Annotated in this window: 48 protein-coding genes, 4 tRNA genes and 1 pseudogene (2 of these 53 cut by a window edge); 47 read left to right on the top strand and 6 right to left on the bottom strand. The window is 47.4% G+C overall.

Going from position 1 to position 57,671, the window contains the following annotated elements:
• The 15 genes from priA to recG form a co-directional block, all read left to right on the top strand.
• Positions 1-307, top strand: partial view of a primosomal protein N' gene (gene priA, locus HFE64_06230; protein MCI8633058.1) — the final stretch only. It extends 1,913 nt beyond the left edge of the window; 307 of the gene's 2,220 nt are visible here — the last part of the coding sequence; its start codon lies beyond the left edge, outside the window; its stop codon occupies positions 305-307.
• 18 nt (positions 308-325) lie between these two features.
• Positions 326-787 carry a peptide deformylase gene (def, locus tag HFE64_06225; protein MCI8633057.1) on the top strand — a complete coding sequence of 154 codons (462 nt, stop codon included), beginning with the start codon at positions 326-328 and terminating at the stop codon, positions 785-787.
• A 21-nt stretch (positions 788-808) separates the two neighbouring features.
• Positions 809-1,753: a methionyl-tRNA formyltransferase gene (locus HFE64_06220; protein ID MCI8633056.1), complete on the top strand. Its 945-nt coding sequence runs from the start codon at positions 809-811 to the stop codon at positions 1,751-1,753.
• Between the two features lie 40 nt (positions 1,754-1,793).
• The gene (locus tag HFE64_06215) at positions 1,794-2,516 is read left to right on the top strand and encodes a zinc metallopeptidase (protein ID MCI8633055.1); all 723 of its coding nucleotides are present in this window, start codon (positions 1,794-1,796) and stop codon (positions 2,514-2,516) included.
• Positions 2,509-3,855 carry a 16S rRNA (cytosine(967)-C(5))-methyltransferase RsmB gene (gene rsmB, locus HFE64_06210; GenBank protein MCI8633054.1) on the top strand — a complete coding sequence of 449 codons (1,347 nt, stop codon included), beginning with the start codon at positions 2,509-2,511 and terminating at the stop codon, positions 3,853-3,855. Before HFE64_06215 ends, rsmB begins: the two co-directional genes overlap by 8 nt.
• Positions 3,856-3,864: 9 nt before the next feature.
• Positions 3,865-4,929 (top strand): 23S rRNA (adenine(2503)-C(2))-methyltransferase RlmN, encoded by a 1,065-nt coding sequence (gene rlmN / locus HFE64_06205; protein MCI8633053.1) that lies wholly within the window; start codon positions 3,865-3,867, stop codon positions 4,927-4,929.
• A complete protein-coding gene (locus HFE64_06200) occupies positions 4,913-5,707 on the top strand; it encodes a Stp1/IreP family PP2C-type Ser/Thr phosphatase (protein MCI8633052.1) in 795 nt (264 codons plus the stop codon). The genes rlmN and HFE64_06200 overlap by 17 nt, the downstream gene beginning before the upstream one ends.
• Entirely contained in the window at positions 5,700-7,520 is a 1,821-nt protein-coding gene (pknB, locus tag HFE64_06195) for a Stk1 family PASTA domain-containing Ser/Thr kinase (GenBank protein ID MCI8633051.1), read from the top strand. The genes HFE64_06200 and pknB overlap by 8 nt, the downstream gene beginning before the upstream one ends.
• Entirely contained in the window at positions 7,521-8,426 is a 906-nt protein-coding gene (gene rsgA, locus HFE64_06190) for a ribosome small subunit-dependent GTPase A (GenBank protein MCI8633050.1), read from the top strand. It begins immediately after the preceding gene.
• Between the two features lie 38 nt (positions 8,427-8,464).
• A complete protein-coding gene (rpe, locus tag HFE64_06185; protein MCI8633049.1) occupies positions 8,465-9,157 on the top strand; it encodes a ribulose-phosphate 3-epimerase in 693 nt (230 codons plus the stop codon).
• The gene (locus HFE64_06180; protein MCI8633048.1) at positions 9,154-9,843 is read left to right on the top strand and encodes a thiamine diphosphokinase; all 690 of its coding nucleotides are present in this window, start codon (positions 9,154-9,156) and stop codon (positions 9,841-9,843) included. Before rpe ends, HFE64_06180 begins: the two co-directional genes overlap by 4 nt.
• A 117-nt stretch (positions 9,844-9,960) precedes the next feature.
• On the top strand, positions 9,961-10,146 hold the full coding sequence (locus HFE64_06175) for a 50S ribosomal protein L28 (protein ID MCI8633047.1): 186 nt from the start codon (positions 9,961-9,963) through the stop codon (positions 10,144-10,146).
• Positions 10,147-10,324: 178 nt separating this feature from the next.
• Complete coding sequence (locus HFE64_06170) at positions 10,325-10,693, top strand: Asp23/Gls24 family envelope stress response protein (protein MCI8633046.1); 369 nt, start codon at positions 10,325-10,327, stop codon at positions 10,691-10,693.
• 52 nt (positions 10,694-10,745) lie between these two features.
• Positions 10,746-12,383: a DAK2 domain-containing protein gene (locus HFE64_06165; protein MCI8633045.1), complete on the top strand. Its 1,638-nt coding sequence runs from the start codon at positions 10,746-10,748 to the stop codon at positions 12,381-12,383.
• Between the two features lie 11 nt (positions 12,384-12,394).
• On the top strand, positions 12,395-14,446 hold the full coding sequence (gene recG, locus HFE64_06160; GenBank protein MCI8633044.1) for an ATP-dependent DNA helicase RecG: 2,052 nt from the start codon (positions 12,395-12,397) through the stop codon (positions 14,444-14,446).
• A 45-nt stretch (positions 14,447-14,491) separates the two neighbouring features.
• Here the strand turns inward: recG and HFE64_06155 are convergent, their stop codons facing one another.
• Positions 14,492-14,737: an alpha/beta-type small acid-soluble spore protein gene (locus tag HFE64_06155; GenBank protein ID MCI8633043.1), complete on the bottom strand. Its 246-nt coding sequence runs from the start codon at positions 14,735-14,737 to the stop codon at positions 14,492-14,494.
• A gap of 264 nt (positions 14,738-15,001) precedes the next feature.
• Between HFE64_06155 and rsmD the strand changes: the two genes are divergently transcribed.
• The 5 genes and pseudogenes from rsmD (at position 15,002) to HFE64_06130 (ending at position 19,194) form a co-directional block, all read left to right on the top strand.
• Positions 15,002-15,553: a 16S rRNA (guanine(966)-N(2))-methyltransferase RsmD gene (gene rsmD / locus HFE64_06150; GenBank protein ID MCI8633042.1), complete on the top strand. Its 552-nt coding sequence runs from the start codon at positions 15,002-15,004 to the stop codon at positions 15,551-15,553.
• A 14-nt stretch (positions 15,554-15,567) separates the two neighbouring features.
• Positions 15,568-16,044 (top strand): pantetheine-phosphate adenylyltransferase, encoded by a 477-nt coding sequence (gene coaD, locus HFE64_06145; GenBank protein ID MCI8633041.1) that lies wholly within the window; start codon positions 15,568-15,570, stop codon positions 16,042-16,044.
• Positions 16,045-16,060: 16 nt separating this feature from the next.
• Positions 16,061-16,441: pseudogene (locus HFE64_06140) on the top strand (ATPase).
• Positions 16,442-16,673: 232 nt separating this feature from the next.
• Positions 16,674-17,567 carry a hypothetical protein gene (locus HFE64_06135; protein ID MCI8633040.1) on the top strand — a complete coding sequence of 298 codons (894 nt, stop codon included), beginning with the start codon at positions 16,674-16,676 and terminating at the stop codon, positions 17,565-17,567.
• A gap of 154 nt (positions 17,568-17,721) precedes the next feature.
• Positions 17,722-19,194: a hypothetical protein gene (locus tag HFE64_06130; protein MCI8633039.1), complete on the top strand. Its 1,473-nt coding sequence runs from the start codon at positions 17,722-17,724 to the stop codon at positions 19,192-19,194.
• A 4,161-nt stretch (positions 19,195-23,355) separates the two neighbouring features.
• On the opposite strand, the gene HFE64_06125 is transcribed toward HFE64_06130, so the two are convergent.
• On the bottom strand, positions 23,356-23,568 hold the full coding sequence (locus HFE64_06125) for a hypothetical protein (GenBank protein MCI8633038.1): 213 nt from the start codon (positions 23,566-23,568) through the stop codon (positions 23,356-23,358).
• 546 nt (positions 23,569-24,114) lie between these two features.
• Entirely contained in the window at positions 24,115-25,308 is a 1,194-nt protein-coding gene (locus HFE64_06120) for a nucleotidyltransferase family protein (protein MCI8633037.1), read from the bottom strand.
• 263 nt (positions 25,309-25,571) lie between these two features.
• Between HFE64_06120 and HFE64_06115 the strand changes: the two genes are divergently transcribed.
• The 12 genes from HFE64_06115 to HFE64_06060 all read left to right on the top strand — a co-directional run bounded on the left by HFE64_06115 (position 25,572) and on the right by HFE64_06060 (position 36,526).
• Positions 25,572-25,859: a co-chaperone GroES gene (locus HFE64_06115; GenBank protein MCI8633036.1), complete on the top strand. Its 288-nt coding sequence runs from the start codon at positions 25,572-25,574 to the stop codon at positions 25,857-25,859.
• A gap of 21 nt (positions 25,860-25,880) precedes the next feature.
• A complete protein-coding gene (gene groL / locus HFE64_06110; protein MCI8633035.1) occupies positions 25,881-27,506 on the top strand; it encodes a chaperonin GroEL in 1,626 nt (541 codons plus the stop codon).
• Between the two features lie 176 nt (positions 27,507-27,682).
• Entirely contained in the window at positions 27,683-28,510 is an 828-nt protein-coding gene (locus HFE64_06105) for an AraC family transcriptional regulator (GenBank protein MCI8633034.1), read from the top strand.
• A 21-nt stretch (positions 28,511-28,531) separates the two neighbouring features.
• Positions 28,532-29,008 (top strand): 2-C-methyl-D-erythritol 2,4-cyclodiphosphate synthase, encoded by a 477-nt coding sequence (locus HFE64_06100; GenBank protein MCI8633033.1) that lies wholly within the window; start codon positions 28,532-28,534, stop codon positions 29,006-29,008.
• Between the two features lie 565 nt (positions 29,009-29,573).
• Positions 29,574-31,013, top strand: a complete 1,440-nt coding sequence (locus HFE64_06095; GenBank protein ID MCI8633032.1) for a hypothetical protein — start codon at positions 29,574-29,576, stop codon at positions 31,011-31,013.
• A 7-nt stretch (positions 31,014-31,020) separates the two neighbouring features.
• Positions 31,021-32,646 (top strand): extracellular solute-binding protein, encoded by a 1,626-nt coding sequence (locus tag HFE64_06090; GenBank protein MCI8633031.1) that lies wholly within the window; start codon positions 31,021-31,023, stop codon positions 32,644-32,646.
• Between the two features lie 19 nt (positions 32,647-32,665).
• Positions 32,666-34,147 carry a hypothetical protein gene (locus HFE64_06085; protein MCI8633030.1) on the top strand — a complete coding sequence of 494 codons (1,482 nt, stop codon included), beginning with the start codon at positions 32,666-32,668 and terminating at the stop codon, positions 34,145-34,147.
• 125 nt (positions 34,148-34,272) lie between these two features.
• A tRNA-Leu gene (locus tag HFE64_06080) sits at positions 34,273-34,359 on the top strand.
• 6 nt (positions 34,360-34,365) lie between these two features.
• Positions 34,366-34,438, top strand: a tRNA-Phe gene (locus HFE64_06075).
• Between the two features lie 28 nt (positions 34,439-34,466).
• A tRNA-Gly gene (locus tag HFE64_06070) sits at positions 34,467-34,537 on the top strand.
• A gap of 3 nt (positions 34,538-34,540) precedes the next feature.
• Positions 34,541-34,614 (top strand) — tRNA-Arg (locus HFE64_06065).
• Between the two features lie 409 nt (positions 34,615-35,023).
• Positions 35,024-36,526 carry a flotillin family protein gene (locus HFE64_06060; protein MCI8633029.1) on the top strand — a complete coding sequence of 501 codons (1,503 nt, stop codon included), beginning with the start codon at positions 35,024-35,026 and terminating at the stop codon, positions 36,524-36,526.
• A gap of 19 nt (positions 36,527-36,545) precedes the next feature.
• Here the strand turns inward: HFE64_06060 and HFE64_06055 are convergent, their stop codons facing one another.
• On the bottom strand, positions 36,546-38,072 hold the full coding sequence (locus HFE64_06055; GenBank protein ID MCI8633028.1) for a YifB family Mg chelatase-like AAA ATPase: 1,527 nt from the start codon (positions 38,070-38,072) through the stop codon (positions 36,546-36,548).
• A gap of 176 nt (positions 38,073-38,248) precedes the next feature.
• On the opposite strand from HFE64_06055, the gene dprA reads away from it, so the two are divergent.
• The 9 genes from dprA (at position 38,249) to HFE64_06010 (ending at position 48,116) form a co-directional block, all read left to right on the top strand.
• Positions 38,249-39,457 carry a DNA-protecting protein DprA gene (dprA, locus tag HFE64_06050; GenBank protein MCI8633027.1) on the top strand — a complete coding sequence of 403 codons (1,209 nt, stop codon included), beginning with the start codon at positions 38,249-38,251 and terminating at the stop codon, positions 39,455-39,457.
• A 21-nt stretch (positions 39,458-39,478) separates the two neighbouring features.
• On the top strand, positions 39,479-41,566 hold the full coding sequence (topA, locus tag HFE64_06045) for a type I DNA topoisomerase (GenBank protein ID MCI8633026.1): 2,088 nt from the start codon (positions 39,479-39,481) through the stop codon (positions 41,564-41,566).
• A gap of 26 nt (positions 41,567-41,592) precedes the next feature.
• Positions 41,593-42,363, top strand: a complete 771-nt coding sequence (locus HFE64_06040) for a GTP-sensing pleiotropic transcriptional regulator CodY (protein ID MCI8633025.1) — start codon at positions 41,593-41,595, stop codon at positions 42,361-42,363.
• A 49-nt stretch (positions 42,364-42,412) separates the two neighbouring features.
• Positions 42,413-43,096 (top strand): sigma-70 family RNA polymerase sigma factor, encoded by a 684-nt coding sequence (locus tag HFE64_06035; GenBank protein ID MCI8633024.1) that lies wholly within the window; start codon positions 42,413-42,415, stop codon positions 43,094-43,096.
• A 145-nt stretch (positions 43,097-43,241) separates the two neighbouring features.
• On the top strand, positions 43,242-44,039 hold the full coding sequence (gene rpsB, locus HFE64_06030) for a 30S ribosomal protein S2 (protein MCI8633023.1): 798 nt from the start codon (positions 43,242-43,244) through the stop codon (positions 44,037-44,039).
• The gene (locus HFE64_06025; GenBank protein ID MCI8633022.1) at positions 44,039-44,959 is read left to right on the top strand and encodes an elongation factor Ts; all 921 of its coding nucleotides are present in this window, start codon (positions 44,039-44,041) and stop codon (positions 44,957-44,959) included. Before rpsB ends, HFE64_06025 begins: the two co-directional genes overlap by 1 nt.
• Before the next feature lie 128 nt (positions 44,960-45,087).
• Positions 45,088-46,335, top strand: coding sequence for an L-rhamnose isomerase (locus tag HFE64_06020; protein MCI8633021.1), 1,248 nt, complete (start codon positions 45,088-45,090; stop codon positions 46,333-46,335).
• 6 nt (positions 46,336-46,341) lie between these two features.
• The gene (gene rhaD, locus HFE64_06015) at positions 46,342-47,154 is read left to right on the top strand and encodes a rhamnulose-1-phosphate aldolase (protein ID MCI8633020.1); all 813 of its coding nucleotides are present in this window, start codon (positions 46,342-46,344) and stop codon (positions 47,152-47,154) included.
• A 5-nt stretch (positions 47,155-47,159) separates the two neighbouring features.
• Positions 47,160-48,116, top strand: coding sequence for a tRNA-dihydrouridine synthase family protein (locus tag HFE64_06010; protein MCI8633019.1), 957 nt, complete (start codon positions 47,160-47,162; stop codon positions 48,114-48,116).
• Positions 48,117-48,214: 98 nt separating this feature from the next.
• Here the strand turns inward: HFE64_06010 and HFE64_06005 are convergent, their stop codons facing one another.
• Together HFE64_06005 and HFE64_06000 are read right to left on the bottom strand one after the other, a co-directional pair.
• Positions 48,215-49,474 (bottom strand): MFS transporter, encoded by a 1,260-nt coding sequence (locus HFE64_06005; protein MCI8633018.1) that lies wholly within the window; start codon positions 49,472-49,474, stop codon positions 48,215-48,217.
• A 17-nt stretch (positions 49,475-49,491) separates the two neighbouring features.
• Positions 49,492-50,271 (bottom strand): DeoR/GlpR transcriptional regulator, encoded by a 780-nt coding sequence (locus tag HFE64_06000; GenBank protein MCI8633017.1) that lies wholly within the window; start codon positions 50,269-50,271, stop codon positions 49,492-49,494.
• 175 nt (positions 50,272-50,446) lie between these two features.
• On the opposite strand from HFE64_06000, the gene HFE64_05995 reads away from it, so the two are divergent.
• The 6 genes from HFE64_05995 to HFE64_05970 form a co-directional block, all read left to right on the top strand.
• Complete coding sequence (locus HFE64_05995) at positions 50,447-53,584, top strand: alpha-mannosidase (protein MCI8633016.1); 3,138 nt, start codon at positions 50,447-50,449, stop codon at positions 53,582-53,584.
• Positions 53,585-53,654: 70 nt separating this feature from the next.
• Entirely contained in the window at positions 53,655-54,350 is a 696-nt protein-coding gene (gene pyrH, locus HFE64_05990) for a UMP kinase (protein MCI8633015.1), read from the top strand.
• Between the two features lie 61 nt (positions 54,351-54,411).
• Positions 54,412-54,963, top strand: a complete 552-nt coding sequence (gene frr / locus HFE64_05985; GenBank protein ID MCI8633014.1) for a ribosome recycling factor — start codon at positions 54,412-54,414, stop codon at positions 54,961-54,963.
• Between the two features lie 85 nt (positions 54,964-55,048).
• Positions 55,049-55,789 carry a di-trans,poly-cis-decaprenylcistransferase gene (gene uppS, locus HFE64_05980; protein ID MCI8633013.1) on the top strand — a complete coding sequence of 247 codons (741 nt, stop codon included), beginning with the start codon at positions 55,049-55,051 and terminating at the stop codon, positions 55,787-55,789.
• Positions 55,786-56,616 (top strand): phosphatidate cytidylyltransferase, encoded by an 831-nt coding sequence (locus HFE64_05975; protein ID MCI8633012.1) that lies wholly within the window; start codon positions 55,786-55,788, stop codon positions 56,614-56,616. Before uppS ends, HFE64_05975 begins: the two co-directional genes overlap by 4 nt.
• Before the next feature lie 8 nt (positions 56,617-56,624).
• On the top strand, positions 56,625-57,671 hold the 5' portion of the coding sequence (locus tag HFE64_05970) for a 1-deoxy-D-xylulose-5-phosphate reductoisomerase (protein ID MCI8633011.1). The gene runs 114 nt beyond the window's last position; the window shows 1,047 of its 1,161 coding nt (coding positions 1-1,047); the start codon lies at positions 56,625-56,627; its stop codon lies off the right edge, out of view.

Genomic DNA, 57,671 nt, shown 5'->3' with positions numbered 1-57,671 from the left:
ATGTCCGCCCTTTACGCATTTGGCGGAAGTGCTGCTGACCGGCACAAAGGAAGAGGTCGTCATCCAGGGAGCCAGAAGACTGGGAATGTGGATGGAGCATTATGCAAAGGGTCGGGAGATTGAGATTCTGGGACCTTCTCCAGCTTCGCTGGGAAGAATCAATAATGTTTTTCGCTGGAAGCTGCTTGTTAAATGCAGAGAAGAGCAGCGGCTCAGGGCTTTTATACGATACTGCTGCGATCGGTTTATGCAGGAAGAAAAAAGAGTAACGGTATTTACGGATATTGATCCGGTTACAATACTATAATAAAGAGAGGAAAAGAAGATGGCACTTCGTAATATTAGAATCAATGAGGATCCGATCCTCCGCAAAACTTCAAGAAGGGTGGAGGAGCTGGATCAAAGGACGCAGACCTTGATCGACGACATGTTTGAAACGATGTATGATGCGGGCGGCGTGGGTCTGGCGGCCGTACAGGTGGGTGTTTTAAAGCAGATTATTGTGATCGATACGGACGAGCCGGGGGAAAAGCTGGTGCTGATCAATCCGGAGATTATCGATGAGCAAGGTGAGCAGCAGACGCCGGAGGGATGCCTGAGCATTCCGGGGCGTTCTGGCATTGTCAAACGGCCGGAGACGGTTACGGTGAGGGCGATGGACAGGGAAGGAAATATATTTGAGAAGACGGGAAAGGGCCTTTTGGCAAAGGCGTTCTGTCATGAAATTGATCATTTAAGCGGTGTGCTGTATATTGATAAGATTGATCGGTGGCTGAGTGAGGAATAAGCCAGGAAACGGAGTAGGAAAATGAGAATTGTCTATATGGGCACGCCGGAGATTGCGGCTTCGGTACTGCAGGCGGTGCATGAGCTGCCGGTAGAGATTGTAGGCGTGTGGACGCAGCCGGATAAGCCGGTCGGGCGAAAACAGATTCTGACGCCGCCCCCTGTTAAGGTGCTGGCGGAGCAGTACGGGCTCCCGGTCTATCAGCCGCAGCGCATTAAGCGAAAGGCAGAGGTGCAGCGGCTGCGGGAGCTGCAGCCGGACCTAATCCTGGTTACGGCTTATGGGCAGATTTTGAGTGAAGAGATTTTGGCGATTCCGCCGCTGGGGTGTATCAATATGCATGCTTCTCTGCTGCCGCGCTATCGAGGGGCAGCGCCGATTCAGTGGGCAATCGTCAACGGAGAAAAGGAAACGGGCGTTACGGCTATGATGATGGACTGCGGCGTGGATACCGGTGATATGCTGCTACGCAGAGCGGTGCCCATTGAGCCGGAGGAGACAGCGCAGAGCCTGTATCAGAAGCTGGCATCAGAGGGCGCCGCCTTGATGCAGGAGGTTGTACGGCGCCTCCTAGCAGGGGAGACGCTGCCTAGGGAGAAGCAGCCGGAAGAGCAGGCGACCTATGCGCCGATGATCCAGAAGGAGGATGGACTGATTGACTGGAGTCAGAGCGCGCAGCAAATCGAGCAGAAAATGCGAGGATTTGCACCGTGGCCCGGCGTGTACACTCATTTAGACGGAAAAAAGCTGAGTATTTTGGAAGCGCAGGCGGCCTTGGAAGCGGCAGAGCCGCAAAAGCCAGGGACGGTTTTAGAGGAAGGACTGCAGGGAAAGCATCCTAGATTCTTGGTACAGACTGGGCGGGGAGTGCTGGAAGTCAAGCAGCTGCAGCTGCAGGGAAAAAAGGCGATGGCCGCTGAGGCTTTTTTGCGCGGCAGCGCACTTAATGGAAAAATTTTAGCCTAAGAGATTGAAAAAAGAAGATCTGTGAGAATGGAGGGAGCGTATGTTCTGGATAGACCGATATTATATTATTCTGGTGCTGCCAACTGTGATTTTGGCGCTGTATGCGCAGGCGAAGGTCAGCTCAACGTTTCGGCGCTACAGTCAGGAGAGAAGCTATAAGGGCATGACCGGACAAGCAGTTGCGCTGAGCATTATGCGCGGCGCAGGCATTTTAGACGTACCGGTGGAGATGACATCGGGTCACCTGACGGATCATTATGATCCGAGAAACCGAGTGCTGCGCCTTTCTGAAAGCGTATATAACAGCACATCTATCGCCGCCGTCGGCGTGGCAGCGCATGAGGCAGGGCATGCGATTCAGCATCAAATGGGCTATGCGCCGCTGCAGATCAGAAATGCGATTATTCCGCTTACCAGGATTGGCTCTAGCCTAGCGATGCCCTTGGTGTTTTTAGGAATTCTTATGGGCGGACTCAGCAGCGTAAGCAATCAGTTTGGATGGTATATCATTGTAGCAGGCATTGCCCTGTTTGGGATAGCAGTGCTATTTCAGGTCATTACGCTTCCGGTAGAGCTGAACGCATCTTCAAGAGCGCTGCGCTTGCTCAGCGAAAATCAGATTTTAATGGAAGACGAAATGGGAAAAGCACGAAAGGTCCTGCAGGCTGCCGCCCTGACCTATGTTGCGGCCATGGCACAGGCACTTGCCAATTTGCTGCGCCTGCTTTTGATTGTAGGAGGGCGCAGAAACCGCAATGAATGATATGCGCAAGGAAGCCGCGCTGGCATTAGAAGAAATTCTATACCGGGGCGGCTATAGTTCCCTTATAGTGAATCAGCATTTAAAAGCATTTCCGTCATCTGTTTCCGAGCTCGACCGACGGTTTTTTACAGGTCTAGTCTATACTACGCTCACTCATCTGATTTCAATTGACGCGATCATTGAAACCTACTCCAAAGTGCCGATGAAAAAAATCAAGCCCTATTTGCTCATCTGCCTGCGTCTAGGGGTCTGCCAGCTGCGTTATATGGATGGAACGCCGGATCGCGCCGCCATTTACCAGACGGTAGAGCTGGTTAAAAAGTCACGCTTTCAGGCACTGGCCGGATATGTAAACGGAGTTTTGCGCGCGGCGCAAAGAGAGGCATGTGCCTTTCCGATGCCGGATTTGGAGCGAGAACCAGTGAGGGCGCTGGCCCTTCAGTATGATATGCCAGAATGGATTGTACAAAAATGGATGCAGGATTACGGCCGAGGGCAGAGCGAGGAGCTTCTGCAAAAGATGACAGAGCCAGGAGCGGTCTGCGTGCGTATCAATACGTTAAAGGCTTCATTAGAAGAAGCAAAAGCAGCGCTGGCCGGTCAGGCGGAGATTTGGCCGGGTGTTTTGCCGGAGGCAGTTTATGTGCGTCATACGGGCGACATTTCTAAGTGGAAGCTGTATGAAGAGGGGTGGATCACCGTTCAGGATGAAAGCAGCATGCTGGCAGCGCTAGCGGTAGGGGCTCAGCCGGGAGAGCGCGTGCTGGACCTATGCGGAGCGCCGGGTGGTAAATCTACTTTTATGGCACAGCTTATGAGGGATCAGGGCTGCATCAGCTGCCGGGATCTGTATCCGCACCGCGTAAAGCTGATTGAGGATAATCAGAAGCGGTTGGGGATTTCATGCATCCATGCGGAAGCAGCAGATGGGTGCGTGCAGCGCACAGAGGATCAGGAGGCCTATGACAGGGTACTGCTGGATGCCCCCTGCTCAGGGCTGGGAATCCTGCGCTCTAAGCCGGATATCAAGCTGCATCATAGACCAGAAGGAGAAGAAGAGCTGGTTCAGCTGCAAAGAAAGCTTCTGCAGGCGGCGGCAGCAGCGCTAAAGCCGGGCGGTACTTTGGTGTATAGCACCTGCACGCTGAGTAAATGTGAAAATGAGGATCAGATCGAATGGTTTTTACAACAAAATTCCAAATTTTCAGTAGAGTCGTTAGAAAAGCGTTTGCCAAGCCTGCCGGAATGTGATAGACTATGGGCGAAGTATTTGACCTTATGGCCGCAGAAGAATGGCCACGACGGTTTTTTTGTAGCAGCACTAAAAAAGAAGGGATGAAAAGCATTCATGCAGTATGACTGGTATAGTAAATCCATACCGGAGCTTCAGGAATATTTAAGTGACTTAGGGGAGCAGCGGTTTCGTGCGCTGCAGATCTTTAAATGGCTGCATCAGAAGCATGCGCAGAGCTTTGAGGAGATGTCTGATTTAAGCAGGGGACTGCGCGAAAAATTAAGCGAAGCAGCGCCGCTTAGACCTGCTTACATAGAACAGCGTCAGATGGCAGAGGACGGAACAGGAAAATTTTTAATTAGGCTGCCAGCAGAAGGAGCGGCCGCAGAGGGAGCGGCCATAGAGAGCGTGCTGATGAAATACCATTTTGGATACTCGCTCTGCATATCCTCTCAGGCCGGCTGTCGTATGGGCTGTCGTTTCTGCGCCTCCACATTAAATGGGTTAGAGAGAAATCTGACGGCAGGAGAAATGCTGCAGCAGGTATACGTAGTGGAACGGGAAATGCAGATAACGATTTCTCATATTGTGGTTATGGGCTGTGGAGAACCGCTGGATAATTATGAAGCATTGCTTAGGTTTTTGGAGCTGATCCATCAGCCGGAAGGAAAAAATCTAAGTCTGCGCAGTATTACAGTGTCCACCTGCGGACTTACCAGTCGTTTGCGGGATTTGGCCGATCTGAATCTGCCGATTACGATGGCCATTTCACTTCATGCCCCTAATGATGCGATCAGGCAGCGGATTATGCGCATTGCAGAGGCAGTGCCCTTAAAAGAGCTGATGGACGCCTGCCGCTATTATATAGAAAAAACGAATCGGCGGCTTACCTTTGAATATCTGTTAATTAAGGGGATTAACGATACCGGACACTGTGCACATCAGCTGGCAGACCGGCTGAAGGGCATGCTTTGTCATGTCAATCTAATACCGGTGAACCCAGTAAAGGAATGCGGGTTTGAACGGCCGTCGCCGGAGACCATTGAGCATTTTGTACAGGTATTAAATGAACGGCACGTGCCGGTGACGGTGCGCCGGGAGATGGGAAAAAATATCGATGCGGCCTGTGGACAGCTGAGAGCTAAGGCGGAAAGGAAAACGGATGGAAGAGGCAATTAAGAGCAAAAAAGCAGTGGCGGCAGCACGCTGCGACGTAGGAAAGGTAAGAAAGATGAATCAGGATACGATATTCTGCTCTGAAGAGCCAGTGGGCGTTTTGCCCAATCTGTTTATCGTAGCCGATGGGATGGGCGGACATAAAGCAGGAGATCTGGCCTCGGCAGAAGCCGTACGTAGATTTGTAGAATATATCAAGGAGCATTCTCTGGAGGCGGATGATATTTTTGAGCTTATGCACCGGGCACTGGGAGAAGCGAATCGGCAGGTGTATGAGCTGTCCAAGGAATCTGAAGATTATCAGGGGATGGGAACTACCTTTGTGGCGGCTACCTTTTGTGACAGCGCACTATATTGCATCAATGTGGGAGATAGCCGGTTATATCAGCTGAATCGTGCAGGACAGAGGCCTATGTCACTTGAAAAGGTAACAGAGGATCATTCCATCGTGGAGATGCTGTTAAAGCAGGGCATGATTACAGAAGAAGAGGCCCGTGTGCATCCGCAGAAAAACATGATCACAAGGGCAGTCGGCATTGATCAGACAGTAGAGATAGATGATTTTAAGCTTGAGGCGAGCGATTTGATCCGCGTGCTTTTGTGCTCGGACGGATTGAGCAATATGGTGACGGATTTGGAGATTTTAAACATGCTTTCTGAGAAGAAGACCGTAGCCGAGGTGGCGGAGCATCTTGTACAGAAGGCCAACGATAACGGAGGCAAAGATAATATATCGGTTATCGTAATTGACTTTACGGGGGAGGAAGGGGACAATGCTTGAGCCAGGCAGAGTATTGGTAAACCGCTATGAAATTGTAGAAGAAATTGGTAGCGGCGGTATGGCCATTGTATATAAAGCAAAAGATTATAAGCTGCGCCGGATGGTGGCGCTGAAGGTGCTCAAGCATGAGTATGCAGAGGACGAAGCGGTACTTTCCAAATTCCGCAAAGAGGCGCTTGCCGCCGGCAGCTTAACGCATCCCAATATCGTGGCCGTATATGATCTGGGGCAGGAATTTTATATTGATTTTATTGTTATGGAGTATATCGATGGCATTACGCTGAAGGAATATATTAAACGCCGCGATATGCTAAGCTCAGAAGAAGTACTGAAAATTTCGATTAAGATTGCAGAAGCGCTTAAGGTAGCACATACAAACGGAATCATTCATCGGGATATTAAACCACAGAACATTATGGTAACGCCGCAGGGCGATGTCAAGGTAACAGATTTTGGAATTGCGAAAGCAGCAACCTCAGCCACGATTACCAATCAGGGAGAGGCGCTGGGCTCGGTTCACTACTTTTCGCCAGAGCAGGCAAGGGGCAGCTTTGTGGATGCGCGCAGTGATTTGTATTCGTTAGGAATCAGCATGTATGAAATGGTGACGAAACAGCTGCCGTTTACAGCAGAAACACCCGTTGCCGTGGCTATGTGCCACCTGCATGATGCGCTTCCAGATCCGCAAAGATTGGCGCCACAAATTTGGCCGGGTGTAAGGGATATTATCATTAAGCTTACACAGAAGCGTCCCGATCTTCGGTACCAAACGGCTGATGAGCTCATTCAGGATATGAAGCGGGTTTATAAAAATCCCGGCTATCGGATCCGGGAGGTTGCGACGTCCCGTAGCGGGGATTATATCAACCGTAACCGGCCGCCGATGAAATCCCCGGAAGAACAGGAAAGGGAGAGACAGATGCTGATTGCCCAGAGAGAGCAAAGACGGCGTCAGCAGAGAAGGAGAAAAAATCTGGTCATCACCGGCGCAGTGCTCAGTATCTTACTGTTGGTGCTTTTGATTGTTCTCCTTAAGCAAGCGCTTACCAAAAGTCCAGCGGGGGAATCTTCTGCAGGACTGGAAAGCAGCCTTATACAGGAGTCCAGCCAGCTGGAAAGCAGTGCCTCTGAAAGTGGGGGAGAAGTAGTCAAAATGCCAAAGGTAGAGGGCATGGCCTACGAGGCAGCGAGAGAAGAACTCAATCGCAGAGGAATTCATTTCCAGACAGAAGGAAGAAACGATGAGACTGTTGAAGTGGGAAATATTATTTCTCAGGAACCGGCAGAGGATACGGAAATTAAGGATAATATATCGGTGATTCTCTATGTAAGTGTAGGAAAAGAGCAGAGCTTTGTCCCCGTGCCTGATGTTACAAATCTGCCGCAGGAGGAGGCGATCGCGAAGCTGAAGGAGCAGGGCCTTGATGTAGGTCAGGTGAGTTCAGAGTTTAACGATACCTATCCAGAAGGCTATGTTATCAATCAAGGCACAGAGAAAAATACAGAGGTGCTTAAAAACACACCCATTGATATCACGGTTAGCAAGGGGCCGCAGGAGAGCAGTGCCTCGACCAATGGAGGAACCATTTCTATCACACAGCTGTTTGCTAAAGAAGGAGATGGAGGACGATTGGTGGTGCAGGCATATGATGCAGACAATCAGGCGACCAAAATTTATGATAATCAGATTTCCTATTCTACATTTGAACTTTTCCCTGGAAAGGCGCTCAAGGTTAATTATCCGGCAGGAACCGAGAGAGTGGAAGTGTATTTGAATGACGGTCTGATCATGAGTGAAAAAGTGAAAAAATAGATGACAAAAGAAGGAATCATTGTTGCCGGTGTTGGCGGAAATTATGAGGTGTATCTGGAAGGAGAGGGCTATATTCGCTGCAAAGCCAGAGGCATTTTTCGGAAGCAGAAGCAGGTTCCGCTGATTGGAGATTGGGTGAGCGTATCGGAGGAGCATTACCTGGAAGCAATTGCTGAGAGAAAAAATGCGCTGATTAGACCGGCGGCCGCTAATATCGATCAGGTTTTGGTTGTATTTGCCGTGTGCAATCCGCAGCCCCATTTCATGCTGCTGGATCGGTTCCTGCTGGAAGCAGGAAAACAGAAAATTCCGGTTGTGATTATTCTAAATAAAGCTGATCTTTGGGATATGGCGCACACAGAGATGCTCGAGGAAGCGAAAACTGCTTATCAGCAGGCAGGATATCCGGTCTATCAGGTAAGCACTTATGAACAAAGAGAAGCAGATATGCAGGAGCTGCGTAATAGGCTGCAAAATAAAATTACCGTTTTGGCAGGGCCTTCAGGGGTGGGTAAATCCTCTCTGATTAACGCACTGACGGGCGCTGATCAAGAAACGGGGCAGCTCAGTGAAAAAATTGCCAGAGGCAAGAATACGACTCGGCATGCAAGGCTGCTTCCCTTAAAAGAGGGAGCCGGCTGGATTGCGGATACGCCTGGCTTTAGTTCATTTTATATGCAAGAGTGGAGCCATGAACGGCTGGCGGAATATTATCCTGAGTTCTTACCCTATTTGGGGACCTGCCGGTTCCCGGATTGTCAGCATCGTACAGAGCCGGACTGCAGGGTGAGGCAGGCGGTAGAAAAGGGAGTCATTTCAAGGCTCCGCTATGAAAATTACCAGAAAATCTACGAGGAAATTCAGCTATATCAAAAGGAACATCCGGAATATGGCATAAAGAAGTGATGTTTATAGGATGTACTGGATGAAACGGAGGAATGAAAATGAATCAAGCGCAAATTGCCCCGTCCATTTTAGCTGCAGATTTTGGAAACATGCGAGGAGAGGTTCAGAGCGTGGCAGCAGGAGGCTGTGAGCTTTTGCATCTGGATATCATGGACGGCCATTTTGTCCCTAATATCACAATGGGGCCAGCGATGATTAGAATGCTTCGCAGTGCAGTGGACATCGACTTTGATATCCATTTAATGATAGAGAATCCGGAGCTTTATTTAAGCGAATTTTATGAGGCAGCAAAGGGAAAGGGAACGACTAATATCCTGACAGTACACTGGGAGACCTGTCCCCATATTCATCGGACGATTGAGAAGATCCATTCATTAGGGGATGATGTACTGGCAGGCTGCGCCATCAATCCGGGCACACCTGTAAATGTACTGGAAGCAGTGCTGGAGGAGCTAGATATGGTGCTTTTGATGAGCGTAGATCCCGGGTTTGGCGGACAGGCGATGATTCCTTCGGTAAGCCGTAAAATTGCAGAGCTTCGGCGAATGGCTGCACGGCTGGGCAAGCAAATCCTCATTGAAGTGGATGGAGGCGTAAAGCTGGCCAATATGATGCAGGTAGCGGAGGCTGATATTTTAGTCATGGGATCGGCAATTTTTAATGCTGCAGGAGCAAAGGACAATATGCAGCAGGCGAAACGGCAGTTTAAGCAGCTGAAGGGGCTCCTATGAAACAACTGGTATTGCTTGGCGGAACGGTGCATCGATTGGAGAGCTTGCGGGTGCAGCTGAAAAAGCAGTGCTTCGAGCGGGTGATTGCCGCTGATAGCGGCCTGAACTGGGCATATGAGCTGGGGATAGAGCCTGATTATATGCTGGGAGACTTCGATTCGGTAGCAGAAGAAATTTTGCAGTATTATCAGCAAAAAGGGATTGCGATGAAAACCTTTTCGACCAGAAAGGATTATACGGATTCAGAGCTGGCAGTCTGGGCGGCTTTGGATGAAGCAGCTCCTGAAGATGAGCTTTGGATGGTAGGGGGCATTGGCAGCCGTATGGATCACACGATGGCCAATATCTCGCTGCTGTATGCAGCGCTGAAGCGAGGCGTTCAGGCAAGGCTGCTGGATGGACTAAATGAAATTATGCTCATTCAGGGAGAATCCGATATGATATGGGAGAAACGCTGCGAACAGAAATATATTTCGCTGATTCCGTTTATGGGAGATGCCGAGGGAATTGATCTGCAAGGCTTTGCATACCCGCTGCAGAATGCAGTGCTGCATCTGGGAGAGTGCAGAGGGATTAGCAATGAAATTTGTGCGGAAGCAGGAAGGCTGCATTTAAAAAAAGGCTACCTGATGGTCATGAGAAGCACAGAGGATACAGAAAGCTGTGAATTTTCCAGAGAAAAATGAAAAAATATCTTGCAATTGAGGAAAAGTTCTGCTAGAATATACCCGTTATGTTTTGGAAGAAAGACTTGTAAAGTCAAATCATACCGAATGACGATGATGAATGAAGGAGGTGCAGTCATGGCAAAATGTGACATCTGTCAGAAAGGCGTACACTTTGGTAAGAAGGTGAGCCATTCTCATAGAAGATCTAATAAAATCTGGAAGCCCAATATTCGTACTGTAAAGGCGATTGTTGATGGAACTCCTAAGACACTTCATGTATGTACAACTTGCTTGAAGTCCAACAAGGTTACCCGCGCATAAACAGATCTTCATATCATCTAAAATAAATAAAAGAATCGAGCGAGAAAAGCGGCGTATTCGCTGAAGTCGCTCGATTTTTTTATTTTGTAAAAAGCTTGTAACAACTGAACTTATCATGTATAATAAGAGCATAGCGCAAAGCAGCTGAAAAGCTGAAAAGTGAAAGGGAGGTTAGGAGATGGCAGCTAGATTCACAACAGAGTTTGGGAATGTGGTCATTGATGACGAAGTAATCGCCAAGGCAGCAGGCTTAGCCGCACTAGAATGCTATGGCGTGGTAGGAATGGCTTCCACGAATGTAAAAGATGGTCTTGTCCAGCTGCTTCTGGGAGAAAGCCTGACAAAGGGAATCAAGGTCAGGACGGCAGAAGATCAAACTACTATCGAATTTCATATTATTGTTGAATACGGAACTAATATTTCAACGATTGCAGATAATTTAATCAGTAATGTCAAATATAAGGTTAAGGATATGCTTGGCCTTGAAGTGACGGATGTCAGTGTTTATGTTGAGGGGATCCGCACCGATCATCAAGAAAGATCATAAGCCTGGGAGGAATAAGTAGGTGAATACAATGAACGGTCAGAAATTTCGTCAAATGCTGGTAGCCGGCGCTAATTTGCTGGAAGCAAACAAAAAATTGGTTGACGAAATGAACGTATTTCCGGTGCCGGATGGGGATACTGGCACCAATATGTCATTGACGGTGACGTCAGCGGTGAAGGAGGTTCTGAAAACGGAACAGACTTCCGCTGCAGAGATATCAAAAGCGCTTTCTTCAGGAGCGCTTCGCGGAGCAAGAGGAAACTCCGGCGTAATTGTGTCGCAGCTGTTCCGGGGGTTCTCCCGCGGTCTTACAGGATGTGAGGATATCAATGCTGTCACATTTGCAACGGCAATGGAAAACGGTGTGGAAACAGCCTATAAGGCGGTCATGAAGCCTAAAGAGGGAACGATCTTAACGGTGGCGAAGGCGGCGGCAACGAGAGCACTGGAAGTGGCGCTGCAGTCGGATGACATCGAAGAAGTCCTGACACAGGCGATTGAATACGGAGAAGAAATTTTGTTAAAAACACCGGATATGCTGCCCGTTCTAAAGGAAGCCGGAGTGGTGGATGCCGGCGGCAAAGGTCTTTTATTTATCTATCACGGCATGCTGGAGGCCTTGAAAAGAGAGGATGATATGATCGATCCACTGCTTGCGCTGACCGGCGCGGCTCAAGCAGCAGCAGGGCATAAGAGCGAGAGTGCACAGGCAGTATTCTCTACAGAGGCGATAGAGTTTGGATACTGTACAGAGTTTATTGTTGATGGCGTAAAGGATGCGGAAAGCAGAGAAGCAGAGGTCAGAGAATATCTGAGCAGTATTGGCGATTCCTTAGTTGTAGTAGCCGATGGAGAGCTGATCAAGGTTCATGTACATACGAATGATCCTGGTCTGGCCATTCAAAAGGGCGTCAGCATGGGCAGTCTTTCCAGCATTAAAGTAGATAATATGCGCTTACAGCATCAGAATATTTTGGATATGTCACAGGAAAGCACATCACAGGAGATTCCCCAAAAGGAAGAGCCGCGCAAAGAGATCGGGTTTATTACGATTTCTGTTGGCGAGGGTTTGAAAAATATCTTCAAAGAGCTGGGCGTTGATCAGGTGATCAGCGGCGGACAGACCATGAATCCCAGCACGGAGGATATTTTAGAAGCGGCGCAGAAGGTAAATGCAGATCATGTTTTTGTACTACCTAATAATAAAAATATCATCTTGGCAGCGCAGCAGGCAGCCGAGCTATTGGAGGATAAGCAGCTGCATGTAATTCCGACCAAAAGCGTTCCTCAGGGAATTTCAGCCATGATTAGCTATATGCCGGGAGAAAATGCACAGGCTAATGAAGAGCAAATGAAAGAGAGTCTGGAGCTTGTTGTTTCTGGATCCGTCACTTATGCTGTGCGCGATACACACATGGGAGAATTTTCCATTAAGGCGCAGGATATTTTGGCGCTGATGAATGAAGATATCTGTAAGGTGGGACAGGAGCTTATGCAGACAACAGAGCAGCTGATAGATGAAATGATCAGCGATACCACCAGTATCCTTACGGTATATTATGGAGAAGAGGCCACGCAGCAGCAGGCTGAAGAGCTGCAGCAATATATTGAGGAGAAATATCCGGAGGTAGAGGTAGAGATTCAAGAAGGCGGCCAGCCATTGTATTATTTCTTGCTTTCTGCCGAATAAACAGAGACCGAATGAACGAATTAAATGAAATCAAGCTGACAGAGTTAAAAGGCATCGGCAACCAGAGAGCGGAATTGTTTTTTAAAAATGGCATGGAAAGTGTGATGGATGTGCTGACATACTTTCCCCGCACATATCTGGATGAGCGAAGCAGGACTCCGATTAGCAATATTCAATTGGGCGAGGATGTAGTCATCCGCGCCCGTCTTATTTCTGGCCCGCGCAATTTCCATAAAGGAAAATGGACGATTACAAATGCAAGGATTGCCGACGAAACAGGCGAGCTGGCTGTCGTCTGGTTTAACCAGCCGTATTTGGTTAAGAACCTGCAGGAGGATCAAATTTATCTGTTTAAAGGAAAAATTAAAAGAAATTATAACCGGATTCAGCTCACTTCACCGCAGGTACAAAAGGCAGAGCAGGAGATGCCGGGGATTATACCAATTTACCCGTTGGGCGGCGGACTGACACAGAAAATGGTGCAAAGCGCTGTGGCCAATGCGCTTTCTTATTTGCAGAGCCAAAAGGATCCGCTGCCGCCTGCCTATCGTCAGAATCTGATGGAGCAAAGTCAGGCGCTGCGTGCGATGCACTATCCGGAAAGCTTTGAGGAGCAGGAGGAGGCCAGGCATCGGTTAGTGTTTGACGAGCTGTTTGTACAGCAGCTTGCGCTGCATAAAATGAAGCGTAAGATGGGAGGAAATGAAAGCGGGGTTCAGATCAGCAGTCAAGAGCAAAAGGAAAAGGCATGGCTTGATCAGCTGCCCTATCGGCTGACGGAGGCGCAGCAAAGGGTGTGGCAGGAAGTGAAGCAGGATTTGGCTGCGCAGCAGGCCATGAACCGTCTTATACAGGGAGATGTAGGATGCGGGAAAACGCTTTTAGCTTTTCTCGCTATGTATACAGCCGCTTATAATGGATATCAGGCAGCGCTCATGGCGCCGACCGAGGTGCTGGCAAGGCAGCATGCGGCAGAAGCGCAAAAATGGTTTGCCAAAATGCATATTCGCACGGCGCTGCTCACCGGGACGATAAAGGGCAAAGAAAGGCGAGAGGCACTGCAGGGGCTTGCAGACGGCAGCATTCAAGTGGTGATTGGCACACATGCCCTGATTTCAGAAACGGTTGTATATCAAAATCTGGGCTTAGTTATCACAGATGAACAGCATCGGTTTGGCGTGAGACAGCGCATTGCATTAGCGGGCAAAGGGAAAACGCCGAATGTAATGGTCATGACGGCAACACCGATTCCGCGGACACTGGCTATGATTTTATACGGGGATATGGATATTTCCATTGTGGATCAGCTGCCGCCGGGCAGGACGCCAATTCAGACCTTTTGTGTGGATCGCTCCTATGAACAGCGGCTATATGGATTTATCAGAAAGCAGATTGCATTAGGCCATCAGGTATATATCATCTGTCCCATGGTCGAAGAGGATGAGAGCGAGGAAAAGGAAGCAGAGCTGCGCTCAGCAGTAGAGTATGCCTCTTTTCTGCAAAGCATGATTTTTCCGGATCTGGCTGTTGGTGTGCTGCACGGTCAGATGAAGGCCGCAGAAAAAGACGCGGCCATGGAGGCCTTTTCAAAGGGACAGACACAAATTTTAGTTGCCACGACCGTCATAGAAGTGGGAGTCAATGTGCCCAATGCGTCGCTTATCATTATTGAGAATGCCGAGCGGTTTGGCCTGGCACAGCTGCATCAGCTGCGGGGCCGCGTCGGCAGAGGAAAGGCAGAGTCCTATTGCGTGCTTGTTACAGATAGCAAACAGACCCAGACGCGCAAACGCATGAAAATCATGGTGGACAGTACGGATGGCTTTTTTATTGCGGAGGAAGATTTGCGGCTCAGAGGAGCCGGCGATGTATTTGGACTTAGACAGCATGGACTGCCGGATTTTAAGCTGGCAGATCTGTACCGGGATGTTGCGATTTTAAAAGAAGCGCAGGCGCTTGCACAGACCGTGATGCTCTCCGATCCGAATTTAAAGCAGCTGTCTCATGAGGGGATTGCTAAAGAATTAAAGGCATTCTGGGAAAAAGCAGTAATTGAATCCTAAAACGGGGAGCTGCGAATATGCGCAGGCTCCCCGCTATTGGCTTACTTAGAACTTGGAACCGCTTTTGCCGGCCATGTCTGCTTCAGCCTTCTCGATCATCTTCTTAACCATATATCCGCCAACATAACCGTTCTGAGCGGAAGTCAGGTCTCCGTTGTAACCCTGTTTCAACGGAACGCCAATCTCGTTGGCTACTTCATACTTGAACTGCTCCATAGCCTGGCTGGCTTCAGGAACTGCTTTTTTAGATTTGCTAGACATAATCATTTCCTCCAAAATAATAAATAGTATTTTCGGTTCCGGGCTGAGAGAATCAGCAGGAAACCGGTTTGAATCTCAAAGCCCGGAAATCAATTTCGGTTTTGAGTTCGCTAATAGAATGCGCGTTTTTATTACTTTTATAAGTGACAATTTCTGGATATAGAAAGAAATCGTAAAATATTTGTAATTTTTTGTTCGCGATTCTTGACATTTAGAAAATAATCTATAAAATAAAAGAAAGAGGTCAAGGGCACCTTTTCTTTTCGTAGGGCAGAAAGGATCTTATGATTTATGATGCGAGTCATTGCGGGGAGTGCCAAAGGACGTAAGCTTTTGGCGCCGGAAGGCATGAATACAAGACCGACGACGGATCGTTTAAAAGAAGCGTTGTTTGGCATGATTCAGTTTGACGTACCGCAGGCAGAATTTCTAGATTTGTTTGCTGGCAGCGGCGCAATTGGAATAGAAGCACTGTCGAGAGGAGCGAAGAGCTTGGATCTGGCGGAGCAGGATTCAAAAGCACTTTCCTGTATTGTTTCCAATCTTAAGAATTTAAAGATGGAACAAAAAGCAAAGATTTGGCCTATTTCAGTGGAAAAAGCTTTGCAGAAGCTAAGTCAGGCAAGCCGTACATTTGATATGATTTTTATGGATCCTCCTTATCAAAAAGGATGGGAAGACAAAATCTGTGCCATGATCTCAGAATATAAACTATTAAAGCCAGAAGGCATTTTGATTGTAGAATCTTCTTCTGAAACAGAAATAACAGCTGCAGGGCTGACACTGATTAAGGAAAAGTGCTATAAGACTACGAAGTTTTCATTTTTTCGGCTGGCTTTAGAGTAGAAAGAGAGCAGTGCATGCGGGTTGGAGTATATCCAGGCAGTTTTGATCCAGTTACGCTGGGGCATTTAGACATTATCGAGCGGGGAGCTAAGATTGTCGATAAACTGATCGTAGGCGTGCTGTTAAACGGTACGAAAAGTCCCATGTTTTCAGTGCAGCAGCGCATTGAATTATTGCAAGAGGCCACAGCGCATTTAACGAATGTAGAGATACGTCCCTTTGAAGGACTTTTGGTCGATTTCCTTCGGCAGGAAGGGGCTACCATGGTGATTCGCGGACTGCGGGCAGTAACAGATTTTGAATATGAGCTGCAAATGGCGCAGGCGAATCGCAATTTATATTCAGAGATGGAAACGGTTTTTTTAACCACAAACGTGCAGTATTCATTCATTAGTTCAACGATCGTAAAAGACATTTTGCGGCATAACGGGGATGTGGAACATTTTGTTCCCAGAAAGGCACTAGAGAAGATATATCAATTCAGGAGGTAGCATGATGGATCGTCAGATGGAAATTGAAGAGATTTTAGCGAGTATTGAAGAAATTTTAGAACAGGCCAAATCGGTGCCTTTTAGTGACAAGGTATTGGTGGACCGGGAAGAGCTTTTTGATTTGATTACGGATATCCGTTTGAAAATGCCTACTGAAATTGAGCAGTCAAAATGGGTATTAGAGGAGAAAAACCGTATTATTGTAGAGGCTCAGCGGGAAGCAGAGAGCAAGATCAAGGAAGCAGAAGAAGAGCGGGCTAAGATGATCAATGAGCATGAGGTAACGCGTAAAGCATACGCGCAGGCCGAAGAAATTGTCGAAAATGCCAAACGCGTCTCTAAAGATATGCGGATGGGTGCGAAAGAATATGCAGACGATTTGCTTATGCAGATTGACGATCAGATGAAGCAGCTGACCAGCTTTACGCACGAGCGCCTTTACGAAGTCATCGGTACAATTGATGCTAAGGCAAAGGATTTTTCAGCAGTCATCGAGCAAAAGAGCCGCATTTTGCAGCAGAACCGCAAAGAGCTCAATATTCATAGAGATTAAAAATATTTGCTTTTCAACATAGTAATAATACGCACCTCTAGAGGCATACAGTAAACCAAAGTCTTTGGAGGCGGTCATGATGTTCATAATCAAGAAAAGAATCATGCTTATCGCAGGCGTGATTCTTTTTTTAGTCTTTTTAATGCTGCAGCCGGCAAAAGCCATGGAAGGAGTCAAACAAGGACTCGTCTTATGGTATCAGGTCGTCCTGCCCTCACAGCTTCCTTTTGTAGTCTGCATCAATTTGCTGCTTCAGCTGCAGAACTTCTTTTGTATGCCGCCGCGCATATTTACCTTTATCAGCGGCATGATCTCAGGCTATCCGGTAGGCAGCATGACCGCCGCCCAGCTATTTCAGCAAAAGCAGATTCCCAGGGATGAAGTCACAGCCCTGGCAGCCCTCTGCAATATGGCAGGCCCGCTCTTTGTCATCGGCACACTCGGAGTCGGGCTTTTAGAGAATGTGTACTATGGCTACATGCTCCTGCTTATTCAGTGGGCAGGTGCCGCTGTTCTCACCCTGCTGTTTACCCATAGACGCTTCAGAATTCAAAATAAAAGACATCCCGCAAAGCGGGAAAATCAGACGCTGCCGGCAGCTTTGCCGCAGGCAGGACTGGGGCGGCTCTTAGGAGATGCTGTAGGAAATGCCGCGGAGCTCATGCTAAAAGTGGCTGGTTTCATTGCGCTTTTTTCTGTAATGCTTCAATGGATTCCCGGCTATTTAGGCAGCTTTTTAGAAATGACAAACGGACTGCGGCTTATTGCCGTAGCTAAGCTGCCAATCAAATGGAAGCTGACAGCCTGCAGCTTTCTGCTGAATTTTTCCGGCTTATGCGTAATTCTGCAGAGCCTTTCAGCAGCAGAAAAAGCGCCGGTTGCGGCCGGACGTTATGTAATGCTAAAGATCTTGCAGGGAGGGACAGCGGCGGCGATGACGCTGGTAATTTGTCAGATTTTAGGGATGTGACATTGCTTTTTAAAACAGATGGTGCTATAATGCCTATAGTTATCTGTCCTTTTAAAAGAGCAGATCAATACTAGATTGAAAGGTTGGTAAGACCATGTCCGATACGCAATCCAAGATTGACCAGAGAAGAAAAGAAGCTCAAAAGAGACGAGAATTGAATCGCAAAAGAGCAAATGCTAAAATTAAGTATAAAACAAAGCAGAAAATAAAGGTTATCAGCGCGGCAGTCGCTGCCGTCCTTTTGGTGGCCGCCCTTGTTTTGCCGCAGCTGGCAATCACTAAAAGATGGCTTACAGCTGTTACCATTGGTGATACCAAGATCAGTACGGCTGAGTACAGCTATTATTATCAGACATCATTCAGCAATTATTATCAGACGATGGTATCCTATGTAGGTGCGGAAAATGTACCGATCAACTTAAACCGTTCCTTAAAAAGTCAGGATATGTCTGAAGATCAGACCTATGCAGAATATTTCAGCAATAATGCGATAGCCCAGTTAACACAGCTTGTTGTGCTGGCATCGGAAGCAGAGAAAAACGGCTATACGCTGCCAGAAGAGGAACAAAAAAAGGTGGATGAGCTGCTGGAGCAGGTTAAGCAGGCTGCTGATGCCAAGGGACAGAAGGCGGATGAGTATCTGGCCCAAAATTATGGAACCGGTTTTAATCTGGAGCTATTTAAGCAGTGTGTTCAGCGCGAGCTGCTGGCACAGTCTTACAAGGATTATAAAACGGATGAGCCGCAGTACAGCAAGGAGCAACTGGAGGCTTATTACAAAGAACATAAAAATGAATTTACGACAACTAGCTTTAGAGTTGAAAGCTTTAAGGCGGTGGATCCCTCTGAGACGAGTCTGGGAGTAACGGCAGAGGAAGCTAAAAAGAGTGCCGAGGAATTTTTTGATAAAGTAAGTGATGAGCAGTCCTTCTCTGAAGCAGCACTTAAAAAGGCACAGGAGACAGCGGCAGAAGGTGTCGAAGCGAAGGATACCTCGTTGATGGAAAATGTGCAGTATTCATCAGCTAATTATTTGAACAGCAAGGTAGCTGAATGGGCGTTCAGCGAGGAAGTAAAGGCTGGCGATAAAGCTTTGATAGAGACAGACGACGGCAAAAGCTTTTATGTTGTGTATATGGTGCAGCCCATGAAACGGGACGAAACGAAAACCGTCAATGTGCGGCATATTTTGGTTAGTGTATCCGATATGCAAAATGAAGACGCCAAAAAGACGGGCAAAGAACAGGCAGAAGCGCTTTTAAAACAGTGGAAAGAAGGCAGCGCAAACGAAGAGAGCTTTGCGCAGCTGGCTTCGGAAAATACAGCAGACACAGCATCACAGGCCGCCGGAGGCTTATATGAACGTGTGCAGCCGGGGCAAATGGTCACGAATTTTAATGACTGGTGCTTTGACGCTGCTCGTAAAGCTGGCGATACCGATATTGTAGAAACCAATTACGGATACCATGTGATGTATTATGTGGGCGCCGATATACCTGTGTGGCAGGCTAAAACAGAATCCAGCATGCGCACCAGCGATTATAATGCATTTTATGACACAGCAAGCGCCGCCTACGAGGTGTCTACCTCTTGGCTGGGAATCCATTTCAGAAATGAGCCTATTTGATAAAGAAAGTAAGTAAGTAAAAGGACCGATTAAGACGATTTTTTCGTTTTAATCGGTCCTTTTGATAAATATTATAAATTATATAAAAATATGTTGCGTTTGAAGAATATTATGCTATACTTTGAGAATAAAAGTTTGTTAAAGTCTATTTTTGTAGAGTTTTAACAAACAAATCAAAGAGGGACTATATTATAAATGAAAGGGGATCAATGGGATGCGAAGACACAGTCGATCATCAAAGCTTTTTTCTGTGGTACTGACGATGATCATGGTACTCAGCACGCTCAATATTCCGGCGTTTGCCGCGAATGATGAGCCGAATAGCCCTGAGCCGATCATACAGTCATCAGAGGAGACATCTCAAGCAGAGGAAAATGATAACGAAGAAGAGCGGGAAGCGGTCGATACAACGATTACGCTCACGCCAGGAGAAATAAGACGGACACTCAAGACATTGCAAGGTCAGCAACGTGTTGAGGTGAAGACGGCATTTTGTCTTGGCAGCGATGAGCCGCTGGTGATTCCGACAGGCCTTTATTTGACGCTGACGGGTGAAAAAGTATGGCGTAAGGAAGGATCGAAAAAGCCGTTATTCTTAATTCAAGAAGGGGCTTCCTTAACGCTCGATGGAATTTTGATGGAGGATCTTGCGCAGGATGCGTCAACGCTTCTGGTAGAAGGATCAGGAAGCTTTGCTCTAGGTACAGGTACAGTTAAAGCGCAGGCGATGGATGCACAGGGAAATTACGGACCTTTGGCAGCCGTGCTCAAAGCAGCGCAGAGCAATAGGATTACGCTATTAGACGATATTGAAATACAAGAACCGCTTCAGATTGAAAAAATGCTTACGCTGGATTTGAATGGGCATACCCTTACAGCAATTGGATGTGCCGTCTTTAAGGTAAATGCGCCGAATGAAGCGTTGACGCTTGCGTCAAGTCAGGGTGAAGGAACGGTCAGAGCGGTTGATGCTGGTAAAAAAGGAACGATACAGGTTAGCAATTGCGAGCTGATGGTAGAATCCAATGTAGTGGTTGAAGGAACAGCCGGCTATGGAATCGTAGCACAAAATGCGGCTGTCATCATCCATCAGGGAGCTACCGTTAGATCGCATGCCGATAGCTGGTTTGAGGGATCGGGCGCAGCGGCCATCCTGGCGATAGCCAAGGAGGGGCAGCGCACGCTTGTCCGTGTGGCCGGAAAGGTAGAGGCCACGGGGGCGCTGGGCGTATATGGAATCACAGGAAATAATGCGATTGATAATATCGGCGAATGTCAGTTTGAGATCGAAAGCGGAGCCGAGGTCTATGCCAATATGGGACCGGCCATGTTCCTGCCTAATGATCATGACAGAACCTATATTACGAATGCAACGGTACGAGGGACTACCGGAATTGAGATTCGCGGCGGCGACCTTGGAATTAGTGACAGCATTATTGAGGGAACATGGCAGTTTGATTACCGGCCTTCAACGAATGGCAATACGACGCACGGCGTGGGCGTAGCGATATCCAGACATGTTAGAAATCCTCAAATTAACGTTGAGATTAAAGAAAGCACAGTCATTGGCGAATATGCAGTGTATGAGCATAACCTGGTGTCTGATAGCCCTGACTCTGAGATTGATATCCAGCTTTATAGTGGAACCTATATCAGCAGAAAAAATGACCGAAATCCAGATCAGGGAGTAGCAGCAGATCAGCTGCAGGCTGTTGCTTCAGAGAATCAGAAGATTACCGTTACAGGCGGCTATTATACGCAGGATCCGGACCTGTATTATGCGCAGGATGAGTATCAGGCTGTTTTGCAAGAGGACGGAAAGGTTCTTGTGAAAAGGATCGAAGTGGCACGGATCGGCGATACCACGTATCCTACTCTTGCAAAAGCGATAGCAGCGGCCAGAGCAGAGCAAACGGTTGAGCTTCTGGAGAATGTGCAGGAATGCATTACGATTGAAGCAGATGACATAATTACATTGAATCTGAATGGTCATACGATTACAAATGTAGAGGGCAAGAAGAACCATACCATTATCGTGAAAGAAGGCGGAAGCCTTGTGCTGGAGGGTAGTGGCGTAGTTGATAATATCAGCCATCAGGCTGCCGCGCTTTGGAATGAGGGTACAGTAAAGATCAATAGTGGAACGCTTACCCGCAGCCAGGAAAGCGGAACGGATACGGCAAACGGTAATTCCTACTATACCGTTGTGAACCGAGGCATGATGACAATTGGAGACGGGATCAATGATGATCAAGATGTAAGCATTTTGCAAAATGGTACGTACTCCAGTCTGATTCAGAATGGAATTGGCAATGCAGCGGCAAATGAGGATTCAAGGCTTGCCGAGCTGATCATCAACGGCGGTGTATTTGACCACGGAAAAATTAACCTGAAAAATGAGGCCTATGGACATGCGGTGATTAACGGCGGCGTATTTAAGGCCTCGGCATGGGCTTTGTGCAACTACGGCGAGGCCGAGATTAACAGCGGCGTATTTACAGTGGAAGAAAGCGGTCTGATCTATAATTGCATGGATACGGCTGAATCTCAGAATCCAAGACAAAATAAGCTGACAGTCCGCGGCGGAGATTTTACCTATAAAAGAAACACATATGGAATCTATGACTATAATTCAGAAAATACGCAGATCATTGGAGGCACCTACTGCACACAGCATTTGTATCGTGATATTACCGAAAAGAAAAACATCATCAACAATGATGTGAATTATTTCGTGCTCCCGATTACACACGGCCGTTTTGCGCAGGAGGATGGTACTTATATTGTACGTCCCCTTACGCAAGGAGATGCCGTAGCACGCATTGGCGAAACGCTGTATGTGACGCTTGCCAATGCGCTGGCTCATGCAGAGGATGGCGATGTGGTTGAGCTTTTGAAAGAAGCGCCTGTCGCATCGAGAATCAATATCGATAAAACCGTTCAGCTCAATCTGAATGGGTGTACGGTTACTATGATGCCTAAAAGCTCGATTACCATTGTGGATGGCAAGACCGTTACGGTTACAGGAAATGGATATGTGAACGCACAGACAATTTATCCGGCCTTCACTGTGGCAGAGGGTAGCTTGATCATTGAAAACGGCACCTTTACCATGCAGGACGGAGCGCATCTGTTCGGGGAAGCCGATGCCCGCACGAACTGTAAGATCGTTGTTGTGGAAGCCGGGCAAGAAGCAGTGATTGAGGATGGCACATTCATTGCCGAGGGAGCTTCTAACGATGGCATATTAACAGCTACCGGGGCGGATGCAAAGCTAACGATGCTAGCCGGAACCATTCGCGCGGTCAATAGCTGCATGATAGGAAATATTACCACGGGACCAAGCGGAGTTGTGATCTCCAATGGCGGCATCGCTGTTTTGGGAGATGAGGATGCCAAGACAGGTCCGGTTGTCGATGTATTTGCTTCTGCGGTAGGAATGAATAATTTGAAAGCGACGTCCCGCCTGACAATTTATGGCGGCACATACACCACACACAATACCTATCAGACAGGAGATGTTGTCGGAGCCGAAAAATTCAATTCGCTGCTGTATCTTTCTGCGGCAGGCCATACGGATATCTATGGAGGCAGCTTCCTTTCTGCCAATCCGACAGAAAGCGCTCACCTCATTGCGCTTCCTTATCAGAATGCAGATCATGTTCTGAATGTATACGGAGGCGATTTCACATCAAGTGGCGAGGTTTTCTTCTTGGGAACAGAAAATGGCGCCGCCAGTGACGGCAGTGTACAGGTGAGCGTTACAGGCGGAACCTACAGTGATGATGTAGAGCTGATGGGAGTTTGTGCCGAGCAGTATGGTACGACCTCTTTACCGGCAGACCGGTATCTGGTGCGCGCGCAGGATTGTATTACCGTGCATTGGCATGACGGGATGAATCATACTTTGCAGACAGAATATCTGCTGCGTTCTTTAAATGATTTGGCGGGCGTTCAGTTCCCGGCAGAGCCTGTGCGTGAAGGATATCATTTCGACGGATGGTCAGAGCCTGTGGAAGGCGCAAGCGGAGTATATGTCATTACTGCGCAGTGGCGTGTAATGGAGACACCGATTTCAGCCACATGGGTGAATGGATATAATGATACGATCCTGAAAGCAATGACGGGAATCACGTCAGAAAATCCGGTAACAGAAGACGATTATCCGGCAGCTCCGGCGCGTGAAGGCTTTACATTTGACGGATGGGTACAGACTGCAGACGAACAAGGTAATCTGATTTTTACAGCGACATGGGTAGAGAACCAGCCGGAAGTACCGGAAAATCCGGGTGGACCGACAACACCTACGACACCTGTTGCACCAACAGAGCCGACAGTGCCTGCTACGCCAACCACACCCAATGAGCCAACCACGCCAACGGCACCGGTTGTACCGGCTCAGACGCCAACGCCGCCAGTAACACCTGCGGCACCGGCCGTACAGCAGCAACAGCCGGTGACACCTACAGCGCCTACCGTTGAGGTGGAAGAAAATGAAACCCCATTGGCATCACCGGAGCAGACCATTGATGAGCCGGAGGTTCCGTTAGCCCCGACACCGGAAATAGAGGAAGCGGCAGAAGAGACATGGTCGCTATTAAATCTGATTCTGATGCTCGGCGGCATCGCTGGAGCGATCATGGTGCTGATCAAGATGCTGGTCAAGAAGAAGGGCGCAGCCTATCTGCTCGGCGTGATTCCGGCAGTTGTTGGCATTGTTGTGTTTAGTCTTACCACATCCTTTGCCGGTGCGATGGCATTTACAGATGGGTGGACATGGCTGATGGCCATCGCTGCTGTGCTGCAGGGCATCATTACAGCGGCAGCCTATATTAGCAGCAAACGCACACATTCATAAACTCAATTATTAAAAATCGGTCGTATGAAGCTACTCTTCATACGGCCGATTTGTTTTAGAGATCAGTCTAAGATGACTAAAGGCATGCGGTATTCACAGTCACGTGATAGTCTTGGGGGAGAAGTTGCGTAAACGTGCGAAAATTGAATCTCATTTTGCAGCATGGCCTTAGCCCGGGGAGGAAGCTGCGGCAGCTGTTTGGCAAGATTGGTAACCACAGGCAGGGAGGCAGAGGATGTAAGCTGCGACAGAAGCGCTTGCTGATCTCTGCGAAAGCCCAGCACCCGAATATAAGCCGGCCCCTCTTCAAACCGCAGCGCAGCCTTCTCACTACGTTTAATATCCAAAAGAATGTTAAGCAAAATCCGCCGCAGGCGGGAAGTGGGGTAGCGTTTGGTCTTCAGAAGCGATAGCAAGGCTTCATAATCCGGATAATGGCGGGCTGCAGCAAGAATCCGGTTCTCGAGCCCTTCGGCAACCTCATCAATCTCGCGAAGTGTATCGGGTGTATGAAAGCATAGGCGATAGGAAAGCGCGGAGAAAAGGTCTGCGGGAAAAACAGAGCTGGCCGGTAACGCACTCCGGCAGCAATCGGGCAGATAAGGCGAGATATCGGTCCCCTTTGCCGCCAGGCGGCGCAGGGCAGTGGCAGAGGGACAGGCAGCTTCTAAGGAAGGGTCATGGTACCCGGCAGAAACGCGGTGCAGAGGCAGCAGTGCAGGATGCCAGTGGAGCTTTTTGAGCGCCCTGAGATATTCAAGAACGAGAATGGTATTGGGCGCCTCCAAAGACAAAGGCTGGAGTGTCAGCTTTTCAAGAGCGGCGCTGCGGGCATGGGCGAATCCGGCGCCCTCAGCCAGAAATGAGCGCAGGAGCCTGCGATATTGCGGAGATTCGGGCTGCAAATGGGAGGCGGCGGCCTGCAAAGCAGGAAGCTCGCTGGGGTTTTCGATGCCAAAGCTGATTGTTTGGATCAGGCCGGTGCTGTGCAGCAGGGAAAGCGCGCCAAAAGCGAACCATTCGGCAGTGGCGGTGCTGTAATAGGTGGGGAGCTCAAGAACGAGCGAGGCACCGGCGGCAAGGGCCATACGCGTGCGGGTCCACTTGTCAAACAGAGCTGGTTCAGCCCGCTGCACATAGTGGCCGCTCATTACGCAAATGATGGGAGCGTTTGCCGTGCGGGCAAGGGTGGTTTGGATGTGGTATAGATGTCCCTTATGAAAGGGGTTGTATTCACAGATAATGCCGGTTGCCATGTTTTCCTCCAGAGATCGGATGATAGTATCTGTATTATATAAAGGGTGGAGGGGGAAGTCAAATAAGTTTTTTAAAATGGAGAAAAATAAAGATAAACAGAGATAAAGTAAGTTAATTAAAGATAATCTGATTTATTTTTAAATATCTCGGGTTGATATGTGCAGGTAAAAAGAATAAGATATAGCACAGTTGGTTAGCACTCGATAGAGGTGAGTGCTAACAAGAGAGTTAAAACGATCATGCGTATAGGAGGTTAGTTTAAATGAAATTAGTTCCATTGGGAGACAAAGTGGTTGTAAAGCAATTAGAGGCAATTGAAACAACAAAATCCGGTATTGTGTTGACCGGCGGCGCAAAAGAAAAACCCCAGGAGGCAGAAGTAGTTGCAGTAGGCCCCGGCGGTGTGATCGATGGAAAAGAGATTAAGATGGAAGTAAAGCCTGGCCAGAAGGTAATGTATTCTAAATACGCAGGAACCGAAGTGAAACTGGACGGCGAAGAGTTCATTATTTTGAAGCAGAATGATATCTTGGCGATTGTAGAAGAATAAAAAGTTTAGGAGGTCTGAGTTATGTCTAAAGAAATTAAATTTGGAATTGAGGCAAGAAACGCGCTGCAAAGCGGCGTAGATCAGTTGGCTGATACCGTAAGAGTAACCATGGGACCGAAAGGCCGTAATGTAGTGCTGGATAAGAAGTTTGGTGCTCCGCTGATTACCAATGACGGTGTGACGATTGCAAAGGAGATTGAGCTGGAGGATCCCTTTGAGAATATGGGAGCGCAGCTGGTTAAGGAGGTTGCGACTAAGACAAATGACGTGGCCGGCGATGGTACCACGACAGCAACCGTGCTGGCGCAGGCTATGATTCATGAGGGCCTTAAAAATATTGCGGCCGGCGCGAATGCAATTATTTTGCGTAAAGGTATGAAAAAGGCAACGGATCAGGCTGTTGAGAGCATCAAGGCAATCAGCACGCCGGTTAGCAGCAAGGAGCATATTGCGCAGGTAGCCGCTATCTCTGCTGGAGATGAGGAAGTCGGCAATATGATCGCTGATGCAATGGAGAAGGTTTCCAATGATGGCGTCATCACGGTAGAGGAATCCAAAACCATGAACACGGAGCTGGATCTGGTAGAAGGTATGCAGTTTGACAGAGGATATTTGTCTGCTTACATGTGCACCGATATGGATAAGATGGAAGCTAATCTGGATAATCCGTATATCCTGATTACCGATAAAAAGATCAGCAACATTCAGGAAATTTTGCCGCTGCTGGAGCAGATCGTGCAGACCGGCGCAAGAATGCTGATTATCGCAGAGGATGTTGAAGGCGAGGCCTTGGCTACTTTGGTAGTGAATAAGCTGCGCGGCACCTTCAATTGTGTGGCTGTGAAGGCACCTGGCTTTGGTGATAGAAGAAAGGCAATGCTGGAAGATATCGCCATCTTGACCGGCGGTCGTGTGATCTCTGAGGAGGTTGGTCTTGAGCTGAAGGATGCTTCTTTGGATATGCTTGGCCGTGCAAAGTCTGTTAAGGTTCAGAAGGAAAATACCATTATCGTGGATGGTATGGGCGATAAGGCGGCGATCGCTTCTCGCGTGGAGCAGATCAAGGCTCAGATTCAGGAGACAACTTCTGATTTTGACCGTGAAAAGCTGCAGGAGCGTCTGGCAAAGATGGCCGGCGGCGTAGCTGTGATCAAAGTAGGAGCAGCTACAGAAACAGAAATGAAGGAGAAAAAGCTGCGGATGGAGGATGCTTTAGCAGCAACGCGTGCGGCTGTAGAAGAGGGCATCGTTTGCGGCGGCGGCAGTGCTTTCATTCATGCTATTCAGGATACGAAGAAGCTGGCTGATACACTGGCGGGAGACGAGAAGACAGGCGCGGAGATTATTGTTAAGGCGCTGGAGGCTCCTGTTCGTCAGATCGCGACTAATGCAGGAACAGAAGGATCTGTGGTTGTCAATAAGCTGATGGAGGCTGCTACGGGTACTGGCTATAATGCACTCACAGATGAATATGTAGATATGGTAGCTGCCGGTATTATTGATCCGGTTAAGGTAACACGTACGACACTGCAGAATGCAACGTCTGTTGCCGGCACCTTCCTGACAACGGAGGCAGTGGTAGCTGATAAGCCTGAGCCGGAGGCTCCGGTGAATCCGGCTGCCGGCGCTGGCATGGGTATGATGTAAGCAGCTGCTTTGCAGAAAAAATAAGAGAGCACTGGCTGTTCTTTAAAGGAACGGCCAGTGCTTCTTTGATATTATTGGAATCATGAGTTGCATTCAAAAAATCAAAATGATATACTGATAGCATGAAGAAAAGGAAAACAGGATTGGATAGAGAGGGAAAAAGCAGCATGTGTAATATGGAAATTGCGACGGAAGAATTTAACCCTAAGGTGATGTTTCACTATAAAAATAAAACGGTCTATGAAGTACCAGAGCATACTCATGATTTTTTAACAATTCAATATATTGTATCAGGGCGCTGCACTTTTGTGATCAACGGACAGGAATTTGAGGCGAAAAAGGAAGATCTGGTGATCATCAATCCGGGAACGTTGCACCGTCATACAGCTTCGCAGGGGAAAAACGAGGCTACGGTTTTTAATTTAGGAATTGAAAATTTGAATATAAAAGGATACCCACAGAACTATATCCCGATTTGCAGCTCTGTGATGCCCATTCGTAAATATCAGCATGAAATATATAATTGTTATCATGAGATTATCACTACACAGGAAAAGAAGGATGTGGGCTGGGATCTGATGACAAAGGTTTTGAGCCAGCAGTTTTTGGTATTGGTGTTAAAAGAGCTTTCGCCGCAGCGGTCGGGCAATATTCAGGACTATTTTCAGCTTAAGATGTATGATAAAAATACAATTGCGCAGACGATCAGCCATTATTTTCAGGAGAACTATATGAAAAAGATTTCGGTGGAAGAGATTGCGCGGTATACATATTTAAGCACAACCTATGTAACCAAAATTTACAAGGAAATTACAGGGGATACACCGATCAATTATTTAATCAGTCTGAGAATGGACAAGGCCAAGGAAATTTTGGAAGAGGGACATTTTTCGGTACAGGAAGTGGCTAAGCAGGTGGGGTATGACGACCCTTATTACTTTAGTAAGCTCTTTAAAAAACGCTACGGCTGTTCGCCTTCCGACTATAAAAAAAAGACCAGTTAACAAATGAGAGAGGTAAGAAAGATGAGGATAGGAATCGGGTATGACGTTCATCAGCTGTGTGAAGGGCGCAGGCTGATCTTAGGAGGCGTGGACATTCCCTTTGAAAAAGGATTGCTGGGCCACTCGGATGCCGATGTGCTGATTCATGCGATGATGGATGCGATTTTGGGCGCGCTTGGCCAAGGAGATATCGGAAAGCATTTTCCGGATTCCGATTCTGCCTATAAGGACATCTCGAGCCTTGTGCTGCTGGAGCATGTGGCGCGGATTATGCGGGAAGCTGGCTATCAGATCGGCAATATGGATGTGATCCTGATTGCGCAGCGCCCTAAGGTCGGTCCGTATTTTGCACAAATGAAAGAGCTTTTAGCCCAGGCACTGAGCTGTGAGCCGGAGAGGATTAACTTGAAGGCGACAACGGAGGAACACCTTGGATTTACCGGACGAGAAGAGGGAATGGCAGCACAGGCGGTATGTTTATTGGAAGAAAATAGATGAGAAAATAGGCTCATTCGTATGGAGACGAATGAGCTTTTTTGTTTAGATAGAAAAAAGAAATCAAATTTGAAATAGAAGTTTTTTGCTAAAGGGAAAAGAAGGAGCAAAATAGGTAGAAATAGAAGTTGACAGAAAACATTTCGTGTTATATAATTTGGATAAAGGGAAAATGAATAAGAAAATTACTTTGTCTTCAGGGGTTTATAATATGCAGGCAGAAGCATATCCGTGGTTAGGCTATAAGCTGATAAGATCAACGGCTAATTGTCAAGTAGAGGGATCCAGATTGGGACATAATTTAATTGTAGAGAAAGACTCATAAAGTTACGCTGGCAAATTTATTTGCCAGCATAATTTTAAATAAGAGGAAAAGAAAATGAGAAAAGTATGTATAATCTGTGCAATTATAATTTTTATAATAACAGCTTGCCAAACAAATCAGATACAAACGGAGCCGAGTGTTTCAAGTGAAAAACCAGACAAGTTGATTATTTATGCTGTAGGAGATAAAGTAAATCGTACAATCAATGGGGAAAGAGCAGACTACTATTGTACGAGTTATACAATGGGGTCTTTTGGCCCTTTGGTAGATAAAGCAGGTGAAAAAGGATATATTTATTATGAGGCTTTTCAAGATTTTGAGGAGAAAACTGGGATAAAAGCTGAAGTTCAGTATTTTCCCTATTTAGATAAACTGGAGGAACAAGTTTTAGAAGATAGAAAATACGGAAAAGTACCAGATGTACTTATTATAGATCAGGGAGCATGGGTAGACTTTAAAAATGGCAATAATATGTACCGAATTTTAAATGGTGATTGGTTTTTTGATTTAAAACCGTATATAGATCAGGATGAGCTTTATACGAATGGCAATTACTATGAAAAGGTTTTAGAATCTGGAACCTATCAGAATAGTCAGTTGCTGCTGCCATTAAGCTTTAATATAAAGACAATTTTTACATCTCGGCAAACTATGGAGGATACGGGAATTTACTTATATCCGGAAATGAACGGGCAGGAGCTGTTAATGCAAATGGAGCAGGCCTGTGTCAGAGCAGAAAAAAGAAAACCAGTCATTGATACATTATCGCTATGGAGCTCTGCAAGCATGATGATACCGGTTTTTTGGGAAAGTACAGGACTGCCTCCTGTTGATTATGAGGCGCAAGCAGTGACACTGGATCAGGATTTGTTTGAAGATATGGCAGTCTTTATAAAGGCTTATTTTAAGCAAGATATGGAAGAAAACTGGGATGAGATTGTAAAGAATGCTGCTGTATATCTGAATTCCGGCCAGTGGGGCATCATGGATATGCCAGACTGGAATAACAGTCTGGATGCACAAAGGAATAGTCCGGCGATTCATCAAAAGGAAGAGGCGAAAATGTGGCTTGAAAATGGTGCCTTTTATGTGGAAGGAAACAGTAATAGTACATATCGGCATGGGTTTACTGGTCAGTGTATGGCATTAGATACTTTATATGATGAGAGAAAAGAAAAGATGCAGATGATCGGAATTCCGATGTACAGGGAAAGCGATGCCTATATAGCAGAGGTGCAGATGATGGGCGGTGTGATGAAAGAAAGTGAAAGCCCCTATTATGCATATCAATTGCTGAAATTTATCTTAGATCATGAGTATACACCGTATTATAGCGTTTCGGTATCTAAAGAGGTGACCACTCATATGCTGGATGAGTTAGAAAAAATGACCTATAAGCTTTATTTATCATTAGGAAATACTTGGGACGAAAATATTGATCTGAGTAAAGAAAGAGAAGAGTATCAATATGTCCTGAATCCCTTAAAATCAGAACGAAGAGAACAGATTGATTATATGCTGGATCATGTGGCGGGAGCAGTGCTGCCGCAGTGCTCTATTTACATGCCGATATCATGGCATCTACAGGCATATGCACTAGAATATGAGACGTTGGAGGAGGCGTATGAAGGGGCTTGTCGCGATCTGGAGAAGGCGCTGATGTTTACATTAAAAGAGGGGTGAGATTACAATGAAGAAGATAGGTATGATTTGCCTGCTTTTGGTTATGAGTTTAACAGCCTGTCAAATACCACAGGAAGAGGGAGTTATAAGAAGTGAGGAAAAACCTGAAAAGCTAGTGGTATATGCGATAGGAGATCATGTGAGCTGTAAATCTGCAGAGGGAGAAAGAACAGATTATTATTGTACCAATTATACGATAGGACCATTTGGTCCCGTTGTTAATGATATAAGAGAGAGGGGATATATTTATCATGATGCTTTTCAAGAGTTTGAACGGGAGACAGGGATAACGCTGGAGATCCAATATTTTATAAGCATGAATGAGCTGGAACAGAAAGTTTTAGAGGATAAAAAGAGCGGAATGTTTCCAGATGTGCTTGTTATGGACCAGAGGATATGGGCAGGAGAGGCCCAGATTGATAATATCTATCGCATTATCGAAGAAGAGTGGTTTTTTGATTTAAAACCATATGCGGATCAGGATGAACTATATACGACAGAGCAGTATTATGAAACAGTATTAAAGGCAGGGGTATATCAGGGAAAACAACTGATACTTCCCCTTAGCTTTAATATAAAAGCAATTTTCACCTCAGATCAAGAAATGGAGGATATAGGCGTTTATTTGTATCAGGAAATGAATGGGCGAGAAATACTGATTCAAATGCAGGAAGCGTGCATGAGAGCGGAAAAAGGAGAGGTCGCGGTTGATACGCTGTCACTCTGGAGCTCTATGACTGCGATTATACCAATCTTTTGGGAGAGTACAGGGCTGGATCCTGTTGATTACGAAGAACAAACAGTGACGCTTGATCAAGATCTGTTTGAAGAAATGGCAATTTTTATAAAAAGTTATTTTAAGCAGGATATGGAAGAGGAGTGGCAAGAAGTAGTAAGAAATGCATCTTCATACTTAAACTCAGAACATTGGACAGTTTTAAGTGTACCAAGTAGTGAAGCTAGTTTGGATAACCAAAAAGATACTATATCCATGATGCAGGAACAAGCGAAAGCATGGCTAGACAATGGCTCTTTTTATATTGAGAGTAATAGTGAAAGTATGTATCGTCATGGTTTTGCCGGGCAGTGCATGGCATTAGATACATTATATGATGAGAAAAAAGAAGAGATGAAAATGGTAGGGATTTCAAAGTATGAAGAGAGTGATGCTTATATAGCAGAGATTCAGATGATGGGAGGTGTGATGAAAGAAAGTAAAAATCCATATCATGCATATCAACTGCTGAAATATATAGCAGATCATGACTATGCACCTTATTATAGCGTTTCTATCTCAAAAAAAGTGACAGCTGACATGCTGGATGAGCTGGAGAAAATGACATACACACTTTATCTAGGACTTAGTAATGCATGGGCAGAAGAGATTGATTTTAGCAAAGAGAGAGAAGAGTATCAATATACGCTTAACCCATTAAAATCAGAACGAAGAGAACAGATTGCTTATATGCTGGATCATGTGGCGGGAGCAGTGCTGCCGCAGTGCTCTATTTACATGCCGATATCATGGCATCTACAGGCATATGCACTGGAATATGAGACGCTGGGGGAGGCGTATGAAGGGGCTTGCCGCGATCTGGAGAAGGCGCTCGCATTTACATTAGCAGGAGAATAATAGGATAAGGAGAAAGTTGATGAAGCAAAGAGTAAAATGTATGATAGTATGTTTAATGATTATTTTGCTTTGTTTTACCGGATGCAAGCAGCAGAATTTAGAAGAATCCAGTCAAGTTGAACAGGAAAAAGTGACGCTTCGCTGGGCAGTGATGGGTAGGGCAGAGGAAACTTTGATTGCTTATCAAAGAGCCGGAAGAGTGAATCAATTACTGGAGGAAAAAGGATATCCGATTCAGCTTGAACTGATTTATATTGGAAATTCAAAATTGGGCAATCAGCTGCAGATTTTAAGGGAGCAAGAAACAAAATTTGATATTGTAACGTTTCAGATGATGAGCTGCGGAGGAGCTCAGGAAATGGAAGAGATGCTGCTTCCGCTGGAGGCGTATCTGACGGATGGGGAGCCTTTAGAAGAGGTGTATCAGCTTTTTTCTAAAGAAATATGGGAGGCAGATCAGGTAGAGGGCCATACATATAATTTGGGACGCCTTTTGCATGTCGTCTCTCCTACGTATTCAATAGTAGCAGAACATCAGGAAGAGGCACCGAAGTATCCGGAAGAGATATTTTTGGCAGGGAACGAGGAAGCAATTGGAAAGTTGAGGCGCGAATCTGAGATTTGGGGGATGGTACCAGAGCCCTATATTGGAGATTGGTCGGATGGAATGTATATGCAGCATGCATTTCATATGATTGCACCGGGCGTTGGATTTAGCATGGACGGAGGAGAGGCTTTTGAAAATGTTTGGGAAAGCGAATATGCCAAACAAAAAGAACAGACAGAGATAAGTAATTTGGATGAAAAAAACTATGTGAGCATAATGGGGAGCAATGTTTTTGAGGCAGAAAAGAGCATGCGCTACTCTGTGAGTGATCGACTGACCTATACCTATACGGAGACCGACGGTGAAGCACAAAATGAAAAAAAGATTTATTGGTTTGTTTGCCCGGCAGCTGATAAGATGAGACTGGTTCCCAGTCTGGAGCAACAGTATACCTCTATATTGAAAAATTCAGAACACATAGAAGAAAGCCTAAAGCTATTAGCCATATTAAATACAGATCAGGAGATCTGCGAAGCATTTTGCGCAGAGAGCAAAGAAACAGCACAGGAAACGCTCCCTGTTTTTACGGCACTTTGCAATGCGTCTGGAAATGAAGGGGAAAAGAGAACAGCGCAAGAACAAAATGAATGCTTTGCAGCGCTTGAGGAAAATCAAAAGTCTCCGATATTAGGGTTTACCTTTGACCGCAGGCCGGTCGAGGAAGAAGTGCGCAGGCTGGAGGAGCTGGAAAGAACCCGGCATATGGAGCTTGTGATTGAGGTTACACAGAGGCTGGAGGCTGAAATAGACGATGAGGAGCAGCTAAAGCTGGTGACAAAAGAAATATGGCTTGAAAAGATGGCTGATTATAAAAGAAAGCTAAAAGAAGCGGGCATTGACCGTGTGATTGAAGAGGCTAACAGACAGCTGGCAGCTTGGCAGGATTCTCGTTAATCAGCCGTCTAATAGGGCGAGAATTTATTCAAAAACTTGAAAAAACATGTTGACATTCTAAAGCAGGTATGCTATTATAATATCCGTCGCGAAATGAAAGTTTTCGACGGGGTGTTGAACCTGCTGCCGGAGTGGCGGAATTGGCAGACGCACAGGACTTAAAATCCTGCGGGACTTATACTCCCGTACCGGTTCGATCCCGGTCTCCGGCATTTCGTGCCCAGATAGCTCAGTTGGTAGAGCAGAGGACTGAAAATCCTCGTGTCACTGGTTCGATTCCGGTTCTGGGCATTTTTCATTGGATGATTTAGTATTATGTGCGGGTGTAGTTCAATGGTAGAACACTAGCCTTCCAAGCTAGATACGAGGGTCCGATTCCCTTCACCCGCTTATGCGTGCATAGCTCAGCTGGATAGAGCGCTTGGCTACGGACCAAGAGGTCGCGGGTTCGAATCCTACTGCACGCAGTGAAAGCTACTTAGTAATGCTAAGTAGCTTTTTTGATTTTAATACGGCAGAAGATGAAATTTTATTATCAATACTTGACAAGTAATATAGAAAATAGTATAATAAAATACATAAAAGGGAGTAGACTACATCCGATGGATGGTTCGAAAGCGTCAAGTCGATACAGCTTTGCTGTATCCGTATCGAACGAAATGTGCGAGACTTTTAACATTCCAAGAAGCAATTCTTGAGATGGTTGGAAGTCTTTTTTGCATATAAGAAATCTGATCTTAGTCTACAGAGACTTCCCCCTGAATACGCTCTTCGGGGATACGGAGGATGCATTGGCGAAGCTCTTAAGAAAGGAGGAAAAGAGGGGATAAGCGAGGCAGACCTAGAGCGATAATAAAAAAGGAGAGAAATAAACATATGTTAGCATTACTTGCAGAAAACATAGGGCTGGTCATAGGGATTGCAGCCGCTCTGATCGTGATTTTGATTTTGGCAAGCGGATACGTAAAAGCACCGCCGGATACGGCATTTATCATTTCTGGACTTAGAAAAAAGATTATCATCGGTAAGTCTAGTATTAAAATTCCGTTTTTAGAACGGATAGACCGTCTGAATCTGAAGCTGATACCGATTGATGTAAAGACATCCAATGCCGTACCAACAGCAGATTATATCAATATTCAAGTGGATGCGGCCGTCAACGTTAAAATCAGCAGTGAAAAAGACAAACTGGCTTTGGCAGCAGAAAACTTTCTGAATCAGAAAACAGAATATATTGCACAGGTGGCCCGCGAGGTTTTGGAAGGCAATATGCGTGAAATTGTTGGCCGCATGCGGCTGGAAGAAATGGTAAGCGACCGGCAAAAATTTGCACAGCTGGTAAAAGAAAATGCAGATCCGGATCTGGCGGCAATGGGACTGGATATCGTAAGCTTTAATGTGCAGAACTTCACGGATGGCAACGGTGTGATTGAGGATCTGGGAATTGATAATATTTCTCAGATCAAAAAGAAGGCGGCGATTGCAAAAGCGGAAGCTGAAAAAGAAATTGCAGTGGCAAAGGCAGAAGCTGACCGGCAGTCTAATGATGCCCGGATCAATTCGGAGCGTGAAATTGCGATCAAAAATAATGAGCTGGATATTCAAAAAGCAGATTTGCAGAAAACAGCTGATACAAAGAGAGCAGAAGCAGATGCCGCATATGAGATTCAAAAGGAAGAGCAGAGAAAAACCATTGAGGTGACGGCGGCCAATGCTAATATCGCGCGCGAGGAACGAAATGTTTTGCTGAAGCAGCGCGAAGCGGAAACGAAAGAAAAATCACTGGATGCAGAGGTTAAGAAAAAGGCGGAAGCCGATAAGTTTGCCAGACAGCAGAAGGCGGAGGCCGATCTATTTGAACGTCAGAAGGAGGCGGAGGCCCGTAAATTTGAAATTGAAAAAGAGGCGGAGGCTCAGCGTTCTAAAGCGGAGGCTGACCGCTATTCCAAAGAACAGGAAGCCGAGGGAATTCGCCGCGTAGGAGAAGCGGAAGCAGAGGCGATTCGGGCAAAGGGAATTGCAGAGGCAGAAGCTATGGAAAAGAGAGCAGAAGCGTATCAGAAATACAATAATGCGGCTATGGCGGAAATGCTGATCAAAGTATTACCCGATATTGCTGGTAAGATCGCTGAGCCTCTGACGCAGATTGATAAGATTACAATCATCGGCGGAGACGGAAGCGGTGTTGATTCCGTTTCAGGCAACGTTCCTAATGTGATGGCGAAGCTGTTTGAATCGATGAAAGAAACAGTAGGAATTGACCTGGGAGAGATTGTGAAGGCTGGAACCTATGACGCCAAAGTGAACCGAAATATCCATGTAAGCGGTTTGGAAAACAAAGAGATCCCGGAAGGGACTACAGAAATCATAACAGACTAAGGAGAGGCGGGATGCTGTTTTAGGACAGCATCCCGTTTATATTTAAGCGGTATTGGAGAGCCTCCATGAGGTGCTGCTGCTCAATATGCGTACAGCCATCTAAGTCAGCTAAAGTACGGCTAATACGGAGAATTTTATGATAAGAGCGAAGAGTCAGCTGATAGTGTTCATAAGCCTCCTGCATAAAAGCAGTAAGAGAAGGAGAAAGGGAGCAAACCTGACGGACTGTTTGCAGATCCATGCGGGAGTTATAAATGGTCTCAGAGGAAAAGCGCTGAGCTTGGATTTGTCTGGCCGCTTGAATGCGGCAAAGTGCCTCCGAATAGGTAAGGGAAGAGGTTTGCTTCAGATCGCTAAAAGGAACCGGAGACAGTGTCAGAACTAGATCAATTCGATCTAAAAGAGGGGCGCTGATTTTGTTGAAATACTGCTGGATGCGGGAGGAAGAACAATGACACTGCTCGGTGTTAGGATAATAGCCGCAGGGACAAGGATTCATACTGGCAATGAGAAGAAAATCAGCAGGAAAGCAAAACGAAGCATGAAGGCGGTTTAATATAATCTGATGCTCCTCTAGCGGCTGACGCAGACTTTCTAAGCTTATACGTGAAAATTCAGGCAGTTCATCTAAGTATAAAACACCGTGGTGCGCTAAGGTGATTTCGCCGGGACGAGGGATACTTCCGCCGCCGATAAGCGAGGAGACGGGGATGGAGTGATGAGGAGCGCGAAAAGGATGCTCTGAGATGAGCGGTTGGTCTGAGGGGAGAAGATGACAGGCGCTGTAGATTTCGGTCAGCTGGATTTTTTGGGAATCACTAAGGGGAGGTAGCAAAGAAGGAATGGATTTGGCAAGCAGGGTTTTGCCACAGCCGGGAGGCCCGATAAAGAGAAGATTGTGCATGCCGGCAGCGGCAATCATAAGCGCCCGTTTGGCGATGGTTTGTCCATGGACCGAATCGAAAGAGGAGGAGACAGGAGCATTTTTCGGCTTTGCCGGAATGAAAGAAGGAGGAGAGGTTCGGCCGCAGACGACAGATATGGCCTGCGAGAGGCTGGTAAGGCCCCATAGGGCCGGAGGATTGGCGAGGGAGGCCTCTTCGGCATTGTCCAGCGGTAAAAAGAGATGGGAAAAGGAACGGTGAAGCAGGCAATGCGTTAGCGGAAGAGCGCCGTGAAGCGGTTTGAGATCGCCGTTTAGAGAGAGCTCGCCGAGAAATGCAGAGGTTTCTAGGACGGCGGGAGGGAGCAGCCCTTGACAGGCGAGGATGCTAAGGGCAATGGGGAGATCTAAAACGGAAAAGACGGCAGCAGAAAGAGGAGATGCGGGCGAAGCAGGGCGGATGTTGATGGTGATGCGTGATGGCGGTAAGGGATACCCACAGCTTTTTAAGGCGCTGCGGATGCGTTCGCGGGCGAAAGAGGCATGGCTGCTGGGAATGCCAACGATATTAAAATAAGGAAGGCCATTTCCGATAAAACATTCTACTTCTGTAATCAGACCGGACAAACCGGAAAGAAGTGCACTATAGGTGTGTTGAAACATAAAACCTCCAAATCTTGGTATATCAATAGTATCGGAGGAAAAGAGGACTTTTTTACATCTTTACAAAAAGTTCATGGAAATATCATAGTAAATTTTCAAAATTCCCACTATACAAAACAAATCCCTTCGCTTATAATAAAATACGGCTGGAGATCTGAGAGATTGGAGCGTAACCAATGGATCAGAAACTCAAGAAGAAGCGGCTGGCATGCTTAGAGCTGAGCCTGCTCACAAGCAGAGCTGGACAGGCAGCACGGTGGTGCATGCAGTATGGCTCGGCGGTCAGCTTTTTAGAACAAATACAAAAATCAGGAAAAAGTCTGCCTCTTAGGGAAAAAGAGCGGCAGGCTATTCTTTCACTGGGAGAAGGCTGGAGACAGGAACAGCCGTCTCAAATAGCAGAACAGGTCTTAAATGCATGTCAAAAACAGGGAATTGCATGGATTACGTATGAGGAAAAAGAGTATCCCTATCTTTTAAAGCAGATTCCGGATCCGCCTCTGGTGTTATACTACAGAGGGAAAGAAGAGCTTTTTTCTCTGCCATGTGTTTCGGTCGTAGGGTCAAGACGGGCAAGTGCATATGGACAAAAGGTTGCCTATGAGCTTGGAGGAGCAGCAGCCGGAGCAGGGCTTGTGGTTGTCAGCGGTTTGGCGAGAGGAATTGACTCATGTGCCCATAAAGGAGCATTAGATGCAGGCGGGAAAACGCTGGCCGTGATGCCCTGCGGATTAGATCTTTGTTATCCGAAGAATCATTTGTGGTTATACCATAGAATATGTGAAGAAGGGACTGCAGTGTCAGAATATCCTCCGGGGGTACAGGCAGAAAAATGGCATTTTATTGATCGTAACCGTATGATCAGCGGACTCAGCGCGGCCACAGTGGTAGCGCAGGCGGGACCTAAAAGCGGCTCCATCCGTACAGCACAGCTGGCGGCTGAACAGGGCAGGGAAGTATTTGGCGTCCCGGGAGATATTTATGATCCGGAGTATTTAGGAGTGCACCATTTGATTCAGGACGGAGCGAACATTGTGATGAATCCGAAGTGGCTGATCCGATTGTTGGTTAAAAATGATCCAATTAAAATGCAGAGTGAGAAAAAGCTTGGGCATGCTGTGAGATATATGACGAAAAGAAAAAGCGATGAGCTGGCAGATGAACAAAAGATAGCGAAAGAGCTTTCGCAAGAGAGACGCCAGAAAAGCAAACAGGCAGGAGAAGCTGAATGGCTGTATCGCAGCATAGAAGAGTTTGGATGTCTGCCGGAGCAGCTTTGTGAACTTACAGGAAGGAGCGCAGCTGAGGTACAGCGCGCGATTACGATATTGGAGCTTCAGGGGCTGATTAAAAGAGACGCCCGGCAGCGCATTACAAAAGTATAAACGGATTGGCAGGAGGTAAAGATGGCGAAGAATTTGGTCATTGTTGAGTCACCGGCAAAAGCGAAAACGATTAAAAAATTTTTGGGAAGTAATTATCAGGTCATTGCTTCAAACGGGCATATGAGGGATTTGCCTAAAAGTCAGCTGGGCGTGGATATTGAGCATGATTTTGAGCCTAAATATATCACGATCCGGGGAAAGGGCGAATTGCTCAGTCAATTAAAGAAAGAAGCTAAGAAAGCGGATAAAATATATTTGGCAACTGACCCGGACCGCGAAGGAGAAGCTATTTCCTGGCATTTAGCGATTGCACTGGGACTTACGGAAAAACAAATTCATAGAATTACGTTTAATGAGATTACAAAAGAGGCTGTTAAAGGTTCCATTAAAGCGGCAAGAAGGATTGACCAGGATCTGGTGGATGCCCAGCAGGCCAGGCGTGTTTTGGACCGAATTGTAGGCTATCAGATCAGCCCCGTGCTGTGGAAGAAGGTAAAAAAAGGACTCAGCGCGGGAAGAGTCCAATCGGCAGCTCTTAAACTCTTGTGCGACCGGGAGGATGAAATTTCGGATTTTGTACAAGAGGAATTTTGGACAATTGAAGGCAGATTTGTTAAAGAAGGCCAAAAAGGCAGTCTGGGAGCGCGTCTGACGGCGATTGCCAAGGAAAAAGCGAAGATTGAAAATAAGGATCAGGCAGATCGGATTTTAGATCAAATCGTCAAGCAGGGAGAGTATACAGTTGCGGAAATAAAGAGGGGGAAAAGGAGCAGGAAGGCGCCGGACCCCTTTATTACCAGCACATTGCAGCAGGAAGCAAGTAAAAGGCTGAATTTTTCGCCTCAAAAGACGATGCGGATTGCCCAGCAGCTCTATGAGGGAGTTGAAGTGAAAGGCAGCGGTATGGTGGGTCTGATTTCATATTTGCGTACGGATTCCATCCGTATTTCGACCGAGGCGCAGGAAGCGGCCAGAGGCTATATTAAAGAAGAGTTTGGCGAAAGCTATATAGGAAGCGGTATTAAGCAGGAAAAAAGGGGGAAAATTCAGGATGCTCATGAAGCAATCCGTCCTACCTATGTCCAATATGCACCTAAAAGCCTGGAAGAATCCCTGAGCAGAGATCAATACCGGTTGTATAAGCTGATCTGGGAGCGTTTTTTGGCTAGTCAGATGAGTGCTGCCGAATATGAAACGCAGCATATTACTATGATGAGCGGGGATTTTATATTTGATGCGGCCGGCTCAAAGCCTGTTTTTCATGGGTTTATGAAGATTTATCAGGAACAGGATGAAGAAGCGGAAAAGTTTGAAAGCATAGAGGGCCTGCAAGAGGGTGATTTGGTCCAGATCGCAGAGATGGAAGGAATCCAGCATTTTACACAGCCGCCTGCCAGATATACAGAGGCATCTTTGGTAAAGGCTCTGGAGGAAAATGGCGTGGGCAGACCGAGCACGTATGCGCCAACGATTGGAACGATTATTACAAGAGGCTATATTGCCAAAGAGAAACGAACACTGTTTGTTACCGAGCTTGGCAGTATTGTCAATCGAATTATCAGTGAATATTTTAAAAGCATTGTGGATATCCGCTTTACAGCGCAGATGGAAGAATCCTTGGATCATGTCGAAGAAGGAAAGAAGCAGTGGAAAGGTGTGATTCGAGATTTTTATCAGGATTTTGCGCTGCTGGTGGATAAGGCAATGGATGAGCTGGAAAAGGTACAGATTGAGGAGGAGGTCACAGATGTAATCTGTGATAAATGCGGCCGCAATATGGTGCTCAAATATGGACGATATGGAAAGTTCTATGCTTGCCCTGGTTTTCCGGAATGCAGAAATGCAAAGCCATATTTTGAAGAGATTGGCGTAAGCTGTCCTAAATGCGGCGGCCAGGTGCAAATTAAAAAAACCAAGAAGGGCCGTATCTATTATGGCTGTGAAAATAGTACAGGATGTGATTATATGTCCTGGGACAGGCCGACAGAACGGGTATGTCCGCTGTGCGGAGAACGGTTGTATGAAAAAAGAGGAAAACAGAGAAAATTGGCATGTTTAAAAGAAGGCTGCGGATATGTGGAGGCACTGAGTATTTCAGAAGAAGAGTGATTGGGCAGCTTAAGAAAGGAGCAGTTATGACAGAAGAAATCTTGTTAAAGAATATGCGCAGTTTAAATCGCATGATGCAAAGGGCGGGAATTTTAAAGCCGGTATACGAGGAGCTCTGCGCTATGTGTGCCGAAATGCTGGATGCCAGCGCGCTTCTGGCAGATAGAGAAGGGAAAATTATGTGTGTGTATCAAAACAGGCAGCACACAGGCAGTTCTTTTGAAGGGCTGTGCAAGGAGGAGTGCCTGGAGGAGAACTGTGCCAGTTCTTTAAATAGGGTGCTGGATACATGGGAAGATGCTAAAGCAGAAAAATTTGGATTCCCCAAAGGAGAGGGACAGCAATATACAGTCATGCTTCCTTTGGAGAGCGGTGCTGAAAGGATAGGGACATTGATTTTTCAAAGAGCAGGCGAGAATTTTGAGACGCTGGAAATAGCGGTCATGGAATTCGCGGCAGCGCTGATTTGTGTTAACTATGCACAGGTTATTACGGCAGATAAGGAAAAGGAGCGTCAGCAGGCTGAGATTTGCCGCGGGGCGCTGGCGAGCCTCTCGTATTCTGAACTGGAGGCTTCTATCAGTATTTTCGATCAGCTGGGCGGAAGAGAAGGCATGCTGGTTGCCAGCAAAATAGCCGATAGCCAGGGGATTACCCGCAGTGTGATCGTCAATGCGCTGCGCAAATTTGAAAGTGCAGGCATCATCGAGTCCAGATCCCTGGGTATGAAGGGAACATACATAAAAGTTGTGAATCCTACTTTATTTGAAGAAATGGAAAAGTACATAGAAAGATAAAAGCATTACCAGCAAAGCAAACACATCATAAAGGATAGGAGCCTCCTTTATGAAAATGTGTAAAAAGCAACAGCAAATGCTCAGACAGAACAAGATTATGGAGCATATGAACCTGATTTATTATACGCTGAAGCATATAAATATTCATATTCCAAGCAGTATGAGCCAAGAGGATATGGTGCAATATGGCTGCATTGGGTTAATTGAAGCGATAGATAGCTATAAGGAGCAAAAAGGAAAATTCAGTACCTATGCCAGTATTCGTATCCGAGGTGCCATGCTGGACGGGATTATGGAGTATCATTGGTTAAACCGAAGTCAGGTCAGGGATATTCAAAAATGGAAGAAGGCACAGGAGTACCTAGAAGAGCAAAAGGGCACGGAAGCAGAGAGCGGTGAAATTGCAGAATATCTTCAGCTTAAACCAGCAACAGAACAGGCTTGGCAGCGCCTTGCGCTAACCTCGGTGGTTTATAGTGAGAGCCTGACAGAAACAGAGAGGCTCTGCGTACAGGAAGAGTCCAGCATAGAAAGCTGGGAAGAGAAGCGGTGCTTGCAGCTGGCATTTCAGAAGCTGGATGAGCTAGAGAGACGCTTAGTGCTGGAATATTATTTTCAGCAAAAATCGCTGAAAAGCTTTGCAAAGGAAAACCAAATCAATCCTAAACGGATATATATTTTGCATCGGCGGGCATTAAACAAGCTGAAAAAAGCTTTAGAAGAAAATGTATGAAAAGGCTTTACAGACTCAGATATGTGTGATAAAATATGTGATTGAGAAAATAATCCACACATAGCCGGGAGGGCTGCACGGTGCCGTTTCAAACGGTTGCAGACTGGGAAAGGCTATGGAGGAAAAACCAAATGGAGGTATTACAATGAGTGTAATTTCTATGAAACAGCTGCTGGAAGCAGGCGTGCATTTTGGTCATCAGACCAGAAGATGGAACCCCAAGATGGCTCCTTATATCTTTACGGAGAGAAATGGGATTTATATCATTGATCTGCAGAAGACAAGCCGCAAGGTAGATGAGGCTTATGCGGCAGTCAAAGAGATTGCTGCTGAAGGCGGTAAGGTTTTATTTGTAGGTACTAAGAAGCAGGCTCAGGAAACCATGAAAACAGAGGCTGAGCGCTGTGGTATGTATTATGTAAATAATCGTTGGCTCGGCGGTATGCTGACCAACTTCAAGACCATTCGCAGCCGTGTTGCCCGTATGGTTGAATTGGAAAAAATGGAAGAGGAAGGCATGTTTGAAGTTCTGCCTAAGAAGGAAGTTATGATTCTGAAGGGCGAATTGGAAAAACTGCAGAAGAATCTGAATGGTATTCGCGATATGCTGGAGCTGCCGGAATTGATTTTCATTGTGGATCCCCGCAAGGAAAGAATTGCAATTCAGGAAGCGCATATTTTAGGAATTCCTACCGTGGGTATTGTGGATACAAACTGTGATCCGGAAGAGATTGATTTTGTGATTCCGGGTAATGATGATGCCATTCGTGCCGTTAAGCTGATTGCCGGTATGGTAGCCGATGCTGTCATTGAGGCAAATCAGGGCGAGCAGACTACGTTAGCAGAAGAAGAGGCCGAAGAGGCAGAAGTATCTGAAGAGGAAGTACAGGAAGAGCAGGCAGAAGAAGAGACGGAAGAAGTAGCAGAGGAGGAGAACGAATAATGGCAGCAATTACCGCAAAGATGGTAAAAGATCTGAGAGAATTAACCAATGCCGGCATGATGGATTGTAAAAAGGCATTGACGGAAGCCGATGGAGATATGGATGCTGCAGTAGAGATTCTGCGTAAGAGCGGATTGGCCATGGCAGCAAAGAAGGCTGGCCGTATCGCTGCAGAGGGCTTAGTTGCTTTTAAAGTAAGCGAGGATGGTAAAAAGGGCGCTATTGTAGAAGTTAACTCTGAAACCGATTTTGTTGCTAAAAATGAAATGTTCCAGACCTATGTTGCCAATGTGGCTGCACAGGCATTGGGATCTTCTGCTTCCGATATGGAGGCGTTTAAGGCTGAAGCTTGGATTGAAGATGCTTCTAAAACCGTGCAGGATGCTTTGGTTGAGAAGGTAGCTGTTATCCATGAGAATTTGCAGATCCGCCGGTTTGCCAAAATTGAGACAGAGGGCTTTGTAGGGTCTTACAGTCATGGCGGCGGACGCATTGGCGTATTGGTTGAGCTTACCTGTGAGCAGATCAATGATGCGGTTAAAGAAGCAGGTAAGAATGTGGCTATGCAGATTGCTGCTTTAAATCCTCAGTTTGTGAATCGCGATGCGATCCCGGCTGATTTCTTAAATAAAGAAAGAGAAATTTTGCTGGAGCAGGCTTCTAAGGAAAATAAGCCTCAGAATATCATTGAGAAGATGGTTGAGGGGCGTTTAACTAAAGAAATGAAAGAAATCTGCCTGATGGATCAGGTGTATTTCAAAAATGATGAGCTGACCGTTGCTAAATACTTGAAAGAGGTTTCTAAAGAAGCAGGCTTTACGGTGGATGTTAAGAGCTATATTCGCTATGAGACCGGTGAAGGAATCGAAAAGAAGGAAGAGAACTTTGCAGAGGAAGTTGCAAAGCAGATGGGTCAATAATTGAACTGATTAAATTATGAGGAGTGTCGTAAAATCATTTATGCTCAATGCGCAATGGTTGGACGGCGCTCCTTTATTTTTTTAGGAGGCACACGGCGATTTGTGGCGCTTCAGAATGGAGGAGTAATATGGAACGCTTTGAAGAGGCAAAGGCGCAGTATAAGCGGCTGGATGTGGATGTTGAGGCAGCAATGCAAAAAGCAGCGAATAAGCCTATTTCCATTCACTGCTGGCAGGGAGATGATGTACAGGGATTTGATCAGCCTGACAGCGGATTATCCGGAGGAATTCAGACAACGGGGGATTATCCGGGAAGAGCTCGCAATTTTGAAGAACTAAAGAATGATTTTTTGCAAGCGGCCAGCTTGATTCCGGGAAAGAAAAGAATCAATCTTCATGCTTCCTATGCTGTATTTGAAAAGGATGGATGGGTGGACCGGGACCAAATTAAATATTGCCATTTTGTTCCCTGGGTGGAATTTGCAAAGGAAAATGGATTTGGCATTGATTTTAACCCAACCTGCTTTTCACATCCGATGGTGAAGGATGGGTTTACCTTGTCAAGTCCGGATGAAAAAATCAGAAGCTTTTGGGTGCAGCATTGTATCAGAAGCAGGGAGATTGCGCAGCAGATTGGCGAGGCCTTGGGGGATGAGGTGCTGAACAATGTATGGATTCCGGATGGATTGAAGGATATTCCTGCCGATCGCCTAGGCCCCAGAATGCGATTAAAGGAAAGTCTGGATGAAGTCTTTGCCAAATCATGCCCCAATGTGATTGACTGTGTGGAAAGCAAAGTGTTTGGAATCGGAGTGGAGAGCTATACAGTGGGATCCAATGAGTTTTATATGAGCTATGCCATGAGCCATCCGCATGTGTACAATCTATTGGATAACGGACATTACCATCCTACGGAAATGGTGAGCGATAAAATATCAGCGCTGCTTTGCTTTTTTGATAAGGTGCCGCTTCATGTAACGCGGGGCGTACGCTGGGATTCGGATCATGTGGTACTCTTTGATGATGAGATTAAAGAAATTATGAAAGAAATTGTAAGGAATGAAGCGCTTGATAAGGTGCTCATTGGCCTTGATTTCTTTGATGCATCCATCAATCGGATTGCTGCTTGGGTGGTGGGAACGAGAAATGCGCAGAAGGCTCTTCTGTGGGCACTCCTGCAGCCGCATGCACTTTTGAAGCAATGTCAGGATACAGCCGATTATACAAAAAAAATGGTACTCATGGAAGAAGCCAAGACGCTGCCATTTGGAGATATATGGCAAGAGTACTGCCAGAGGCAGGGAGTACCGGCTGATGAAAAATGGCTGGATCAGGTCATGGCATACGAGCGAGATGTTTTAAGCAATAGGAGATAAAATGCGATGAAGGATATTTTAACGGCGCCTTTTTTAACAGAGCTGGTGCGGACGATTACCAATATGTATCAGCATGGATGGGATGAACGCAATGGCGGCAATATCAGTTTGCTGCTGGAAAAGGAGCAGGTCGAGGAATATGTGGACATACGGCAGGTCATCCGGGAGATTCCTACAGGCTTTGAAGCGCCGCAGCTGGCAGGAAAGTATTTTTTGGTCACAGGGACCGGTAAATATTTTAAAAATGTAGCGTATGATCCGGAGCGCAATTTGGGTCTGTTTCGAATTGATGAAAATGGGAAACAGGCACAGCTGCTCTGGGGATATTCAGATGGAGGCAGGTTTACCTCTGAGCTGCCGGCTCATTTGATGAGTCATATCGAACGCTTAAAGATAAGTCCGCAAAACCGTGTGATTATGCACTGTCATCCAGCCAATTTATTGGCGATGACATATGTGCATGATTTGGAGGAGAGGGCATTTACCCGTACACTTTGGCAGATGTGTACGGAATGTATCGTTGTCTTTCCGGATGGCGTGAATGTGCTTCCGTGGATGCTTTGCGGAACCAATGAGATCGGCAGGGCTACGGCAGAAAAAATGCAGACGGCAAGGCTGGTTGTGTGGGCACAGCATGGGATCTATGGAGCGGGCACGGATCTGGATGAAACCTTTGGCTTGATTGAGACAGCCGAGAAGGCAGCGGAGATCTATATGAAGATTGCCCATCTGCCATTAAAAAATACGATTTCGGATGAACAGCTTAAGGAGCTGGCAACAGCCTTTGGCGTAACATACCGTAAAGCATATCTGCAATGAATGAGATGGGGAAAGTTGGCATTTATTTTGCACCGCTGGAGGGCATTACCGGATATTTATATCGCAATATCTTTCATAAGCATTTTGGCGGCGTCGATCGTTATTTTATCCCTTTTATCCAGCCAAAGCAGCATGGCCATTTTAGCAGCAGAGAAAAGAAGGATATTTTGCCGGAGCACAATGGCGGCATGAAGGCAGTCCCCCAGCTGCTGACGAATCAAGCGCCGGATTTTCTGCAGACCAGCAGTCAGCTGGCCCAGATGGGGTATGAGGAAGTCAATCTGAATCTGGGATGTCCATCCCGCACCGTTGTCTCGAAAGGAAGAGGGGCCGGACAGCTGGGAAATTTGGAGGAGCTGGATCGGTTTTTAGAGACGGTTTTTAAAAAGGCAGAGGTTAAAATCTCGGTTAAAACAAGGCTTGGCCTGCACAGTCCGGAGGAATTTGCAGAGATCATTAAGATCTATCAGCGGTACCCGCTGAGCGAGCTGATCATTCATCCGAGGGTGCAGCAGGAATATTATGAAGGAAAGCCCCATATAGAGGCATTCGTATCTGCCTATCAAAGCTACCAAGAAAAAGAGAAGCTCTGCTACAATGGAGATATTTTTTCGACTGCTGATTATGAGAAGCTTTTAAATCAGGTGTCTGATATAAGCAAGGTTATGCTGGGCAGAGGCCTGCTGAGAAACCCGGATCTGGCGCAGCGGTTAAAAGGAGAAGGCAGAGCAGACAAAATGCAGCTGAAGGCTTTTCATGATGATTTATATCAGGCGTATCAGGAGGCATTATCCGGGCAGCGTACGGTACTCTTTAAAATGAAGGAGTTTTGGGTGTACATGGCAGATGCCTTTGAGGATGCTAAAAAGGCAGCAAAGAAAATAAAAAAAGCACAGAAGCTAAGCGAGTATGAACAGGCAGTAGAATCTATGTTTGAGTCAGAGCTTGTTCGCACAGAATAAAGCGCATAGAAAAAGAACGCTCAGGCAGGCAAATGATATGTACCCAGAATACTGGACACATATCAAAAAGCCAGCCGACGGAGCGTTCTTTTTATAATTTATTGAGGAATGTGAATCTGAATTTTACGACAGATAAGGCAAAGCAGTAAACCAACCAGTGCAAAGAGGCCCCAAGCCGTGAGAGCAAAATTCCAGCCCCAGCGCTCTACCAAAATGCCTACGCCGAAGGTGGAAATCGCGGCGCCGACATAGGTCAAAAAGTTTAATATGCCAGTCATGGTAGCGGTTCGTCCTACATGGCTGTAGCGAAGAGGGATCAGACTGATAATCATGAGGTTGACAGCTTCAATGCAGGTGGTCACGATCGCAAAGAAGAGGAGCGTGAGAAAGAGGCTGGATTTGCCAAATAATAGAAGGGCGAATAAAGCAAGGGCAGAAAGCAGAAAGAAAAAGACAGAGGTATTGATCTCACTGCGAAAAAGCTTCTGATTGACAAAATGGCCAAGATAAGGCCCCAGCAGATTAAGAATGGGCAGTACAGTTGTGACGAGGCTTGCAAAGGAAGGGTTGGCGTCAAATCCTTCTACCATAAAGGAGGGAACCCAAGAGGTTACGCCATCACGTAGCATGCCCTGCATCATAGAAGCAGCCATCAGGAGCAAAATAGCGGCGCTAAAAATAAGTGCCTTGATAGGAAGCTTTTTAGCAGTAGAAGCGGGCACCTCAGCAGCGGCAGGCTCAGAGTCCTCTTCATAGATGCCATATTGAGCCTGGTGAGCCGCAATGCGGCGATAAAGAACCGGCCATAAAATGGCGGAAAGAAAAAGAACGCTAGAGGAGCTATAGAAGGCCATGCGCCAGCCGGATATGTAGACCATGAGAGAACAAAGAAGATAGGAGGTGATGTTGCCGATAGAAATGGAAGTGGAAAGATTGACTGTGTATTTAATGCGGTCCTTTTCTGTGAGCATTTCTGCAAATAGGCGCAGAAAGGGAGCCCAGAGCATGGAAAGGGCATAGCCGTTGACAGCCCAGATGATAGCCATCCAGCCGTAGCTGCTGCAGCTTCCCATTGCTAAATTGCAGAAAGCCGAGGTGAGGGACCCGAATAGAATCATGCGCGATGGATTCATGCGATCGCCCAGCAGTCCGTTGATGAGCTGGCCGATGCCGTAGCATAAAAAGAAAATGGTATTGATTGTACCAGCCTGCGACGTCTTTAAAATGCCTTCTAAAATCATCTGCGGCATGACGGCTGAAAAGTTTTTTCTGCCGATATAGGAAGAGAAGTAGACAAACCAGCACAGAAAGAACAGCAGCCAGACCATATGGCGATTCGTTATTTTTTTAGTTTTCATTATGAGAATCCTCCTATTTAATTGGCAGAATGAAGATGAATGCCGGCATCCTGAAGAGCCTGTTTGAAGGAAGAGGAAAGGCCGCCGGCGGTATCTGTAATCAGATGATGCACCTCGTCCAGATCACAGGTTTTATAAAGCGCCCGCTTTTCGAGCTTAGCCCGTTCCGCGAGAATATAGATGCGGCTGCTGCGCCGGATCATGACCTGCGAAAGGGCGTTTTCATCCTGATGATACATGTGGACACCGTCGGAATCAACGGCGGTAGCACCGATAAAGGCCTTGTCTATCGAGAGGTCAGAAAGCTGCCGCTCCGTCAGAGAGCCATGGACCGAGCGGTTTTCAAGGTCCACACGGCCGCCCAGAAAAAGAAGCGAGGCATCGGTCTGTTTTTGCTGCAGGGCAGCAAGAAGAAGGTTGAGGGAAACAATGGAGGTGGTGACAATGGTCAGATGGCGCGCAGTGAGCGCGGGGACAATGGTATCGGTGGTGGCGCCGTGACCGATGAGAATGCTGTCGCCATCTTCGACTAGGGAGGCGGCGATGGCCCCGATTTGCCGCTTGGCGTCAGGATTGGTGAGCGATCGCTCATAGTAGCCTGCTTCCTGCAGATTTTCACGGGGCAGCACGGCTCCGCCGTGAACGCGGCGCGCATGGCCGGCGTTTTGCAAGGCATTGATATCGCGGCGAATGGTTTCGTCTGAAACATGCAGCTGCTCTGCTAAATCGCTGACGAGTACCTCGCCGCAGCGGTGCAGCAGCTGAAGGATGAGGCGCTGTCTTTCTTCTGCTAACATATAATACTCCTTTTAGGGTGTAGTCTTGCCATTTCAATAGGCGTAGCATATACTAAAAAGCCACAAAAGTCAACAGATAATCATAAAAATCAATAATAAAATGTGGGAAAATATTGATTGACGAAGAGAAAAGGGTATGCTACCATACAGATAATTGAAATCGAGGAGGTAGCATATGGGTATTATGCATGCAGAATGGACAGGCCGGCTTCGCCACTGGCTCAAAACCTTAAAAGAAGATTTTTATCAGCCGCTTGGGGAACTGGAGTGGTCTATATATCAGACGAAGGAGCAGCTTTCGCTGGAGGAGGCAAAGGAGCAGTCTTTTGTGCCCGTAAAGCCCGGTTATGTGTGGGGTGAGAAATACGAATACGGATGGATGAAGAGTCGGATTACCTTGCCAGAGGCAGCGGAAGGGGAGCGGATTGTTTTAAATCTGAATCCCGGAGGAGAATCTACTATTTTTGTTAATGATCAGGCTTTTGGGACGTTTCGGGCGGACTGGGTGAGAGAGCCGCATCATTATATGGTGGATAATACGCTGACGCGAAGCGGAAAAGCAGGGGCTGTTTATGAGCTTATGCTGGAAACCTATGCCGGACATTTCTTCCCGGAAAGCCCCTTGGGAGGCTGCGCAACGGGACCGGTGCTGCCCGGCAGCTATCAGGATCCTAAACAGGACGGCTCCAGAGCTGTATTAGGCAGCTGCAGCTATGGAATTTGGAATGAAGCTGCATATCAGTTGTATATGGATGTAGATACGCTGAATAAATTACTGGAGGTGCTCGATCCCAATTCGCTGCGCGCAGCGAAAATCGCAGAGGCGCTGGAGCGGTTCACGCTGACGGTGGATTTTGAGCAGGAGCGGGCGCTGCGCATTGCAGATTATGAAAGAGCCAGAGAGGAGCTCAGGCCTGTAATGCAGGCAGAAAACGGCAGCACGATGCCGGCATTTTATGCGATTGGCAACGCGCATTTGGATTTGGCATGGCTCTGGCCGATGGCGGAAACCTACCGTAAAACCGCAAGGACCTTTGCCGCGCAGCTGCGGCTGATCGAAGAGTACCCGGAGTATAAATTTATTCAAAGTCAGCCGGCCTCTTATGAAATGTGCCGTCAGTATTATCCGGAGCTCTTTGAACGGATTTTAAAGGCGGCTAAAACAGGGCAGTGGATTGCAGACGGCGCGATGTGGGTAGAGCCGGATACCAATATGAGCAGCGGCGAGGCGCTGATCCGCCAGCTACTTCATGGAAAACGGTATTATAAAGAAGTGTTTGATGTGGACAGTCAGGTGCTGTGGCTGCCGGATACATTTGGATATACAGCGGCGCTCCCGCAGATCCTGCAAGGCTGCGGCGTGCGCTATTTGGTGACGCAAAAGATTTTCTGGTCCTATAACGAGGGCGAGCAGTTCCCGTATCACTACTTTACCTGGGAGGGCATGGACGGCTCGAAGGTGGTCTCCTTCCTGCCGACAAGCTATACCTATTATACCTCCCCCACAGAAGCCAATAAAATCTGGAATCAGAGAACGCAAAAGCGGGATCTGGACGCATTTCTCTTTCCCTATGGCTACGGCGACGGAGGCGGAGGTCCTGCCCGCGATTATGTAGAATATGCAGAGCGGCAAAAAAATCTGGAGGGCGGCGTTAAAATGAAAATGGCCGGTCCTCAGGAGTTTTTTGAAGATATGCAGGCGGCGGGTGGCCCGAAGAATACTTACCGGGGAGAGCTCTATTTCAGTGCGCACCGAGGGACCTATACCGCGCAGGCAAAGGTGAAGGAAAACAACCGACGAGCCGAGCTTGCCATGCGGGAGCTGGAGTTTTGGGGAGCCATTGCGCAGGAGGCGGTGCAGGTCCCGTACCCGCTGGAGCAGGCCGATGCGCTCTGGAAGGAGCTGCTGCTGCATCAGTTCCATGATATTTTGCCAGGTTCCGGCATCGCCGAGATTTATCAGGAAGCCGAAAAAAGAATGGGCAGCATGATCGAGAAAGCACAGCAGCTGACGGAAGGAGCCGTCAAGGCGCTGACAGCAGAACCGGCAGAAGGAATGACAGTCTTTAATTCCTTGAGCTTCCCCAGAACGGCAATCCTTGAGCTGCCGGAGTCGATGAGCGGCGGAGTGCAGACAGCAGATGGCGAAGAGCTGCCTGTCGGCAGGAAGGGCGGCAAGGCGGCGGTCATGGTCAAGTTGCCGCCGTGCGGCGCGGTGTCGCTGGTGCCTTCGAATCGGGAAGCGAAGCAGCTTATGAATCAGGCGGTAGTCACGAAAACGCAGAGCGGCTATCTGATGGAGAATGGGCGCTTGAAGGCTCTGATCAATGAGCGGGGCGAGGTGATTTCGTATCGGCTGGCGGGGACGGACCGCGAGATGGCAGCTGAGCCCATGAACCGCCTGCGTCTGTACAAGGATGTGCCGCGCCTGTTTGATGCATGGGATATCGATTCTAATTATGTGCTGCAGGAGCTTCCGGGAGCGGAGCAGATCGAGGTCAGCGTGCTGCAGGAGAGCGGGATGGAGGCCGTGCTGGAGGTGCGCGGCAGGATTGGCAATTCGTCCTATAAACAGCAGATCCGGCTGCAGGCCGAGAGCGACCGGCTGGAATTTGAAACGGAAATTGACTGGAAGGAGCTGCACCGCCTGCTGAAGGTGGCATTTCCGGTCCAGATCTATACGGATACGGTGTATAATGAGATGCAGTTCGGCTATGTGGAGCGGCCGGTGCATCGCTCGCGGGCTTACGATAAGGACCGCTTTGAGGTATGCAATCACCGCTACAGCGCGCTATGCGACGGCAGCCATGGCGCAGCGGTACTGAATGATGCCAAATACGGGATGAGCGCTAATGAGAACGCGCTTGAATTAACGCTGCTCACAGCGTCGGCCAGCCCGGAGATGCGCGCCGACAACCGCATGCATCATTTTACCTATGCGTTTACGGCATGGGAGGGCAGCTTTGCCCAGTCGCCGGCAGTGCGCCAGGGCTATGAGCTGAATGTGAAGCCGCTTGCAGCAAAGGGCACGGCGCGCATAGCGCAAACAGGCTCACTGTTTACAGTGGACCAGCCCAATGTGATTTTGGAGACGGTCAAGCCGGCGGAGGATGGCAGCAAGGATCTGATTTTGCGTCTGTATGAGGCGCAGAAGGCGGCGGTTTCAGCCAAGCTAAGCTGGGCGCTTCCAGGCTATGAGGCATATGTGTGCGACATGCTGGAAAACGTGCAGGAGAAGCTGGAGGGCGAAGGAAGTTGCGAGCTGGATTTCCGGGCCTTTGAGATCAAAACGCTGCGCCTAAAGAAAGCCTGAGCTTGCGTAATGCGTCAAATTATGCTAAAATAAACAAAACGACAGGGACCAAGCAGAAAGGAAGCTTTCGATGTATAGACGAATTTTACTCAAGCTGAGCGGAGAAGCGCTTTCCGGCGGAAAAGGCTTTGGACTGGATGCAGAGACGACAAGAGCCGTGGCAAAGCAGGTAAAGGAAGCAGCGGAGACGGGTACACAGATTGCGATTGTGATTGGCGGCGGCAATTTTTGGCGCGGCCGCAGCGCAGAGGGCATTGACCGGGTCAAAGCAGATCAGATCGGCATGCTGGGCACGGTGATGAACTGCCTGTATGTTTCTGAAATTTTTCAAACAGAAGGCATGAAAACAGCCGTTTATACGCCGTATGCAATTGGACTTTATACCGAGATCTTTAATAAGGACAAGGCTGTGCGTGATCTGGAAGAAGGCAAGATTGTGTTCTTTGCCGGAGGCACGGGGCATCCGTTTTTCTCTACCGATATGGGGACAGCGCTTTATGCCGTGCAGACAGAGTGCGAGATGATTTTGATGGCCAAGAGTGTGGACGGTGTGTATGACAGCGATCCGGCTCTCAATGCGAATGCTAAAAAGTATGACAGATTGTCCTATCAGGAGCTGCTGAGCCAGAACCTAAAGGTGATTGATCTGCCGGCAGCCGCCTTCTGCATGGAAAATCAGATGCCGGCGCAGCTGTTTGCCCTGCAGGCAGAGCAGAGTATTTTGAAGGCTGTAAAAGGAGAAGCAATCGGGACGGTTCTGTACTGATTCTGTCCGCGATGCTTTGAAAGCTTTATAAAGTAAATCATGATAAAAGGAGGCTCATCACATGCAGGATATTGATCAGAGCAAAATCAGAATGGAGAAAGCGATTGTAAACTTGGACGAGGAGTTCAACACAATTCGGGTTGGACGGGCGAATCCCCATGTGTTAGACCGAATTACTGTGAACTATTACGGCACGCCGACACCGCTGCAGCAGGTAGGCAACATCTCTGTACCGGAGCCGCGTATGCTTTTGATTCAGCCGTGGGATGCCAGCTTGATTAAAGAGATCGAGAAGGCGCTGAACGCATCTGAGCTGGGGATCCATCCGACTTCAGACGGCAAGGTGGTGCGGCTCGTATTTCCGGAGCTCACGGAGGAGAAGAGAAAAGAAACCAGTAAAGAGGTAAAGAAAAAGGGAGAAGCGGCAAAGGTAGCGATTCGCAATATTCGCCGCGATATGATGGATGCGCTGAAAAAGCAGAAAAAAGAGAGTGAGATCACAGAGGATGATCAAAAGAATCTTGAAGAAAAGCTGCAGAAGATGACCGACGAGTTTATCAAAAAAGTAGATCAGCGCGTTGAAGCAAAGACGAAAGAGGTTATGTCTGTATAATTCCTGAAGGAGAATGAAAATATACAGGGCTGCATCGGCTGAAGCAGCCCTGATTCTTTATGAATTTGACGCGCAGGAGGAACATATGCAAGGGGCAGGAGTGAGCTCGGAGAAGCTTCCCCGCCATATTGCGATCATTTTGGATGGCAATAGGCGCTGGGCAAAGCAAAATGGAAAATTAAAGCAGCAGGGGCATAAGGCGGGCGCCGACAACATCGAGGTGATCGGCGATACGATGATCGAATGGGGCATCCCTTATCTGACGGTCTATGCCTTTTCGACAGAAAACTGGAAGCGCTCGCAGGATGAAGTATCCTATCTGATGGGCTTGATGAAGCGATATCTGATCAAAAATAAGAAGGATGCGCTGCGCAAGGGCATCCGTATTCGCGTAATTGGCGACCGGTCCCGGTTAACGCCCGATCTGCAGGAGCTGATTGGAGAAATCGAACGCGATACGGCCAAGATGGAGAAGCTCAATCTGACCTTTGCGATCAACTACGGCGGGCGGGACGAGATCCTAAGAGCCGTAAAAAAAATCGTCAAAGAAGCACAGGACGGCCAGACGGCGGCAGAAGCGCTGACGGAAGAAGGCTTTGCCGCTTATCTGGACACGAGAGAGCTGCCGGATCCGGATCTGATGATCCGCACCAGTGCGGAAGAGCGGATCAGCAATTTTCTGCTGTGGCAGCTGGCTTATAGTGAATTTTATTTTACCGACCGGCTGTGGCCGGATTTTTCACCGGCTGATCTGGCGCTGGCTGTGCAGGCCTATGCCGGGCGGCAGCGACGCTTTGGGGGACAAATAGAGGGGGAAAAAGCATGAAGGTTCGTATTTTTAGCGGAATTGCACTCATCTTAATATTTTCAGTGCTTTTAATTGCAGGAGGTCCGGTTTTATTATGCGCATTGTTTATTTTAAACATATTAGCGCTGTTTGAGCTGTATAATGCCATGCAGCGCAGCAAGCAGCACCAGCCCTTCCGGATTACCGGCATGGTAGCCAGCTTTGTACTATATGTGTGTCTGCTGCTTTTTAAAGAGCAGATCTGGAACGGTCATTTTATTCTGTATTTTTTTACACTTCTGATGATTGTGCTGATGGTGCTCTGTCTGGTGTTTTATCCCAAGCGGGGGATGGTGGATGCGGCGCTCACGGTATTTAGCATTGCCTATGTATCGCTGCTTTTTTCTTATGTCTATTTACTGCGCACAGCGCAAAATGGACAGTTTTATGTGTGGTACATTTTTGCAGCGTCCTGGGGTTGTGATACCTGTGCGTACTTTACGGGATATTATCTGGGAAAGCATAAGCTGTCGCCGGTTTTAAGCCCTAAAAAGACGATCGAAGGCGCCGTAGGCGGCGTGGTTGGTTCGATCCTGCTCTGTACGATCTATGGCATGATCATTGCCGGCCCCATGGAGGTAGACCGCGGCGTGATCTTAAAGGTATCGCTGCTGATCGGGCTTCTGGGCTCGCTGGTGGCACAGGTGGGAGATATCTTTGCCTCTTCGATTAAGCGTATGATGAAGATTAAGGACTATGGCAATTTGATTCCGGGGCATGGCGGAATTTTGGACCGGTTTGACAGCCTCCTTCTGGTTGCGCCGATCATTGTGATGATTTTAGAAGTATTTAAAGTGATAGGATAAAAAAAGCGATGAAGAACATAGTGATATTAGGAAGCACTGGTTCGATCGGAACGCAGACGCTGGACATCGTCAGAGCTGTGCCGGAGAAGCTGCATGTGAGTGCACTGGCTGCCGGAGGGAGCAGGCCGGAGCTGCTGGCGGAGCAGGTGCTTGAATTTCAGCCGCAGATGGTCGTTGTGTATGAGCCGGACGGATTAAAGGCCCTTAAGACCCTGCTCAAAGGAAAGGCGCCGGAGGCGCTGCAATACCGCTGCGGCATGGAGGGGCTGATGGAGGCCGCTGCGCTGCCGGAGGCGGAACTGGTCGTGACCTCCTTGGTAGGCATGATCGGCATTCAGCCAACGGTAGCGGCGATTGAGGCAGGAAAAAATATTGCGCTGGCTAATAAAGAGACATTGGTGTGCGCAGGCGCTTATATCATGCGGCTTGCTAAGCAAAAGAATGTTAAAATTCTGCCGGTGGACAGCGAGCATGGCGCGATTTTTCAGTGTCTTCAGGGAGTAAAAACAGAAGATGTGCATAAGATTATACTGACGGCCTCCGGAGGACCTTTTAGAGGAATGACGGCTGAGCAGCTAAAGAGCGTAACGCTTGCGCAGGCACTCGCCCACCCGAACTGGTCGATGGGCGCGAAGATTACGATCGACAGTGCCACGCTCATGAATAAGGGACTGGAAATGATCGAGGCAATGTGGCTTTTTGACAGAAAGCCGGAGGAGATCGAGCCGGTGATCCATCCGCAGAGCATCATTCATTCGATGGTGGAATTAAAGGACGGTTCCGTGCTGGCGCAGATGGCGGCGCCGGATATGCGGCTTCCGATTGAGGTAGCGCTTTTATATCCCGAGCGAGGGCCAAGAGCAGTGCCAGCGCTTGATTTTCAGAAACAGGGAGCCCTGACCTTTGAGCCCATTGATGAATCTGTATTTCCATCCACCGCCATGGCGCGCTATGCGATGGAAAGAGGAGGGCTCTATCCGGCGGTGTATAACGCGGCCAATGAGAGGGCCGTGGAATGGTTCCGGCTTGGCCGGATTGGCTTTAGTGAAATCTTT

This window comes from Lachnospiraceae bacterium (genome assembly GCA_022794035.1).
Classification (GTDB): domain Bacteria; phylum Bacillota; class Clostridia; order Lachnospirales; family Bianqueaceae; genus CALWPV01.
The sequence above is the reverse complement of the archived record's forward strand: the minus strand, read 5'-3'. Positions and strand labels throughout refer to the sequence as shown.

What these genes read in the sequence shown, in the direction of transcription:
- rhaD (MCI8633020.1), top strand. Translation starts at nt 46,342, where the DNA reads ATGAAGGATATTTTAACGGCGCCTTTTTTAACAGAGCTGGTGCGGACG.
- HFE64_06165 (MCI8633045.1), top strand. Translation starts at nt 10,746, where the DNA reads ATGCTGGTAGCCGGCGCTAATTTGCTGGAAGCAAACAAAAAATTGGTT.
- HFE64_06120 (MCI8633037.1), bottom strand. Translation starts at nt 25,308, where the DNA reads ATGGCAACCGGCATTATCTGTGAATACAACCCCTTTCATAAGGGACAT.
- rpe (MCI8633049.1), top strand. Translation starts at nt 8,465, where the DNA reads ATGAATCAAGCGCAAATTGCCCCGTCCATTTTAGCTGCAGATTTTGGA.
- HFE64_06020 (MCI8633021.1), top strand. Translation starts at nt 45,088, where the DNA reads ATGGAACGCTTTGAAGAGGCAAAGGCGCAGTATAAGCGGCTGGATGTG.
- rsmB (MCI8633054.1), top strand. Translation starts at nt 2,509, where the DNA reads ATGAATGATATGCGCAAGGAAGCCGCGCTGGCATTAGAAGAAATTCTA.
- HFE64_06095 (MCI8633032.1), top strand. Translation starts at nt 29,574, where the DNA reads ATGGGGTCTTTTGGCCCTTTGGTAGATAAAGCAGGTGAAAAAGGATAT.
- HFE64_06000 (MCI8633017.1), bottom strand. Translation starts at nt 50,271, where the DNA reads ATGTTAGCAGAAGAAAGACAGCGCCTCATCCTTCAGCTGCTGCACCGC.
- HFE64_06040 (MCI8633025.1), top strand. Translation starts at nt 41,593, where the DNA reads ATGACAGAAGAAATCTTGTTAAAGAATATGCGCAGTTTAAATCGCATG.
- HFE64_06220 (MCI8633056.1), top strand. Translation starts at nt 809, where the DNA reads ATGAGAATTGTCTATATGGGCACGCCGGAGATTGCGGCTTCGGTACTG.
- HFE64_06135 (MCI8633040.1), top strand. Translation starts at nt 16,674, where the DNA reads ATGATGTTCATAATCAAGAAAAGAATCATGCTTATCGCAGGCGTGATT.
- pyrH (MCI8633015.1), top strand. Translation starts at nt 53,655, where the DNA reads ATGTATAGACGAATTTTACTCAAGCTGAGCGGAGAAGCGCTTTCCGGC.
- dprA (MCI8633027.1), top strand. Translation starts at nt 38,249, where the DNA reads ATGGATCAGAAACTCAAGAAGAAGCGGCTGGCATGCTTAGAGCTGAGC.
- HFE64_06180 (MCI8633048.1), top strand. Translation starts at nt 9,154, where the DNA reads ATGAAACAACTGGTATTGCTTGGCGGAACGGTGCATCGATTGGAGAGC.
- rsgA (MCI8633050.1), top strand. Translation starts at nt 7,521, where the DNA reads ATGACAAAAGAAGGAATCATTGTTGCCGGTGTTGGCGGAAATTATGAG.
- HFE64_06060 (MCI8633029.1), top strand. Translation starts at nt 35,024, where the DNA reads ATGTTAGCATTACTTGCAGAAAACATAGGGCTGGTCATAGGGATTGCA.
- def (MCI8633057.1), top strand. Translation starts at nt 326, where the DNA reads ATGGCACTTCGTAATATTAGAATCAATGAGGATCCGATCCTCCGCAAA.
- rpsB (MCI8633023.1), top strand. Translation starts at nt 43,242, where the DNA reads ATGAGTGTAATTTCTATGAAACAGCTGCTGGAAGCAGGCGTGCATTTT.
- HFE64_06010 (MCI8633019.1), top strand. Translation starts at nt 47,160, where the DNA reads ATGGGGAAAGTTGGCATTTATTTTGCACCGCTGGAGGGCATTACCGGA.
- rlmN (MCI8633053.1), top strand. Translation starts at nt 3,865, where the DNA reads ATGCAGTATGACTGGTATAGTAAATCCATACCGGAGCTTCAGGAATAT.
- coaD (MCI8633041.1), top strand. Translation starts at nt 15,568, where the DNA reads ATGCGGGTTGGAGTATATCCAGGCAGTTTTGATCCAGTTACGCTGGGG.
- HFE64_05995 (MCI8633016.1), top strand. Translation starts at nt 50,447, where the DNA reads ATGGGTATTATGCATGCAGAATGGACAGGCCGGCTTCGCCACTGGCTC.
- HFE64_06025 (MCI8633022.1), top strand. Translation starts at nt 44,039, where the DNA reads ATGGCAGCAATTACCGCAAAGATGGTAAAAGATCTGAGAGAATTAACC.
- HFE64_06085 (MCI8633030.1), top strand. Translation starts at nt 32,666, where the DNA reads ATGAAGCAAAGAGTAAAATGTATGATAGTATGTTTAATGATTATTTTG.
- pknB (MCI8633051.1), top strand. Translation starts at nt 5,700, where the DNA reads ATGCTTGAGCCAGGCAGAGTATTGGTAAACCGCTATGAAATTGTAGAA.
- groL (MCI8633035.1), top strand. Translation starts at nt 25,881, where the DNA reads ATGTCTAAAGAAATTAAATTTGGAATTGAGGCAAGAAACGCGCTGCAA.
- HFE64_06175 (MCI8633047.1), top strand. Translation starts at nt 9,961, where the DNA reads ATGGCAAAATGTGACATCTGTCAGAAAGGCGTACACTTTGGTAAGAAG.
- HFE64_05975 (MCI8633012.1), top strand. Translation starts at nt 55,786, where the DNA reads ATGAAGGTTCGTATTTTTAGCGGAATTGCACTCATCTTAATATTTTCA.
- recG (MCI8633044.1), top strand. Translation starts at nt 12,395, where the DNA reads ATGAACGAATTAAATGAAATCAAGCTGACAGAGTTAAAAGGCATCGGC.
- topA (MCI8633026.1), top strand. Translation starts at nt 39,479, where the DNA reads ATGGCGAAGAATTTGGTCATTGTTGAGTCACCGGCAAAAGCGAAAACG.
- HFE64_06005 (MCI8633018.1), bottom strand. Translation starts at nt 49,474, where the DNA reads ATGAAAACTAAAAAAATAACGAATCGCCATATGGTCTGGCTGCTGTTC.
- HFE64_06035 (MCI8633024.1), top strand. Translation starts at nt 42,413, where the DNA reads ATGAAAATGTGTAAAAAGCAACAGCAAATGCTCAGACAGAACAAGATT.
- HFE64_06090 (MCI8633031.1), top strand. Translation starts at nt 31,021, where the DNA reads ATGAAGAAGATAGGTATGATTTGCCTGCTTTTGGTTATGAGTTTAACA.
- HFE64_06200 (MCI8633052.1), top strand. Translation starts at nt 4,913, where the DNA reads ATGGAAGAGGCAATTAAGAGCAAAAAAGCAGTGGCGGCAGCACGCTGC.
- rsmD (MCI8633042.1), top strand. Translation starts at nt 15,002, where the DNA reads ATGCGAGTCATTGCGGGGAGTGCCAAAGGACGTAAGCTTTTGGCGCCG.
- HFE64_06170 (MCI8633046.1), top strand. Translation starts at nt 10,325, where the DNA reads ATGGCAGCTAGATTCACAACAGAGTTTGGGAATGTGGTCATTGATGAC.
- HFE64_06215 (MCI8633055.1), top strand. Translation starts at nt 1,794, where the DNA reads ATGTTCTGGATAGACCGATATTATATTATTCTGGTGCTGCCAACTGTG.
- HFE64_06115 (MCI8633036.1), top strand. Translation starts at nt 25,572, where the DNA reads ATGAAATTAGTTCCATTGGGAGACAAAGTGGTTGTAAAGCAATTAGAG.
- HFE64_06105 (MCI8633034.1), top strand. Translation starts at nt 27,683, where the DNA reads ATGGAAATTGCGACGGAAGAATTTAACCCTAAGGTGATGTTTCACTAT.
- uppS (MCI8633013.1), top strand. Translation starts at nt 55,049, where the DNA reads ATGCAAGGGGCAGGAGTGAGCTCGGAGAAGCTTCCCCGCCATATTGCG.
- HFE64_06100 (MCI8633033.1), top strand. Translation starts at nt 28,532, where the DNA reads ATGAGGATAGGAATCGGGTATGACGTTCATCAGCTGTGTGAAGGGCGC.
- frr (MCI8633014.1), top strand. Translation starts at nt 54,412, where the DNA reads ATGCAGGATATTGATCAGAGCAAAATCAGAATGGAGAAAGCGATTGTA.
- HFE64_06055 (MCI8633028.1), bottom strand. Translation starts at nt 38,072, where the DNA reads ATGTTTCAACACACCTATAGTGCACTTCTTTCCGGTTTGTCCGGTCTG.